The organism is Sedimentibacter hydroxybenzoicus DSM 7310, from assembly GCF_013403245.1.
Taxonomy (GTDB): domain Bacteria; phylum Bacillota; class Clostridia; order Tissierellales; family Sedimentibacteraceae; genus Sedimentibacter; species Sedimentibacter hydroxybenzoicus.
The window spans coordinates 57,672-115,342 of sequence record NZ_JACBNQ010000007.1 but is presented as its reverse complement, the minus strand read 5'-3'; the positions used below and the strand labels follow the sequence as shown (position 1 = coordinate 115,342).

General features: G+C 33.2%; 65 protein-coding genes and 1 pseudogene (2 of these 66 cut by a window edge). 16 read left to right on the top strand and 50 right to left on the bottom strand.

Going from position 1 to position 57,671, the window contains the following annotated elements:
* The 10 genes from HZF24_RS08315 to HZF24_RS08270 all read right to left on the bottom strand — a co-directional run.
* Positions 1-1,138, bottom strand: partial view of a sodium/proline symporter gene (locus tag HZF24_RS08315; RefSeq protein ID WP_179237837.1) — the 5' portion only. It extends 359 nt beyond the left edge of the window; the window shows 1,138 of its 1,497 coding nt (coding positions 1-1,138); its start codon is at positions 1,136-1,138; its stop codon lies beyond the left edge, outside the window.
* A gap of 120 nt (positions 1,139-1,258) precedes the next feature.
* The gene (locus HZF24_RS08310; RefSeq protein ID WP_179237836.1) at positions 1,259-2,383 is read right to left on the bottom strand and encodes a tyramine oxidase subunit B; all 1,125 of its coding nucleotides are present in this window, start codon (positions 2,381-2,383) and stop codon (positions 1,259-1,261) included.
* A 364-nt stretch (positions 2,384-2,747) separates the two neighbouring features.
* Positions 2,748-4,457, bottom strand: a complete 1,710-nt coding sequence (locus HZF24_RS08305) for a sigma-54 interaction domain-containing protein (protein WP_179237835.1) — start codon at positions 4,455-4,457, stop codon at positions 2,748-2,750.
* 29 nt (positions 4,458-4,486) lie between these two features.
* Entirely contained in the window at positions 4,487-5,419 is a 933-nt protein-coding gene (fmt, locus tag HZF24_RS08300; RefSeq protein WP_179237863.1) for a methionyl-tRNA formyltransferase, read from the bottom strand.
* A gap of 6 nt (positions 5,420-5,425) precedes the next feature.
* Positions 5,426-5,878, bottom strand: a complete 453-nt coding sequence (gene def, locus HZF24_RS08295) for a peptide deformylase (protein WP_179237834.1) — start codon at positions 5,876-5,878, stop codon at positions 5,426-5,428.
* 15 nt (positions 5,879-5,893) lie between these two features.
* Positions 5,894-8,305, bottom strand: coding sequence for a primosomal protein N' (priA, locus tag HZF24_RS08290; RefSeq protein WP_179237833.1), 2,412 nt, complete (start codon positions 8,303-8,305; stop codon positions 5,894-5,896).
* Between the two features lie 85 nt (positions 8,306-8,390).
* Entirely contained in the window at positions 8,391-8,678 is a 288-nt protein-coding gene (gene rpoZ / locus HZF24_RS19430) for a DNA-directed RNA polymerase subunit omega (protein ID WP_179237832.1), read from the bottom strand.
* Between the two features lies 1 nt (position 8,679).
* Positions 8,680-9,285 (bottom strand): guanylate kinase, encoded by a 606-nt coding sequence (gene gmk, locus HZF24_RS08280; RefSeq protein ID WP_179237831.1) that lies wholly within the window; start codon positions 9,283-9,285, stop codon positions 8,680-8,682.
* Between the two features lie 12 nt (positions 9,286-9,297).
* The gene (locus HZF24_RS08275) at positions 9,298-9,555 is read right to left on the bottom strand and encodes a DUF370 domain-containing protein (RefSeq protein ID WP_179237830.1); all 258 of its coding nucleotides are present in this window, start codon (positions 9,553-9,555) and stop codon (positions 9,298-9,300) included.
* Between the two features lie 11 nt (positions 9,556-9,566).
* Positions 9,567-10,454: a YicC/YloC family endoribonuclease gene (locus HZF24_RS08270; protein ID WP_179237829.1), complete on the bottom strand. Its 888-nt coding sequence runs from the start codon at positions 10,452-10,454 to the stop codon at positions 9,567-9,569.
* A 430-nt stretch (positions 10,455-10,884) separates the two neighbouring features.
* Here HZF24_RS08270 and HZF24_RS08265 point away from each other — a divergent pair, with 430 nt between their 5' ends.
* The 3 genes from HZF24_RS08265 (at position 10,885) to HZF24_RS08255 (ending at position 13,793) form a co-directional block, all read left to right on the top strand.
* On the top strand, positions 10,885-12,636 hold the full coding sequence (locus tag HZF24_RS08265; RefSeq protein ID WP_179237828.1) for an Rqc2 family fibronectin-binding protein: 1,752 nt from the start codon (positions 10,885-10,887) through the stop codon (positions 12,634-12,636).
* 27 nt (positions 12,637-12,663) lie between these two features.
* Entirely contained in the window at positions 12,664-12,966 is a 303-nt protein-coding gene (locus HZF24_RS08260) for a DUF4491 family protein (RefSeq protein ID WP_179237827.1), read from the top strand.
* A 185-nt stretch (positions 12,967-13,151) separates the two neighbouring features.
* On the top strand, positions 13,152-13,793 hold the full coding sequence (locus tag HZF24_RS08255; protein WP_322790733.1) for a lysylphosphatidylglycerol synthase transmembrane domain-containing protein: 642 nt from the start codon (positions 13,152-13,154) through the stop codon (positions 13,791-13,793).
* Positions 13,794-14,266: 473 nt separating this feature from the next.
* Here HZF24_RS08255 and HZF24_RS08250 read toward each other — a convergent pair.
* The 4 genes and pseudogenes from HZF24_RS08250 to HZF24_RS08230 form a co-directional block, all read right to left on the bottom strand.
* A pseudogene (locus HZF24_RS08250) lies at positions 14,267-14,485 on the bottom strand (MutS family DNA mismatch repair protein); the annotation flags it as partial.
* 365 nt (positions 14,486-14,850) lie between these two features.
* Complete coding sequence (locus HZF24_RS08240) at positions 14,851-16,032, bottom strand: DUF2812 domain-containing protein (protein WP_179237823.1); 1,182 nt, start codon at positions 16,030-16,032, stop codon at positions 14,851-14,853.
* A 158-nt stretch (positions 16,033-16,190) separates the two neighbouring features.
* Entirely contained in the window at positions 16,191-17,063 is an 873-nt protein-coding gene (locus HZF24_RS08235) for a hypothetical protein (protein ID WP_179237822.1), read from the bottom strand.
* 11 nt (positions 17,064-17,074) lie between these two features.
* On the bottom strand, positions 17,075-18,217 hold the full coding sequence (locus HZF24_RS08230) for a S8 family peptidase (protein ID WP_179237821.1): 1,143 nt from the start codon (positions 18,215-18,217) through the stop codon (positions 17,075-17,077).
* Between the two features lie 413 nt (positions 18,218-18,630).
* On the opposite strand from HZF24_RS08230, the gene HZF24_RS08225 reads away from it, so the two are divergent.
* Positions 18,631-19,218 (top strand): accessory gene regulator ArgB-like protein, encoded by a 588-nt coding sequence (locus HZF24_RS08225; protein ID WP_179237820.1) that lies wholly within the window; start codon positions 18,631-18,633, stop codon positions 19,216-19,218.
* Between the two features lie 172 nt (positions 19,219-19,390).
* Here HZF24_RS08225 and HZF24_RS08220 read toward each other — a convergent pair whose 3' ends face one another.
* From HZF24_RS08220 to spoIVA, 13 genes are all read right to left on the bottom strand, one after another.
* The gene (locus HZF24_RS08220) at positions 19,391-20,692 is read right to left on the bottom strand and encodes a sensor histidine kinase (RefSeq protein WP_179237819.1); all 1,302 of its coding nucleotides are present in this window, start codon (positions 20,690-20,692) and stop codon (positions 19,391-19,393) included.
* Entirely contained in the window at positions 20,680-21,420 is a 741-nt protein-coding gene (locus HZF24_RS08215) for a LytTR family transcriptional regulator DNA-binding domain-containing protein (protein WP_179237818.1), read from the bottom strand. Before HZF24_RS08215 ends, HZF24_RS08220 begins: the two co-directional genes overlap by 13 nt.
* Before the next feature lie 230 nt (positions 21,421-21,650).
* Positions 21,651-21,833 (bottom strand): small, acid-soluble spore protein, alpha/beta type, encoded by a 183-nt coding sequence (locus HZF24_RS08210; protein ID WP_179237817.1) that lies wholly within the window; start codon positions 21,831-21,833, stop codon positions 21,651-21,653.
* 112 nt (positions 21,834-21,945) lie between these two features.
* Positions 21,946-23,286, bottom strand: a complete 1,341-nt coding sequence (locus HZF24_RS08205; protein ID WP_179237816.1) for an MATE family efflux transporter — start codon at positions 23,284-23,286, stop codon at positions 21,946-21,948.
* Positions 23,287-23,288: 2 nt separating this feature from the next.
* Entirely contained in the window at positions 23,289-23,819 is a 531-nt protein-coding gene (gene pyrR / locus HZF24_RS08200; RefSeq protein ID WP_179237815.1) for a bifunctional pyr operon transcriptional regulator/uracil phosphoribosyltransferase PyrR, read from the bottom strand.
* A 14-nt stretch (positions 23,820-23,833) separates the two neighbouring features.
* Positions 23,834-24,802: an RluA family pseudouridine synthase gene (locus HZF24_RS08195; protein WP_179237814.1), complete on the bottom strand. Its 969-nt coding sequence runs from the start codon at positions 24,800-24,802 to the stop codon at positions 23,834-23,836.
* Complete coding sequence (lspA, locus tag HZF24_RS08190) at positions 24,795-25,271, bottom strand: signal peptidase II (RefSeq protein WP_179237813.1); 477 nt, start codon at positions 25,269-25,271, stop codon at positions 24,795-24,797. The genes HZF24_RS08195 and lspA overlap by 8 nt, the downstream gene beginning before the upstream one ends.
* Before the next feature lie 12 nt (positions 25,272-25,283).
* Complete coding sequence (locus HZF24_RS08185) at positions 25,284-26,069, bottom strand: YlmH family RNA-binding protein (protein ID WP_179237812.1); 786 nt, start codon at positions 26,067-26,069, stop codon at positions 25,284-25,286.
* Positions 26,070-26,088: 19 nt separating this feature from the next.
* On the bottom strand, positions 26,089-26,346 hold the full coding sequence (locus tag HZF24_RS08180; RefSeq protein ID WP_179237811.1) for a YggT family protein: 258 nt from the start codon (positions 26,344-26,346) through the stop codon (positions 26,089-26,091).
* A gap of 9 nt (positions 26,347-26,355) precedes the next feature.
* Positions 26,356-26,784, bottom strand: coding sequence for a cell division protein SepF (locus tag HZF24_RS08175; protein ID WP_179237810.1), 429 nt, complete (start codon positions 26,782-26,784; stop codon positions 26,356-26,358).
* A complete protein-coding gene (locus HZF24_RS08170) occupies positions 26,785-27,489 on the bottom strand; it encodes a YggS family pyridoxal phosphate-dependent enzyme (protein ID WP_179237809.1) in 705 nt (234 codons plus the stop codon).
* 9 nt (positions 27,490-27,498) lie between these two features.
* The gene (locus HZF24_RS08165; protein ID WP_179237808.1) at positions 27,499-28,746 is read right to left on the bottom strand and encodes an HlyD family efflux transporter periplasmic adaptor subunit; all 1,248 of its coding nucleotides are present in this window, start codon (positions 28,744-28,746) and stop codon (positions 27,499-27,501) included.
* A gap of 402 nt (positions 28,747-29,148) precedes the next feature.
* On the bottom strand, positions 29,149-30,735 hold the full coding sequence (gene spoIVA, locus HZF24_RS08160; RefSeq protein WP_218835277.1) for a stage IV sporulation protein A: 1,587 nt from the start codon (positions 30,733-30,735) through the stop codon (positions 29,149-29,151).
* Positions 30,736-30,870: 135 nt separating this feature from the next.
* Here spoIVA and HZF24_RS08155 point away from each other — a divergent pair, with 135 nt between their 5' ends.
* The 3 genes from HZF24_RS08155 to HZF24_RS08145 all read left to right on the top strand — a co-directional run bounded on the left by HZF24_RS08155 (position 30,871) and on the right by HZF24_RS08145 (position 32,436).
* Positions 30,871-31,122 carry a hypothetical protein gene (locus HZF24_RS08155; protein ID WP_179237807.1) on the top strand — a complete coding sequence of 84 codons (252 nt, stop codon included), beginning with the start codon at positions 30,871-30,873 and terminating at the stop codon, positions 31,120-31,122.
* 118 nt (positions 31,123-31,240) lie between these two features.
* Positions 31,241-31,612: a DUF3221 domain-containing protein gene (locus tag HZF24_RS08150; RefSeq protein ID WP_179237806.1), complete on the top strand. Its 372-nt coding sequence runs from the start codon at positions 31,241-31,243 to the stop codon at positions 31,610-31,612.
* Positions 31,613-32,043: 431 nt separating this feature from the next.
* Complete coding sequence (locus HZF24_RS08145; protein ID WP_179237805.1) at positions 32,044-32,436, top strand: hypothetical protein; 393 nt, start codon at positions 32,044-32,046, stop codon at positions 32,434-32,436.
* On the opposite strand, the gene HZF24_RS08140 is transcribed toward HZF24_RS08145, so the two are convergent.
* The 4 genes from HZF24_RS08140 to HZF24_RS08125 are packed head-to-tail and all read right to left on the bottom strand — an operon-like array spanning position 32,401 to position 35,233.
* The gene (locus tag HZF24_RS08140; RefSeq protein WP_179237804.1) at positions 32,401-33,546 is read right to left on the bottom strand and encodes an MFS transporter; all 1,146 of its coding nucleotides are present in this window, start codon (positions 33,544-33,546) and stop codon (positions 32,401-32,403) included. The two genes, HZF24_RS08145 and HZF24_RS08140, sit on opposite strands and share 36 nt — an antisense overlap.
* 34 nt (positions 33,547-33,580) lie before the next feature.
* Positions 33,581-34,123, bottom strand: coding sequence for a GNAT family N-acetyltransferase (locus HZF24_RS08135; RefSeq protein ID WP_179237803.1), 543 nt, complete (start codon positions 34,121-34,123; stop codon positions 33,581-33,583).
* A 22-nt stretch (positions 34,124-34,145) separates the two neighbouring features.
* On the bottom strand, positions 34,146-34,688 hold the full coding sequence (locus HZF24_RS08130) for a pyridoxamine 5'-phosphate oxidase family protein (protein ID WP_322790731.1): 543 nt from the start codon (positions 34,686-34,688) through the stop codon (positions 34,146-34,148).
* A gap of 38 nt (positions 34,689-34,726) precedes the next feature.
* On the bottom strand, positions 34,727-35,233 hold the full coding sequence (locus HZF24_RS08125; RefSeq protein ID WP_179237801.1) for a DNA topology modulation protein: 507 nt from the start codon (positions 35,231-35,233) through the stop codon (positions 34,727-34,729).
* Between the two features lie 120 nt (positions 35,234-35,353).
* On the opposite strand from HZF24_RS08125, the gene HZF24_RS08120 reads away from it, so the two are divergent.
* From HZF24_RS08120 to HZF24_RS08110, 3 genes are all read left to right on the top strand, one after another.
* Positions 35,354-36,325 carry a carbonic anhydrase/acetyltransferase gene (locus HZF24_RS08120; RefSeq protein WP_179237800.1) on the top strand — a complete coding sequence of 324 codons (972 nt, stop codon included), beginning with the start codon at positions 35,354-35,356 and terminating at the stop codon, positions 36,323-36,325.
* Between the two features lie 160 nt (positions 36,326-36,485).
* On the top strand, positions 36,486-36,704 hold the full coding sequence (locus tag HZF24_RS08115; protein ID WP_179237799.1) for a hypothetical protein: 219 nt from the start codon (positions 36,486-36,488) through the stop codon (positions 36,702-36,704).
* A complete protein-coding gene (locus HZF24_RS08110; RefSeq protein ID WP_179237798.1) occupies positions 36,701-37,516 on the top strand; it encodes a GNAT family N-acetyltransferase in 816 nt (271 codons plus the stop codon). The genes HZF24_RS08115 and HZF24_RS08110 overlap by 4 nt, the downstream gene beginning before the upstream one ends.
* Before the next feature lie 198 nt (positions 37,517-37,714).
* Here HZF24_RS08110 and HZF24_RS08105 read toward each other — a convergent pair whose 3' ends face one another.
* From HZF24_RS08105 to HZF24_RS08080, 6 genes are all read right to left on the bottom strand, one after another.
* The gene (locus HZF24_RS08105) at positions 37,715-38,698 is read right to left on the bottom strand and encodes a hypothetical protein (RefSeq protein WP_179237797.1); all 984 of its coding nucleotides are present in this window, start codon (positions 38,696-38,698) and stop codon (positions 37,715-37,717) included.
* 8 nt (positions 38,699-38,706) lie between these two features.
* Positions 38,707-39,891: an anti sigma factor C-terminal domain-containing protein gene (locus tag HZF24_RS08100; RefSeq protein ID WP_179237796.1), complete on the bottom strand. Its 1,185-nt coding sequence runs from the start codon at positions 39,889-39,891 to the stop codon at positions 38,707-38,709.
* Entirely contained in the window at positions 39,881-40,375 is a 495-nt protein-coding gene (locus HZF24_RS08095; protein WP_179237795.1) for an RNA polymerase sigma factor, read from the bottom strand. The genes HZF24_RS08100 and HZF24_RS08095 overlap by 11 nt, the downstream gene beginning before the upstream one ends.
* An 86-nt stretch (positions 40,376-40,461) precedes the next feature.
* Positions 40,462-40,599 carry a hypothetical protein gene (locus HZF24_RS08090; protein ID WP_179237794.1) on the bottom strand — a complete coding sequence of 46 codons (138 nt, stop codon included), beginning with the start codon at positions 40,597-40,599 and terminating at the stop codon, positions 40,462-40,464.
* A gap of 33 nt (positions 40,600-40,632) precedes the next feature.
* Positions 40,633-40,881: a hypothetical protein gene (locus HZF24_RS08085; RefSeq protein WP_179237793.1), complete on the bottom strand. Its 249-nt coding sequence runs from the start codon at positions 40,879-40,881 to the stop codon at positions 40,633-40,635.
* Positions 40,882-40,950: 69 nt separating this feature from the next.
* On the bottom strand, positions 40,951-42,117 hold the full coding sequence (locus HZF24_RS08080; RefSeq protein ID WP_179237792.1) for an iron-containing alcohol dehydrogenase: 1,167 nt from the start codon (positions 42,115-42,117) through the stop codon (positions 40,951-40,953).
* A 226-nt stretch (positions 42,118-42,343) separates the two neighbouring features.
* Between HZF24_RS08080 and HZF24_RS08075 the strand changes: the two genes are divergently transcribed.
* Both HZF24_RS08075 and HZF24_RS08070 read left to right on the top strand, forming a co-directional pair.
* The gene (locus HZF24_RS08075; protein WP_179237791.1) at positions 42,344-42,943 is read left to right on the top strand and encodes a class I SAM-dependent methyltransferase; all 600 of its coding nucleotides are present in this window, start codon (positions 42,344-42,346) and stop codon (positions 42,941-42,943) included.
* 255 nt (positions 42,944-43,198) lie between these two features.
* On the top strand, positions 43,199-43,720 hold the full coding sequence (locus HZF24_RS08070; protein ID WP_179237790.1) for an NUDIX hydrolase: 522 nt from the start codon (positions 43,199-43,201) through the stop codon (positions 43,718-43,720).
* On the opposite strand, the gene HZF24_RS08065 is transcribed toward HZF24_RS08070, so the two are convergent.
* Positions 43,717-44,505, bottom strand: coding sequence for an EFR1 family ferrodoxin (locus tag HZF24_RS08065; RefSeq protein WP_179237789.1), 789 nt, complete (start codon positions 44,503-44,505; stop codon positions 43,717-43,719). The genes HZF24_RS08070 and HZF24_RS08065 overlap by 4 nt on opposite strands.
* Before the next feature lie 440 nt (positions 44,506-44,945).
* Here HZF24_RS08065 and HZF24_RS08055 point away from each other — a divergent pair, with 440 nt between their 5' ends.
* The 3 genes from HZF24_RS08055 (at position 44,946) to HZF24_RS08045 (ending at position 46,748) form a co-directional block, all read left to right on the top strand.
* On the top strand, positions 44,946-45,350 hold the full coding sequence (locus HZF24_RS08055; RefSeq protein ID WP_179237788.1) for a BlaI/MecI/CopY family transcriptional regulator: 405 nt from the start codon (positions 44,946-44,948) through the stop codon (positions 45,348-45,350).
* Between the two features lie 212 nt (positions 45,351-45,562).
* The gene (locus tag HZF24_RS08050; RefSeq protein ID WP_179237787.1) at positions 45,563-46,483 is read left to right on the top strand and encodes a M56 family metallopeptidase; all 921 of its coding nucleotides are present in this window, start codon (positions 45,563-45,565) and stop codon (positions 46,481-46,483) included.
* A gap of 25 nt (positions 46,484-46,508) precedes the next feature.
* A complete protein-coding gene (locus HZF24_RS08045; protein ID WP_179237786.1) occupies positions 46,509-46,748 on the top strand; it encodes a hypothetical protein in 240 nt (79 codons plus the stop codon).
* 114 nt (positions 46,749-46,862) lie between these two features.
* Here the strand turns inward: HZF24_RS08045 and HZF24_RS08040 are convergent, their stop codons facing one another.
* Genes HZF24_RS08040 through HZF24_RS08015 form a run of 6 tightly spaced genes read right to left on the bottom strand, consistent with a single transcriptional unit; the run spans position 46,863 to position 52,350 of the window.
* Positions 46,863-47,192, bottom strand: coding sequence for a tRNA-binding protein (locus tag HZF24_RS08040; RefSeq protein WP_179237785.1), 330 nt, complete (start codon positions 47,190-47,192; stop codon positions 46,863-46,865).
* Positions 47,193-47,217: 25 nt separating this feature from the next.
* Positions 47,218-48,060 (bottom strand): pirin family protein, encoded by an 843-nt coding sequence (locus tag HZF24_RS08035; RefSeq protein ID WP_179237784.1) that lies wholly within the window; start codon positions 48,058-48,060, stop codon positions 47,218-47,220.
* Between the two features lie 51 nt (positions 48,061-48,111).
* Positions 48,112-49,113, bottom strand: a complete 1,002-nt coding sequence (locus HZF24_RS08030) for an NAD(P)H-dependent glycerol-3-phosphate dehydrogenase (protein WP_179237783.1) — start codon at positions 49,111-49,113, stop codon at positions 48,112-48,114.
* An 11-nt stretch (positions 49,114-49,124) separates the two neighbouring features.
* A complete protein-coding gene (gene plsY, locus HZF24_RS08025) occupies positions 49,125-49,706 on the bottom strand; it encodes a glycerol-3-phosphate 1-O-acyltransferase PlsY (RefSeq protein WP_179237782.1) in 582 nt (193 codons plus the stop codon).
* Positions 49,707-49,717: 11 nt separating this feature from the next.
* On the bottom strand, positions 49,718-51,043 hold the full coding sequence (gene der / locus HZF24_RS08020) for a ribosome biogenesis GTPase Der (protein ID WP_179237781.1): 1,326 nt from the start codon (positions 51,041-51,043) through the stop codon (positions 49,718-49,720).
* Positions 51,044-51,054: 11 nt separating this feature from the next.
* The gene (locus HZF24_RS08015; protein WP_179237780.1) at positions 51,055-52,350 is read right to left on the bottom strand and encodes a DUF512 domain-containing protein; all 1,296 of its coding nucleotides are present in this window, start codon (positions 52,348-52,350) and stop codon (positions 51,055-51,057) included.
* Between the two features lie 315 nt (positions 52,351-52,665).
* Here HZF24_RS08015 and HZF24_RS08010 point away from each other — a divergent pair, with 315 nt between their 5' ends.
* Positions 52,666-54,360 carry a M3 family oligoendopeptidase gene (locus tag HZF24_RS08010; protein WP_179237779.1) on the top strand — a complete coding sequence of 565 codons (1,695 nt, stop codon included), beginning with the start codon at positions 52,666-52,668 and terminating at the stop codon, positions 54,358-54,360.
* A gap of 50 nt (positions 54,361-54,410) precedes the next feature.
* On the opposite strand, the gene HZF24_RS08005 is transcribed toward HZF24_RS08010, so the two are convergent.
* The 6 genes from HZF24_RS08005 to HZF24_RS07980 form a co-directional block, all read right to left on the bottom strand.
* On the bottom strand, positions 54,411-54,581 hold the full coding sequence (locus HZF24_RS08005) for a 4Fe-4S binding protein (RefSeq protein WP_179237778.1): 171 nt from the start codon (positions 54,579-54,581) through the stop codon (positions 54,411-54,413).
* Positions 54,582-54,741: 160 nt separating this feature from the next.
* Positions 54,742-55,623, bottom strand: a complete 882-nt coding sequence (locus tag HZF24_RS08000; protein WP_179237777.1) for a PSP1 domain-containing protein — start codon at positions 55,621-55,623, stop codon at positions 54,742-54,744.
* Positions 55,620-56,600 carry a DNA polymerase III subunit delta' gene (gene holB / locus HZF24_RS07995; RefSeq protein ID WP_179237776.1) on the bottom strand — a complete coding sequence of 327 codons (981 nt, stop codon included), beginning with the start codon at positions 56,598-56,600 and terminating at the stop codon, positions 55,620-55,622. Before holB ends, HZF24_RS08000 begins: the two co-directional genes overlap by 4 nt.
* An 8-nt stretch (positions 56,601-56,608) precedes the next feature.
* Positions 56,609-56,941 carry a cyclic-di-AMP receptor gene (locus tag HZF24_RS07990; RefSeq protein ID WP_179237775.1) on the bottom strand — a complete coding sequence of 111 codons (333 nt, stop codon included), beginning with the start codon at positions 56,939-56,941 and terminating at the stop codon, positions 56,609-56,611.
* A gap of 9 nt (positions 56,942-56,950) precedes the next feature.
* Positions 56,951-57,562 carry a dTMP kinase gene (tmk, locus tag HZF24_RS07985; RefSeq protein WP_179237774.1) on the bottom strand — a complete coding sequence of 204 codons (612 nt, stop codon included), beginning with the start codon at positions 57,560-57,562 and terminating at the stop codon, positions 56,951-56,953.
* Positions 57,559-57,671, bottom strand: the 3' portion of a protein-coding gene (locus HZF24_RS07980) for an aminotransferase class I/II-fold pyridoxal phosphate-dependent enzyme (protein ID WP_179237773.1). Its footprint extends 1,318 nt past the window's final position; the window shows 113 of its 1,431 coding nt (coding positions 1,319-1,431); the start codon falls outside the window, past its right edge; its stop codon occupies positions 57,559-57,561. Before HZF24_RS07980 ends, tmk begins: the two co-directional genes overlap by 4 nt.

Below are 57,671 nucleotides of genomic sequence, written 5' to 3'. Positions count from 1 at the left end.
CCTTCTTCGGTTCAATGGATTTGCCTTTCAGAATTGCCGGCTTCAAAATATTTTCACAAAACTCAGAAGATGTTACGATTAACATGGAGTCTGCCGTTGAAATCATAGCTGCTATGGCTCCCGTTACACAAAGCGCAGCCAGGAAAGGAGGCAGAACCGTTAAGCAAACAGTGGGCATAATCAATTCAGCGTCACTGAAAGCACCGGGTCCAAATATTGCAAGACCCACCAGACCGATAAGGACTGCACCTGTGTAGCCTACAACAGTCCAGATACAAGCAATGTTTCTGCCAATCTTATACTGCTTATCATCTCTGATAGACATGAAACGAACCGTAAGATGCGGTAACCCTCCAAGGTAAGCAACAATCCAGGCAAATTCGCTGGCTATGGCCATACCTGCCAAAATGCCCTTAAGTCCATAGGACCAGTTGCTATAAGTGGGACCGGATATTTTCAGGGCTTCCACTATCGAATGAGCATAAACAGTTCCTGCCGGAGCATTTGCTATGTAAATAATTCCGATTACCGGTACTATAACTAATGTAAATATCATGATAATTGATTGAATACAGTCTGTATAAACAACGCTCTGAAAGCCACCCCATACGGTGTAGGGTACAATTATAGCCATCGTAAGCAGAATACCGGTAGTTGGATTCAAGCCAAAAAGTGCATTAAGAGTTTTACCCCCGCCAATAATCTGCGCCTCAACATAAAACGCGAACATAAAAATTATAATAAAGCTTCCCACAAGACGTACCACAGTCGCAGCCTTGCTCTTATTGTGCCTTTTTGCAATCCAGTCCACATATGTCTGAGCATCGTAGCGTTCCGCTTCCTTTCGCATCCTCTTAGCTATTGCAGTCCAAGCAATAATGTTTCCCAGAGCTAAGCCGAGAGCTGTCCAGATGGTCACTAATCCGGCCGAATAAGCAAAACCCGGAAAGCCCACAAGACACCATGCCGATTCAGCTGTTGCTCTTTCTGAAAGGGCTGCTGCCCATCCGGGTATGTTACGACCGCCCATGTTGTAGTCAGCGGAAGACTTCGCCTTTGAACCCTGATAAAGTCCGACGCCCATTAGAAAAACTAAATAACCTATAAGCACTATTAGCCTTAATGTTGTATCTTGCATTATTTTCACTCCTTATATAAGATAGTTATAATCAATTTACAATTTGTTACTGTAACCATTATTAATTCGTTAATTTTCGCCTCTTCTTCCGGTAGTAAAACGTTAACCTTTTATAAAGTTTTACCTCCAATATGCCTCTTCCCAAAGAACCAATTCTTGCCCTATTCCCATTTTAACCGCATTATCAAAAAGAACACGACCCCATGCAGCATCTTCTACAGGCATTCCTCCTACTATTAATATAAATCTTTCATCTTCATTTGTTCTGCCCTGTTCTGTTCCATAAGCTATTTTACTTAGATCACAAATATCTGACAGATTTATTTTACCTTCATCACATAAACGGAATACCCCTGCACCTGGGAAACCAAGACGCTTGGAAGCATGTTCCTCCGGAATTGCTTCCTCTTCCTCTTTCCAGGATTTATGCATCTGTGTTTCATCAAATACTATACGGGAAGAGGTAAATAAATCATCAGGGATATCAGCAGTACCTTGTGTAGCAATAAAAGCATTTGGCTTAACCCATTCTTTTTTAAGTATTGGTTTGCTTTTCCCGGCTGTTGCAATAGTTATTACGTCGGCTGCTCTGACTGCTTCTTCCATTGAATCAGCAACTTCAAATTGAAATCCCAGTTTTTCGCTCATTTCTTCACAAAAATCTTTTGATTTTTCGGTAAATAAATCATAAACCAAAGCTTTTTCCAGTTGAGGAAGGGCGGCTTTCATACAGGTTATAGTAGCCTTGCTTATAACGCCGGCACCTATACAGGCAGCAATTTTTGCATTTTTACTTGCAAGATATTTTGCACCGACTGCCGGAACAGCACCTGTTCTCATTGCACTCAGAAGATTAGCTGACATAATTGTTAAGGGCTCACCTGTTTCTACATCATTTAAAACAACAATCAGGACTGATCTTGGAAGACCGTGCTTGCTATTTTCAATATTAGAACCATACCATTTTTCTGCACAAACATTGAATTTACCACCAAGATAGGCTATCATAGCCATAAAACGACGATCGGGACCGGCAACGGGCATATTAGGAAACAGCTTTTCCGGTGGGAAATATATACGTTGTCCATGTTCATTTCCACTTAAGCCTCCCATAATATAATCGCCTTCCCCTACAACCTTAAACATGTCATCGATAGCCTGAACACATTGTTTACCGTCAAGCACTCCTGCTTTAATCATGTCCGGTTCTGACAAATAAAGAAAAGTTGTTCTTTTGCCTTTCATACTATATCCTCCAAAATAATTTTATTTTTCGTATCATTTTACGAAGTTGCTATAAGTTATAATTAGCAAAATCTATACCAACTGCTATTAAAAATAAAATTATATATTGGAAACGTTCGTTTTACGTTTAAAAATTAAGCTTTGTTTTTTTTAATATATATTTTTATAATAAAAAAAACTAATTCAAAGCATTAAAGAATTAATTTTTCATCTCAATTTGACACATGTTCACAAAGTGTTCTTGCTGTATTTATCAAAAAACTAATGATATCGTTAACATCTCAACTTGATACCAACATGTCAAGTTGAGATGTTATAGATTTTTAATTTTCCTATAAACAGTAGCTCTGCTTATACCTAATTTTTATGCTGCTAAAAGCCGGCCGTTCTCATCCCATCCGTATTTATTCAGGGCTTCCTTAATATGATAATTTTCAATTTCCTTCAATGTTTGTTCCTTAATTTCCTGAGGTTCACTAAACTCTCTGATAGTTAACGGAATATTGTTAATAGTTATATATTCGCCCTCTTCAAGATTTATCGCAAATTCTATGGCATTTTTTAATTCTCTTACATTACCGGGCCATGGATAATTTAATAAAAGCGTATCTAACTCTTTTTCAATACCTTTAATATTTCTTCCCATTACTTTTGAAAATTTATCGATAAAATAATTTGTAAGTAAAATGATGTCTTCCCTTCTTTCTCTAAGCGGCGGGATAACGATTGGAATAACGTTCAATCTATGATATAAATCTGCACGAAATTCCCCCTTTTTTATTGCATTCTCAAGATTTGCATTTGTTGCCGAAATAATTCTTACATCGATAGGCAATGTTTCATTTGACCCTACTCTGATAACTTCTTTTTCTTGTAACACTCTAAGTAATTTTGGCTGCATATGTATAGGTAATGCTTCAATTTCATCAAGGAATAAAGTACCGCCATTTGCTATCTCAAATTTTCCGGGCTTACCAAGCTTATTAGCTCCGGTAAATGCTCCTTTTTCATACCCGAATAACTCACTTTCTATTAAAGTATCGGGAATAGCACTACAATTTATAGTAACAAAGGGCTTGTCTCTCCTTAAGCTGTGATAATGAATGGCTCTTGCAAAAACCTCTTTTCCTGTACCTGTTTCTCCTATTAACATTACTGTGGAATTGCTTTTTGCTATTCTTAACGTCATTTTTTTAACATTGCTCATAGCTGCACTGTGCCCAATGATATCATCTGTGCTTATAGGTATATCTCCGCTGACAAGCGTATAAGCACTGCTTTTGGCATTATTATAATTTTCAAACGAAAGAACTATTCCCTCCAGTTCATTATTAAAAAATACTTTTCTTATATTAACTATATACTTATCATGCTTTGAATTTATTAAATTGCATATTTCCTGCTTTTTAAGATTTTTTTCTCTGGAATTTAAAATTTTTTCATACTCAAGAGCAGGAAATATATTTTTTAATTTAATACCCAAGATATTTTCTTTACTGAACAGTTTAAGTTTTTCTATGCCTACCTGATTTATGTGTGTTATTCTTCCTTCATTATCAGTTGCTATAATACCGCTGTCTATTGAATTAATAACTTGATTAAGCTTATCTTTCATAATAAGGGTATCTTTAAGCATCCTATTTTCCATTACCTTACTAAAAATAAGATTTGCCATTATGTCAACAAAGGATAGGTTTGCATTTAAATTGTTTTTTAATATTTCATATTGCTCATCATTAAATGCTGTTAATGAAATTACACCAACAACCTCATCCTTTCCTTTTATAGGAGCATAAACAACCATCTTATATATACAATCGCCATGCCATTCACAACCTTCGCAAAGCTCATTTTCTCCCGGTAATTCTATAATAAACTTTTCTCCGGTATTAATTGATCTTTTATAGTTAAAACCGGATGTAAACAATTTTTTTCCTTTCATATACTCAAGTTTTCCTACAACTGCTACCCTTATGAGTTCTGTATCAACAATTTCCACGTCAATTTTTAAAGCTGATGCGATAGCTTTAGCAATTTCATTAACATCCTTTTCTGATTCCATTAGTGCTGTCAACGTTTTCACTCCCCTCATATCTTGTATATTTATGGTAAGATAATATGTTCCGGAAATTTGTTTCCTCTCAGATATGCTTCCACCGTCATTTTGTTTTTGCCTGGCATTTGAATTTCTTTGAGTATTACTGTTCCTTTTTTGGCTTTGACAAAGATACCCTCATCGTTTGCTTTTATTACGCAGCCTGTTTCATAATCAGGATTGTCGTTTGTATGGGATGCTTTAAACACCTTAATAGTTTTATCATCCATGGTAAAGTATGCTGTTGGCCATGGTGACAGTCCTCTGACTAAATCATGGATATTTTTTGCTGTTAAGCTCCAATTTATTTTACGATTTTCGTTATTAAACATCGGTGCATAGCTTGAAAGTGAATCATCCTGTTTTTGCGGAACTATTTTGTTTTTTTCCAGCTTATTTAATGTTTCAATCAGTAAGTCTGCACCTTTGTGCATCAAAATATCATGAAGCTCTCCTACAGTCATATTTTCAGCAATTTCTATTTCGGATTTTAAAAGCATATCACCGGTGTCTAAACCAACGTCCATTTGCATGGTTGTAACCCCGGTCATCGTTTCACCGTTTATTATTGCCCAGTTTAACGGAGCTGCTCCCCTAAGTTCAGGCAAAAGTGAAGCGTGAACATTGATGCAGCCGTATTTAGGCATCGTTAAAATCTCCTTGTTCAATATTTGTCCGTAAGCAACTACAACAATTACGTCAGGAGCATATGATTTCAATATATCTATGTTTTCTTGTTTTTTTATTTTATCAGGCTGGAAAACAGACAATCCTAACTCCTCAGCTGCTTCTTTTACCTCTGATTTCTTGAGCTTTTTTCCTCTTCCTGACGGTTTATCGGGCTGTGTAACCACAAGCTTTATTTCATATCCGTTTTCATAAAGCTTTTTCAAGGTAGGTACAGCAAATCCAGGTGTTCCCATAAATATAACGTTCATAATTCCACCTTAATTACTTTTTATTATTTTGTCTGTAAACAATATTCCGTTTAAATGATCTACCTCATGGCAGATTGCTCTTGCCAGTAACCCTTCAGCCTCGATGGTTACCAAGTTTCCTTCTACATCTGTGTATTCAGCGGTAACCTTTATCGGTCTCGAAACCATTCCCTTTGTTTCGGGCACACTCAAGCATCCCTCCTGTGCAGTTTGCTCTTCGTCAGATATACTTAATACCCTTGGATTAATCATTTTATATATGTTTCCGTCTTCCACATCTATTACTACGGCACGTTTTAATATTCCCACCTGCGGCGCTGCCAAGCCAACTCCATCATTTTCATACATTGTATCAACCATATCATCAAGAAGCATCAGAATTCTATCATCTATAGAACTGATTTCCTTGCTTTTTTTCCTCAATATTTCATCTCCGTCATATCTTAAATTTCTTAAAGCCATAATTCCTCCTTGTATCTAAACCGTATCGGTATTAATATTTATACTTACTTTTATATATTCTATGTCTTTGTCCATGTATACACTTCTCAATATTTTTTTTAACTCAGCCATTTTACTTCGTGATGCCTTTATAAATAAGTTGATTCTGTATTCGTCATTAATCTTGTAAATCGAATGTGGTATAGGTCTATATAATAATAAACTTCTTTCCTTAACCATATCTTTAACGGCTTCTTTTATTTCTTCATACTTTTCATTTGCCGTCTTTATAACTAAATCCTCATTTTTTGATATGAGGCATATATTTATTATATTAATAAATGGCGGAAATGCAAATTCTTTTCTTAATTTCAGCTCTTCATTTATAAATAATTCATAATTGTTGTTCTTAGCTGCATTTATTATAAAATTGTTGGGCTCATAGGTCTGAATAAATACATTTCCCGTCTTGCTGCCTCTTCCTGCTCTGCCGCTTACCTGAGTTATAAGCTGAAATGTCTTTTCGCTGGCATTGTAAAAGGGCAGATTTAAAATTGCATCAGCTACCAACACTCCAACCGTAGTAACATTGGGAAAGTCAAATCCCTTGGCAAGCATCTGAGTTCCGATTAATATATCGATGCTTCCATTTTTGAAGCGTCTGTATATATTTTCATAACAGTCCCTGTCTGTCATTGAATCAACATCCATACGTTCTGTTACTGCATTGGGAAACAGTTGCTTCACCAATCTTTCCACATGCTGAGTTCCTGCGCTGAACTGCTCAATTTTTTTACTTCCGCATTTAGGACACTCGTACATCATTCGTTTCGTCCTGCCGCAATAATGGCATTTAAGCATATTGCCTTTGATGTGGTAGGTCATAGACACGTCGCAACGGTCGCATTTAACTACATGACCGCATTTTTTGCATGTTACAAATCCTGAATAACCTCTTTTATTTAAAAATAAAATTGCCTGCTCTTTATTAAATAAAGTTTTTTTCATGCTTTCATACAGCTCTTCGCTTATGAGAGTGTTATTTCCTTTATCTAATTCGCTGCTCATATCTATTATTTTCATATCAGGCATTTGATTATTCACTCTGTTTTTTAACTCTATTATTTCAATCTGACCCTTCTGAGCCATATAGTACGTATTTATAGATGGCGTTGCAGAGCCGAGTACCACCTTGCTGTTTAAATTATGAGCCATTTTTATAGCAACTTCAATTGTATTATATTTGGGAGAGGTTGAAGAAATATAGCTGTCTTCATGCTCCTCGTCTATAATTATAGCGCCTAAATCCTTGATGGGTGAAAAAACAGCAGAACGTGCTCCGATTACAACATCTACTTCCTTGTTATGCACCTTTGTCCATTGTATAAGCTTTTCTTTCTTGCTTAATTTCGAATGAAACACCGCTATTTTATTGCCGAATCTTTTTTCAAATCTGTCTATGGTTTGGGCAGTCAGGGATATTTCAGGAACAAGCATGATGGATTGTTTATTTTCATTGATATAATGTTCTATTATATTCATATAAACTTCGGTTTTTCCGCTGCCTGTCACACCATGGAGCAAAAATACTTTATTGTCGGATGAAATTATACTTTCGCATGCGTTTTTTTGCTCTTCATTTAGTTTTAATTCATTTTTTATAACATTCTTTTCTTCAATTTGGTACAGAATATATTCTTCTTTTAATATATCTTTTTTTATTAAGTTATTGATTACTGACGGTGATATACCTAAATCCTCAGACAGCTTCTTTATATTTACCAATTTATTCTCTTTCAAATAATTTATAACATTAACTTGATTTTTAGTTTTATTTATATCATATTCATTAATATTTTTGTCCTCAATTAATGAAACATATTTTTCATAAGCTTCCTTTCCTTTTAACTTGTCCTTACTTATTATTTCAATTGCATCTTTATCCTTCAGATTATCTATAACTGTAAATATATCATTATAGGTATAGTGCTTTTTTAAATTTTTTAATTCCAGAGGATTATCTTTGATGAAATTATACAGTTCTTTTTCTTTGTCGCTCAATGAAATATTGTTAATTTCTTTAGCTTTAACAACTATGTTGTGCTCATATTTAATAGCTGCGGGAATCAGCAGACGAATAGCATCAGAATATTTGCATATATATCTTTCTCTTATCCAAAAGATAAGTTTTATCATTTCTTCGCTGACAACAGGAACATCATCAAGTACGTCAATGATTGTCTTAATTTTATGCTCGGGAATCTGGCATGAGCAATCAATTGATACAATCAATGCATCAATCATGTGTTTGTTATTACCGAAGTTTACCTTCACTCTTTTACCAATTTCCACAGCATCTGCTAAAGCATCCGGAACACCGTAAGTAAAAAGCTGATCGATGCTTTTAGAATTATTGTTTAGTATTAATTGCACAAATTTTTTATACATGTCTGCCTCTCAGCTATAGTATAAAGCTATAGTGTAAAATTAAATAATCAGTCGTAGACTGATTATTGTTACTTCATAATTTTAATTATTCTTCGCCAATATTATCTTTTTCTTCGTCAGAAGCAGCTTCCTCTACTGATTCATTTGCTGCATTTTCTTCAAGAGCTTTTTTATATTTGTCATAATCATAAATCGGCTCGTATTTATATTCGTGAAATTCTTCAATTGCAATTCCAACCGGTTTAATTGTATTAGTTTTTACCATTACCTCTGAGCCGTCAATTATTTGTCTTGCTCTTTTAGATATAATTGTTACCAACGAATATCTACTATCCACCATATCTATTAATTCATCAATCGAAATTCTCTTCATACTATACCTCTCTGATTTTGTTGATTATTGCTTTTTTTCTGATAGCTCTGTTTTTTTCGGATTTAATTATACATATTATTTTTTCTACTGCAGATTCAACTTCATCATTTAATACTACATAATCATACTCAAAAGCATAATTAAGTTCTTCATAAACACTCTTCATTCTTTCAAGAATTACTTCCTTAGAATCCGTTCCGCGTCCTTCAATTCTGTTTTTAAGTTCTGTAATGGAAGGCGGCAATATAAAAATGAAAACTCCTCTTGGATAATTCTTTTTAACCTGCAAAGCTCCCTGAATATCAATTTCAAGTATTATATCATTTCCTGCTTCAAGCTGTTTAAATACTTCCTTTTTCGGAGTTCCATAGAAGTTTCCATAAACTTTAGCATATTCAAGGAATTCATCATTATTAATTCTATTTATAAAGTCCTCTTCATCAATAAAGAAATAACTTTCGCCTTCGATTTCTCCCCATCTTGGCTGACGAGTAGTGGCGGAAACAGAAACCTTCAAATCCTTCATTACTTCCCTGAGCCGTTTACATATCGTGCCTTTACCTGCTCCCGAAGGACCTGATATAACCACCAATAATCCGTTGTCCATCCTTACACCTCATTACTTTATATTGTGGTTGTTGTGTTCAAATCTTTGTGCCATGGTATCCGGCTGTATTGCGGATAAAATTACATACTCACAATCTGTAATTATTACTGCTCTTGTTTTTCTTCCATACGTAGCATCAATAAGCTTTCCTTTTTCACGGGTTTCTTGTATTACACGCTTAATAGGTGCTGATTCGGGACTTACAATTGCTATAATTCTGTTAGACAGCGCTATGTTTCCAAACCCTATGTTAATAGTATTGTTTGCCATTAATATATCTCCTACTCTATATTTTGTATTTGTTCTCTGATTTTCTCCAATAGGTTTTTAATTTCTATTACCATTTGTATTATATCAAGATTTCCGATTTTAGACCCGATTGTATTTATTTCCCTGTTCAGCTCTTGTATAATAAAATCTAACTTTCTGCCTACCTGACCACCTTCTGCCAAGACATTATTCAATTGCTTCATATGTGATTTGAATCTTACGATTTCTTCATTAATGTCACTTTTATCAGCATAAAAAACTATTTCGTTGTATAATCTGTTCTCATCCAGCTCATGTGAACTTCCCAAAAGCTCTTTAATTCTTAATTCAAATTTATTTTTATAATCAGATACAATTGTTTCGGAATTTTTTTCTATATCAGATATTGATACAAGAATTTTATCCATGCTTGATTTTATATCTTTTTCAAGCTGACTGCCTTCTGCCAGTCTCATCTGCAGCAAGCTTTTAACTGCATTTTGAATAGCGGATTCCACACAGATGCGAAGTTCATCCTCATCATCCGCATCTTCCTTTGCTACAAGTACATCCTGAAATTTAATAATTGTATCTAATGAAACATTACTTGAAATGTTTAAATCCTTTTTAACTTCGTCAATGGCATCTTTGTATTGCTTTGCCAAGCATAGATTAGGAACAATGACAGTATCAGACTCGTTTAAATAGTCTATATTGATATATACATCTATTCTACCCCTTTGTACGCTGTTTTTCAAGATTTTTCTTATATTATCTTCAAAAAAGCGCAAATGTCTCGGAGTTTTTATATTTATATCACAATATCTGTTATTAATTGTCTTTATTTCAGCCGTTATTATTCTTTTTCCGTCATTATGTTCACCCTTGCCGTAACCGGTCATACTAAATATATTCGCCATTTCATACTCCTGTTATTGATGTTACTATATTATTATCTTATTATAACACTAAAATCAAATTAGTAAATAGAAATATTGAGAACAGTAGGAGAACAATAGCACAACAATAGGTAATGATAGGTGAACGATAGAAAAAATATTTCATGACATTAATTGTTTTTTGAGTTACAATATTAATTATATGAATAACCCCGTACTCGTCATTCCGAGTGAAGCGAGGGATCTCAGCACTTCAAAATATGAGATTCTCAGTCTAATTCAAAAATAATTACTCCCTACGGTCATATATTTTTGGAATTAGTTGATAAAGACCTACCACTATTTTTAAAAAAACTAAAAATAGGGTTAGGGCTTCTTTCGAGCTAAAGCCCTCTGAATGACAGAGGCGGACTATTGCGTTTGTTCATAGGAATGAATGGAGGATTACGTAATGTCTTTAGATGGTATATTTTTAAACAGTATAAAACACGATTTACATAATAAATTAATCGGCGGAAGGGTGGATAAAATTTACCAACCGGATAAAAATGAAATAATAATAGCAATAAGAAACGGAGGGGAAAATCATAAACTTTTAATGACTGCAGCAAGCAGCAGTCCGCGCCTGCATTTAACAAGCGTAACAAGAAAAAATCCGCAAGAACCGCCTATGTTTTGTATGCTTTTAAGAAAGCATCTGAGCGGTGCTCACGTTACGGATATAAAACAAATAAATTTTGACAGGATATTGGAAATTGCTTTCGAGTGCAAGGATGAATTAGATACTACGGTACATAAATCATTGATTATTGAAATAATGGGAAAACACAGCAACATAATTTTTATAAATACAGATACGCGCGTTATAATAGATTCTATAAAAAGGGTTGCTGAAAATATAAGTTCGGTACGACAAATTTATCCCGGGATAAAGTATGTAACTCCCCCACAGCAAGATAAAATTAATCCTTTTGAAATAAATAAGGATGTATTTTTCAGTGCGATTGATAACTCAAATGATGGGACGCTTATTTACAATTTCTTTTACAAAAGCTTCATAGGGCTGAGCCCTTTTATAAGCAGAGAAATGTGTTATATCACAAATTTAAACGAAAGCACATATATAGGAGAGCTTACACCGGAACAAAAAGAAAATATGTGGGATGCTTTCAATCAGATTATAAAAAAAATAAATAATAATGATTTCTCATATAATATTTATTTAGATGAAAACAATGAGCAATACGGCTTTTACTGCATAGATGTTGATTATCTCAGATCCTATAGCAAAAAGAATTATGAAAGTCCCGGAAGCTTATTTGATGATTATTACTATGAATTGGATAATAAAAATAAAATTAAGCAAAGGGTTGCAAGCTTAATTAAAAGCATGAATACAAAAATTGAACGTAATCGAAAAAAGGTTGAAAAGCAAAGAAACGAGCTTTTAAATGCCGAGGACAGAGATAAATATAAAATTTACGGTGAACTGATTCTTGCAAACCTGCATCAAAAACCTGAAAACCATAAATTAAAGGTTTTAAACTATTATGACCCTGAGCAAAAGGAAATAACCATTCCGTTAGATCCAAGACTCAATTTATCTCAAAACAGTCAGAAGTTTTTTAAAAGATACAACAAGCTTAAAAAGGCAGAGGAAGAGCTTCATAAATTAATTGGTGAATCATTAAATGAAATTCAATATCTGGAAAATATATTGTATTCTATAGAAGCTTGCGAAACTATAGATGATTTGGACGAAATATACAACGAGTTGATTGCCGAAGGCATAATGAAAAGAAAATCCAAGGTTAAAAAAGAAAAGGAATTTAAACCTGATTTTATAACGTATATTTCATCCGCAGGGCATGAAATACTGGTAGGAAGAAATAATTTGCAAAATGATGCCCTTACTTTTAAAACAGCGAAAAAAGAAGATTTCTGGTTCCATGCCAAAAATATTCCCGGTTCTCACGTAATCATAAGAACAAACGGCGATGAATTAACTGATGACGAGTATATAGAAGCGGCAAAGATTGCGGCATATTACAGCAAAGGCAAAAACTCGGGTACGGTTGAAGTTGATTACACAAAAAAAATAAACGTCAGAAAACCGTCAAATGCAAAGCCCGGCTTCGTAATTTACGACACCAACTTTTCGATGCTTGTAAAGCCGGAAGTTACGGGAATCAGACAGATATAAATAATAAAATCGGAACAGGAGAAATATATGAATTTTAAGGGATTTATAATAGGGCTTGTGTCTTTTGTAATAATAGGAGTGTTTCACCCCATAGTTATAAAAGCAGAATACTACATAGGTAAAAAAATCTGGCCAGCTTTTCTGTTAGCAGGAGTAGTATTTTTAGTATTATCTTTTTTCATTGAGAACACTACCTTATCGGCTGTATTGGGAATAACGGGTTTTTCGTCTCTGTGGAGTATCCTCGAAATATTTCATCAGGAGGAACGAGTTAAAAAGGGGTGGTTTCCTGCCAACCCCAAAAAGAAAAAGGAAGAACAGTCAAATTAAGATTCAGATTCCAGCATAAAAACTCAAGGGGCATACCTGCAAATGGTCTGCCCCTTAATTTTACTAATCTCGCGCCCCATCATTGCCGTCAATTCATCAATTTCATCTGCAGGTTGGTCTAATATTCTTTAACCAAAATTTAATGTAATCTTATGCTTTATTTAAGCAAGCGATAACTTTTTCAGATTGGTGTAACCATTTATACTTTTTTTCTTGCTGTCTGTAAAATGAAGCTTCTGACCAATTATTACGGCGGAGCTTCCGCATTTATAATTACAGGACTCACATTAAATATGATTATGCTGAGTGCAATTTTATTAATTGCATTCAATCAGCAGATTTTATTAAAAATATGCAAAGCATTATTTAACCTGCTATATAAAATTCATCTTATTAAGGATGTAAAAAAGATGATGTGTAAAACTGAAAAATTCATCACAGAATATAGGGACAGTATCAGTAAACTGAAAGAAAACCACCGGTTTACAATTAAAATGTTTGCCCTAACCTTCATCCAGCTCACGGTATTTTTCAGCACAACATTCTTTATTTATAAATCATTTAATTTAGATAAATCCAACATACTTGATATAATATGCTTACAATCATTTCTGTACATGGCAGTATCATTTATACCTACTCCCGGTACAGCAGGTGCAAGCGAGATTGGTTTTATACTGTTGCTTGGACATTTGTTTCCCTCAAGCATTTTGTCGGCAGCAATGTTATTATGGAGAGGTATAAGCTATTATTTCAGTTTGTTATTCAGCGGTATTTTTTCTTTCGCAGTAACAACATTAAAAAAGAAAAAAGTATTCAACTCATGATATATATATAAATTTAAAAGACAAGAGTTATATATGAATTTTCAAGGAATTACATAGTACTCACATCTTTCTTTATAATAGCAACTCTTTTTTATCTATTCTAGCTCCCTCCCATTGATTGTCCGCTATTGCGGACTATTTATTGCAAAAACTTTTTATCCAAAGGATGCAAAATAAAAAGAGTGTCTTCGAATCTTCTCCTTATTAACTCCTTATACTATTTTAAGGTCCGTCACCGGAATTACTTTGCCTATCTGTATTAGTTACTCAATAATACCAACTTTTCTAAGAAGATATTGTGCGTTAGTTGTTTTTGATACTCCATTTTTCATTTTATAATCAAAGATTATATCATTACCGGAATATTGTTCATAAAAACAATAATTTTTAATTCGTGGGTATGTATCTTCCAATTTACACACCTCTAAATCATGAGTCGTAATAATGCCACACACTCCAAGCTTACAAAGCTTTTAGAGAACCTCTTCGGCTCCTTTCAACCTGCCAACAGAATTTGTACCTCGAAATATTTCATCAATCAAAAATAATAGATTCTCATTTACTTGAAAATAATCTATTATATCCTTAATTCTCTTTATTTCTGCATAGAAAGTGGAAACACCTTCTGTTAAAGCATCAATTGTGCGCATAGAAGTCATTACTTTCATCATGGAAAATCTCATCCGATCTGCACATGCATAGCTTAGCTTCCTGTTTGTGCCAAAACCATATTAATTCCCACGGTTCTCATAAATGTTGTTTTCCCGGACATATTTGATCCGGAAATAATCAGGATATTATTGTTTAGGTCCAAATCATTACAAACTCTGTTTTCATTGTTTAAGAGCGGATGCCCTAAGCCTTTGGACTGAATAGTATTAAACCTCGTGGATATTTCAGGAAGGCACGTACCGGTACAATCTTTGCATTTTTAACATCTTTTTTTCTTTAAACAATACCATAAAGCCGTTGATTTTTCAATGCTCTTATGGTATATTTACTTTGATACCTTCGGTGTTTTTGCGCAGTCTGCCGCCCCCTTGACACTCTTAAGAAATTATTGAATATAGGGAGCTGCAGACGAAAACTGATGAACTGAATCAAGCAAGCTGCCTGAACCGTAGTAGATTGCGGTTATAACAACATTTCCGGCTCTGAGTACAATGTTTTCTGTTTTCCCTTTCAAAAAATACGTTGCACTGTCAAAACCATCAACATATATGTTAGTCATTTCATCAGAATCTAAATTACTGCGGAGCTCTTCTTCATATCTAACTGCTAAGTCTTCGTTTATCATTTCATAATAATTAACACCGTATCTAAACGGCTCCTCATAAACATTCGATATGCCCTGTACTGTGTCTACAGACTGCCTGACATATAATATCGTTGGAGCCACATAGCGGCTTTCTTCTGTTACCGAGTATCTGCTTCTTAGATCGGAATTGTGTATAATTGCTTCCGCTGCAGACCACTCATTAGGAGAAATCTGCTCCATGAGAGGAAGTTTTATGCTGAAAGTATATTTATCCAACGGAATAGTCTCAATCCGCTTTGCGTTTTCAAGCTGTACTATAATAACAAAAACACTTATAACAATTATTGCAATCAGACACCATTCAAATATTCTGTGTGTTTTTACCACAGGCTGCTTCTTGCGCTCCATAGGCGAATTGATTCTTTTCTTCCTATTTATATGTGCAACAACATACAGAAATACCGATAGCACAGCACCTATAAATCCAGCCAGTATTCCCACTGGCAGCAATACATCATAATCAACAAGCATTTTTATAAAGCCACCCGAACTAAAATTCAGTCTAATAAAAAGTATCAGCAATAAAGCAGCAAGCAAAAAGAATAGTATACCTCTATACCTACGTTTAAATACTTGTTTTTTTAATGCAACTTCCATGCATATAGGGTCAACATCCGGCTTATCGGTGTCATTATTATCTTCTGATATAAAAACGTTAAAATACAGCGAAAGTTTACCTACATATTTCCATCCGGGCATATCGAAAGATGCATCATCCATGGTGGGATAAATACAATAGCGTACTTTATTGGTTGACGACTCTTCAAAACCAAAACGACTCCCTTTAATACGTGCAAGCTTAAACCCCTGGGCAGCCATCGATTCCAGCCAGCCTTCTATAGCTTCTATTTCAGCTTCATCATATGGGAGAAAGAAATATTTATACTTAAGTATGACAAACACCCCCTGAATAATCTTCAAAACAAATCATGTCCCATTATATTAACAATTCAAAACAAAAATCAACAATATGATATTCCAGTAACGAATACTGGAATATCATAAATACATCCGATAGCACAGATAGTATTCTATCTATAATTTTATAACATAATATTTGTTATAGAATTGTCCGTGATTTAACTAAAAAAATTGAACTCATAGAACGTATGAGGAAATTTAGCACCATTTGGATCTTGATTCCTTCGAGAATAACATGCTCCAGTATACTTATAGTGGCGTTCAAGACTCCAAGACTCTGTACTTTCATATTTGTCAAATTCATATGACCAATATGCATCTTCCATTCCATATATGTACACGTAGTTTATCATAGCCGAAGCTGTATAAGCAAAAATTGAAATCGCTATGCTTCCACCTACGCTTATTCCACTTATGCTTGCGGACAAAATTGCTGCAACTACTGTGGCTGTCAAATTTACAATAGTTTCAACTCCCCATGCATTTTTGTTTGCTTTATAACTTTTTATAAAATCAGTATACGTTGATGATGAAACAAAAGGCGAGGTGGAATACTGAGAATATCTAGCATTTGCAAATGCAATGCATTCAGTATTTTGTGCTACTTCTTTTTTTTCATTAATAACTTCAAATGAAATTTCTACCCTATTTCCATCAACAAGCAATCCGCCATCACTCAAGTAAACAAGCTCATTATGCTTCGTCCCCTCATAAATATTAAGAACCAAAGAACCCTGACTATCTTCTATTGCTGTTATCCTGCTTTCAATTTCGTCTGTAAGCCTAAATTTATATGTGATTTCTCCAGACTTACTAACCTTCTCGATATTTAATCTGTTCGATTCAAAACCAACACTTTCAAGATTGTCAATATCATTTTTTGCTTTTTCAATTAGTCTAGGTGTAACCAAATCTTTTCCCACAATATTTGCTAATGATTCTTCAATACTTAAATTCTTAGCAAATGCCTGAATAGGCAATGCGCATAAAATCATGCAAATAGAGAGAACTATAGATATTATTTTTTTCATAAGTACCCCTTTCATTGTTTAAAACCCAATACCATTTTTAGTGCATTTTCACCATTCACTGAGCCACCAGATGTAATTCGCATAATTAAATCTTCATTTATATCAACAGATAAACATATCAAATCTTTTGCTTTTCCTGCTGTCATATCATTAGTTGTTCCATATAATACTGCTGCGATACCCGTAACAACAGCGGTAGACATCGATGTGCCACTGGCATATTTATATGAATTTTGAGGATATGTACTTATTATGCAAGTACCCGGAGCAGCAACATCTACATAATCAAGTCCATAATTGGAGCTTTTGTTTAATCTACCATTATAATTCATATTTGCGACAACAATCATATTGTCCAATTTGTATGAAGCTGGAAAGACGTGTTTTTTACTAATATCAATACCACGACCTGACCCATTTCCCGCAGGGACAACAAACAACATGTCGGATTCTTCCATTGTCTCCTTTAATTCATCATCATACTCTGCTATACATAAGCTTAGATTGCAAATTTGTGCACCATTTGCTTCGGCATATTTAACAGCTTTAATAATACTGCTTACATTTCCAGAGTTTATTTCTTCTTCACTATCAAGAACCTTAAGAGACATTATGCTTATATTTGTATATCCTGCAATTCCTAATATTCCAACATTATTGTCAGATGCAGATATAATACCTGCACACATAGTACCATGACCATTTTCACCTGCATTCTGTTGCACTTCCAGAACATTCGCATTATCGTTACAAAAGTTATAGCCATGAATATCATCAATATAACCATTATTATCATTATCCTTACCATCACCAGGAATTTCATCAGTATTTATCCATATTGAATCTTGTAGATCTTCATGTAAATAGTCAACACCCGTATCTATTACTGCAACTATTACGTTCTGATTGTATTCATGGGACAGTAGAATTTTCCACATTTCAGTAGCAGAGATATCTGCTCCACATTTCATTTCTAAATAATCGCGATAATCTGCACTTTCAGTTATCGCATCCTTATTACCATTATTTTGCAAGTACCATTGCTTATTCAAAAGTGGATTCGATTTATTATATGAATAGCAGTCCGAGATAACGATTGCAGAGATTGTGCTAAATATCAACAAAATACAAATTATAAGTTGAACTTTTTTCATTTCTTCATCATCCCTTTATTAATGTGCAATCATCGTATATAATACAATATACATAGAGCAAAAATCGCAGTTAACGCAATTAGTTTTCTATATGATATTAAATTTTCTCATTTTATTTACTCTTTTTTTATTAATCTGTTTTATTATTAGCTTATCTAAAACCAAATAGAACTCCCATCGGAATCTCCTCCCCCATATAATTCTTATTAAATAAATACTTTTGCTTCTGTATTTCCAAATTAATTATACAAAATAAATAATATTATGTCTTATTTTCTACATGAAATCCTTAAATTTCTGCATAAAATCCTTTCGTGCAAAAAAACAAGGGATTTCGTGCAGAATTTATTATCATTATCTCAAAATATGTTAATATTTAATCATATTAAATTTAACAACAAACAGGATGGCTTATGGAATCATATTTTGAAAACAAAATTGTTGATTATATAAAAAAAAATAAAGATATGAATACATATGATGAAGAAGTGTTGAGATATGGTATTCAAATATATTACTTTAATATTTCTAAGCTTTTAATATTACTTGCGGTTTCTATTATTCTTGATATTTTTGCAGAAACAAGTATAGTTTTCTTGCTAATAGCAGTCTTAAAAAGATTCTCATACGGCTTCCATGCAGATACATTTTTCTCTTGTATTTTAATTACCTTTATAAATATCTTCGGTATAGTATATCTATCAAAGTTTTCACTTAATCCTTTGTCGAAAACTATTATTGCAATTATTTCAATAATTTTATTTACTCTATATGCTCCTGCTGATACAGAGGAAAGACCATTGGTAAATAAAAAAAAACGATTAAAACTAAAAGTACAATCAATCTTCACATCCGTTTTATATTTTGTTTTATCATTTTTTACAGATGAGCAATTATCTAATATGCTTATTTTATCGCTGATATTTATAGGGTTTAATACCAGCCCTGTATTATACATATTATTTAAAAAGGAGTATAAAAACTATGAAAAATTTATTTAACAACAATAAAATTTCAAAAAAAATATTTTCTTTATTTACTAACACCGCCATTAATTCTTCATCCAAATGTCCCGACTTTATATGGGAACAAACAAAAGTACCAAAATGTCTTTTAGAAAAAGAAATCCAAGATATTAAAACTCAAAAATAGTCTAATGCGAAAGAGACCGTATTATATGGTTTCTTTCGCATTAAATATATTTATTTCCTGAATAAATAAATCTTCGGTGATTGATGTATCAATTATAATATTGAGATTATCTTTTTCGATCTGTTTCAATATAGAAAGACCATTTCCTTTGAATATACCTTTAGAGAAATACCAATCATGATATATTACCACTTCTTCTATAATCTTTGAATACGTATTGGCAATAATTATATTAATTTCATCCTCATCCTCATCTATCATTATATCAATAATTCTTTCTTTAGATTTAGAGGAAGCATCTATTGCATTATCAAAAATTATACTTACAATATCATTTAATACAATGTTTGGAACATTAATATCCTTTATTTGTGTTCTGATATCTGTATTAATTTTTATTCCTTCTCCTAATGCTCTGGCTGTCTTTTCAATCAACAACTTTTTTAATATGACATCATATATATTGTCATAATTGGTTAAATTCAAATTGACTTTCTTATTTTGAACTGACAATATGTCGTTAATAAATTCCAATGAATCATCATATTGTTTGTTTTCAACAAGAGCCTCTATTCCTATCAAACGATTTTTATATTCATGTTCCTGTGCAGATAGCTGTTTTGCTAATTTCTCCACCTCATTGGTATAATTATATATGTTATCATAGTCATATTTTGATTTTGTCGATATTTTAATTTGAATGAAATATGTTATATTCATTATTATAAACAGTACCAATAAAGCCGTCGACAGTAAATGCTGTTTGCTGAGATAAGGCTGTACAGATATTATGTAAGCAAGTATGACTGTAAATAAAACAAAAAATGAAATGTACTGAATTGCCGAAAATAAATTTTTCTTAAAAATAAAGTCTTCAATTTCATCGAAAAGATTTCCATATCTAATAAATCTTGATATTATCAATACTATTAAAAAAAATGTAAAGTACATACTGTAAGTCAGATAAGGATGTTGCTTTATATAGACAATGTCTATGTTAAAAATTGTCAAATATATAAATGAATTTATTACATCACACAACAATCCGATGGAGTACGCCAAAACACAAATAATTGAGGAAAATATAAAACCTTTTTTATAAATTAAATTTATGATTATAGTATATATGCTTATCACATATATAATTTTATATATTATATTGAAGCTGCCTCCAATTCTAAGAAGTGGAACTGCAGCAAGTATAATAATATAATTTACAATTTTTAAATGCTCTTGTCTGTATAATAGCCTTCCGGTAATTAACATAGTACAAACATAGCATGAAATAAAGCTCCCCACAGCTCCGGCTATTATTTTATCCATTTTAACAGCTCCCTTATTCTTTCTTCGCTTCCTTCCAATATATGATTATACTTTAAACCCACTCTTTTCTCATATGGGTCAGCAAAATCTAAATAATCCTTATTTATTATGGAAGTCCTTGAAATTTGGAAAAACCGCTTGTCCAGCTTTTTCATAATGGAATTTATGGAAGAAACAATATATAATTCATTTTTTATGTGAGTAGGATGCATTTTTATTAAAACGCTCCTTGAATTCTCAAGAAGGTTGATATATATAATATGCTTATATCTCAATTTGTAAAGTGCCTTATTTTCATAAACAATCAAAACACCCGTATCAGTTTCTTCTTCTCTTAGCTCAATCTCTTCTTTACCTTTTTTTATGGCTGTTAACAAATCATTTATGCAATAATCCGATTTTATTATAAAGTCGATAGGTTGTATTTTGTGCTTTATGATTGATGGTGACATATTAGTATAATTTGTAAGAAATATTATTTCATCATCATAATTTCGCAGCTTTCGTATTTTTTTCGCAATGCCATATCCGTCCGTATCTTTATTTTTCAAATCAATATCCAGAATAAAAATAGTTTGTTTAGCATTGTTTTCTATATAATCTTTAAACCTATCATCATATTTGTTAAATAAATAAATTTTTTTATCAAATTCAATTCTTTCTTTCAACAGCTTAGTAATTCTATTGCAAAATTCAGTGCTATCGTCACACAATACTATATTTATCATAAACCCACCCCCTAATGATATTATACATTATATTTTATAATTCAGCTATATATTATTATTACATGTCGTATATTAACATTTTAATGTAATTGTTTTAATTTGTAAATATCACATATATTCGAACATCTTGTACTATCAGAAGAAAATTTTTATTATCAGCATATATGATAATCTATATATTAATTTGAAAAATAAATAGCTGTTACATGTTTTACGTAACAGCTTCGTTCTTAATACAATAGGTCATGATTATAGTATTTGTTGTTTTCATTTTCTGGTTTTGTGTATACAGGGTATTCGGAGCGAGACATATTGTTAAAATTGTGAATACCTAAATCATTTGCTACTTCCATTTTGAAAATATCGAATGCTTTTTTTGCTTCCGGTGAAACTTTCCTTTGTTTCTTTCCCATAAATATACTCCTTTCTTTGCTTATCATTGTTTAAAGGATATATTTATTGTTTACATATTAACCGATAATACACTTTAGTTTATGTGCCATATATTTACAAACGTCCATTATACTATGAATTTAAGGTATTCTTAAATTCAGATCTTTTTATTTTATAAAATGATGCCGATTGAATTGATATCATTGCAATCCATCCGATGCCTGTTGATAAAGCTACAGCATTCAGATGCATAAGCGCAGTCAGATTGTGGATTAAAATTACTCTGATGACTATCTGAGAAAATGTGGCTATAAATGCAAAATGAATCATTCCTATACCACGGAAATATCCCTGGTATGAGTTTGCAACAAAGGATAACGGATAAAAAATACACATAATACCGAGATATCCCAATGCTAAATTTGTTACCTCTATATTTGTCCTGCTTATAAGCAAGGACAGTACCACGGGCTTTAATATAAACAGTAATCCGCTCAATATAACACCGGTAGTTACCATTAGCTTCAAGCCCTTTATCAATCCGCTTTTTACCCTTTCAATTTCGTTATGTCCGTAATTTTGAGCCACAAAGACTGCTATAGCCGCCGCACCGCTGTCTCCGAATGCAAGTAATAATTGTTCTATGAGTATGTCTGCGGTATAAGCCATAACGGCTGCTGTTCCTAAAGCATTAATAGCACTTTGCACCAACAGCTTACCGAAATATAAGCTCGATTGCTGCAGAGATGATGTGAATCCGAATTTAAATGAAATGGCGAATATTTTTTTATCCCAAACCATATCGGCTTTAGATATTTTAAGCTTAGGTATAAATCTTCTGATATAAAATATACACATTGCTGCAGATATGGCTTGTGATGATATAGTTGCAAGAGCAGCTCCTTTAACTTCCAACCGAAGAATTGCTACGAATGTGTAATTTAGAAGCAGATTGCATATCATGGAAATCAGCAAAACAAAAAGCATGATATTCGTCTTTCCTATTGCCTGCAATATGCTTGCATTCAAATTATAGAAAACACAAAATACCATACCTGTAAATATTATTCTTAAATATATTACACCTTCATTGAATAACGGCTCGGGAGTCTTTATAGCATGTAAAATTTCTTTAACAAATATAAATCCCGTTAAAGACAAAATCACTGCCATTCCAAGCCCTATGACGGCAGTCATAAAAATTGTCTTTCTAAGCTTGTCATAATCCTTCGCACCGTAAGAGCTTGCAAAAAGGATAGAAAATCCCACGCATAAGCCTATAATTACGGCAATAAAAAAATTCATTACGCTGCCGCTTACACCAACGGCGGCAAAAGCATTCTCGCCAACATAGCGGCCAACTATCATCATATTGATGGTATTATAAAACTGCTGAATAATATTTCCTATCAGCAAAGGAAATGCTAATCGGATTATCTGCCTGGAAATATTTCCTTCTGTTAAATCTGTCATGATTATTCTTTGATTACCACCTGATTTGTCCCGTCCGTCTCTTCAAGCTGGACGCTTATTCTTTCAGTCCTCGAAGTAGGTACATTTTTGCCGATGAAATCAGCCCGAATCGGAAGCTCCCTGTGTCCCCTGTCTATCAATACTGCCAACTCAACATTCTTAGGTCTTCCCTGATCAACAACGGCATCTAAAGCAGCTCTCACCGTCCTGCCTGTATACAGAACATCATCCACCAAAACAACTGTTTTATCTTTAATGTCATAGTCAAAATTCTGGACGTAAAGAGGCGCTCTGTCATCCTTTTCGTAGTCATCTCTGTAATACGTTATATCCAAAGGAAAAACGGGAACCTTTGACCCCTCTATTTCTTCTATTTTATTTGATAATCTGAGAGACAATGGCCATCCTCTTGTTTTAATGCCTATAAGCACGACATTCTCAACGCCTTTATTTTTTTCTATAATTTCATGAGAAATTCTGAACGATGCTCTTTCAATTGCTTTTTCATCCATTATTACAGCCTTTATTTTCATAATTTGCCCTCCTGTTATCCTCTTATTTTTCTTAACACCTCTGAAAAGTATTCAGGTAATTCACTGTCAAATTCCATGTATTCTCCCGTAGAAGGATGTATAAATCCTACCGACTTCGAATGCAAAAGCTGTCCGTTCAACCCAAATTTATTTGTTTTACTGCCATAGATATCATCTCCCACAACGGGATGACCGATATATCTCATATGAACCCTTATCTGATGAGTTCTGCCTGTCTGAAGCTTTAATTTCAGAAGGGTATATTTTCCGTATCTTTGGATGACCCAGTAATTAGTTATTGCATTTTTACTATTTTTGGTTGTTACGGTGCGTTTTTTTCTGTCTTTTTCACTTCTGCCAAGCGGCGCATCAATAACTCCGTTATCATCCCTTATGTTACCCTCAACCAATGCGTAGTAAATTCTGTTTATTGAATGATCCTTCAGACATTTTGCTAAAAAATTATGCGATTTGTCGTTTTTAGCAACCAGCATCATACCTGAAGTATTCTTGTCAAGACGATGCACTATTCCGGGGCGCATAACTCCGTTTATTGATGATAGGTTTTTAAGATGATACATTAAACCGTTTACCAACGTTTTCGTATAATGTCCCGGAGCAGGATGAACAACCATGCCCTGAGGCTTATTTATCACAGCCAAATCATCATCCTCATAAACAATGTCAATCGGTATATTTTCAGCAATAATATCTAATGGCTCCGGTTCAGGAATCGTTATATTAATTTCATCATTTTTCTTAAGTTTATAATTTGCTTTTATACTCTTATTGTTTACGGTAACCATTCCCTCCACTATAAGCTTCTGGACTGAACTTCTTGACATCTCCGTAAATTTTCCTGCTATGTATACGTCTATTCTTTCATTTTCCACATCCGAAACAATGCTTATTTCGTCTTCGTCATAGTTACCATCATCATCTATATCAATTTCATTATATTCTTTGGTTTTTAAATCATCCATTATCTTCACTCTTTTCAAATTTATTAAAAAGAATTAAAAATATCATAAGTATCGTTCCGCATACAACAAAGCTGTCAGCAATATTGAATATCGGAAAGTTGTAAAAGCTGCCAAATCTAACGTCTATAAAATCTATAACGTAACCAAGCATCAGCCTGTCTATAAAATTACCTATGGCTCCTCCCGCAATCATTGCTATTGCCAATCTTGATAGCTTATTAATGTTCTTTGTTTTAAAGAATATATATGCTAAAACAATCAGCATAACAATTGTTACGGTTATAAAAAACCATCTTTGATTTTGTAGTATGCTAAATGCCGCTCCCCTGTTTTCTGCATAAGTAAAGCGCAAAAAATTTCCGATTATTTTTATTGAACTGCCATCCTTAAGTATATTGACAGCCAATGCTTTTGTAACCTGATCTGCCAAGATTGAGGATACAAATATTAAGCCTATTAAAAAATTCATAAATTCTCCTCATTAAACATAGTGCTTGATTTCAATTTTATTTTTTCCGCTCTTTGTTAATCCGTTGTGCCTGTAAACTTTAAACCGTCCGTATCTGCTGATTGAAATCATGTCATTTTCAAGTAATTCCCGCGCTATTCTTTCTTCAACCTGCCAATTAACCTTTACATTTCCCGACTTCACCATGTTTGAAGCTGTCTCTCTTGATGTATTGGTAACATTCTTAACAATATTGTCCAGCCTCATTGATGAACTTGTTATATTTAACAATACATGTTCCTGTTCTTTAAAATTTACATCATCTGTCTTTATTTTTTCTACTTCTATTTTATTATGTCCTATTTTATCCAAATTGTATATAATATAATCAGATATATCATTGTGTAATACTATATCTGCATAATCATCATACACATATATATCTCCTGTTTTATTTCTGTCTATACCCAAAGACATTAAAGCTCCCAGATAATCCTTATGATTTAATTTCTTGAATTTAGATTTATTATGTATTCTTAATGCAGTTATGAATTCATCTTTATCTATGTCTTCAAGGTATTCAGGGTATAAAATGAAAACTTTCCTCTCACCGTGTATAAATGAGGGGAAAGGTTCATATTTTATATTATAATTTTTAATTATAGGCACACATAAATCTGCAACGTATGGATTCATAAATTCAGTCACTGCCGCAATATAATTTTTGCTTACGAACATTGCCTTATCAGCAATTTTTCTGACTGAATTTTTTGTTTCTTCGTCTTTTATAAAATCATAATATTTATTGAAATTTTTCATAATTACTAATTACCTGCATTTATATTATTATATTACGAATTACATTCAATAATAAAAATGCCAATATCGGTGAGAAATCAAACATTCCCATGCCTAATCCCAGTCTATCTAAAATTGCTCTGCATGGAGCCAGAATAGGCTCTGTCATTTGATAGATAAAGTAGGATATTTTTGATGATCGTAGGGTTGGGAAAAATGATAACAATACTCTTATCAGTATTAAATAATCAACGATCCTTAATAGTGATACAAGAGCGATTCTAATTGTATAAAACATATATGCTCCTTATTTAAAATAAAAATTCCTTTCATATCTGTCGCTTAATCTGCCGTCAATTTGTACATTGCAAGGAGCTAATACAAATATTCCATTTGATATTTTTTGGATGCTTGCTTCAAGTGCATATACAGCACCCTTGATAAATTCAAAAATTTGTTTTTGGTCCTCTAATTCCATACCTTCGATATTAAGAACTACAACTTTTCTGTTTTTGATTTCATCAACTGCCTTTGTGCAATCCTCATACTTATTGGGCTCACAAATAAAGACTTTCATATCGGTATTAGAATGAACCTTAATTACATTGCTTTTTCTACTGAAGGTTTCCATTCTTCCTATGCTGCTGCCATTATCCTCAACAACATCCTCCTCTTCATAATCTTCATCTAAATCCGTGATGCCGATAAAATCCTTTACCTTTTCCATTACTCCCATTTACTCTTCCTCCTTATATGTTCTTTCGCCAAATACTGCGGTCCCTATTCTGATAATATTGGCGCCTTCTTCAATAGCAATTTCAAAGTCATTAGTCATTCCCATGGATAAAAACTTCATGTTGGAATTTTTTATATTCATACTTGATAGTTTATCAAATATTACTTTCATTTTTTTTAATACCCATCTGATTTCTTCAGGGTCTTCGGCAAAGGGCGCAACTGTCATAATTCCTAAAACATTAATGTTTTCAAACTGTTCTAAGGATTTAACAAAATCATAAACACTTTCTTCACTTATGCCGAATTTGCTTTCCTCTTCACCTATATTCAATTCTACTAAGATATTTACTTTCAGGTTGTTTTTTTCTGCTCTTTTATTTATTTCATTGGCTAATTCTATACTTTCTACAGAATGAATCAGCTCAACTTTATCGATTATGTACTTTACCTTGTTTTTTTGCAAATGACCAATCATATGCCATTTAACTTCTGTATCTGAGAGCTTTTCGTATTTATCTGTTAATTCCTGTACTCTGTTTTCTCCAAGATTCACGATGCCGGCTTCAACTGCTTCTCTTGCTCTATCGGCATTTACAGTTTTAGAAACAGCTATCAGAGTAATATCATCAGGATTTCTGCCTGAACGCTCACAGACGTCAGCAATTCTTTCTAAAATTCCATCAATATTTTCCTTAATACTCACAATAATCTCCTAATCTGCTATTTGTCCTTCGTATACCATTTCCGGCTCTAATATGACCTTGTCAAATATTTTAACCGTAAAATAGTTTTTCTCGTCTATCTTAATTATTCTTCTTTCATCTTTTTCGACGTATTCTCCCAATGCAACTATGGTGAAATTTTCATCCATTCCTATAATTTCAACAGGAAAAAATTTTATTATGTTGCTTGCATCCTGCACATAAACACCCGTCATACCATCTTTTTCGGTTAATGATTTCGTATTTATTTTTATTCCTTCATATATATCGGTTATTAATTCCAAATCTACATAGCGTTTATCATAAATTTTGTAAAAATAATCATCAAAATATAATATTAGTACTGATTGTTCACTGCCATAATTTATTTTTTTAATGAAGCCCCAAACCTCATGGTACTGTCCGTCTGAATGAATTCTTGTTTTTATGTATTTATTTTCAGTAAATAATTTAGCCTTTTCATTGTCAACTGTGGCTGCAATATAATAATCAAAATTTCTGATAATTTTTAAGATGCCTTCGTTTGCTGAAACAGTTTCCTTATTAAATTTATCGGATGTAGTATATTCTTTCTTTAACGTGCTGCTTGCAGTTAAATTATATACATCCTCTATATTATATGCTTCCTCTAAGCCGTCTATTTTATATGTTATAATTCCGGACTTAGCTGAATAATACGAAACTTTATTTGTTGAAATGCTTTTTTCGAGGTCTTTTTTCATATTTTCAAGCTGATTAATATCATATGAATCATATATACCCTGATTAACAATTAAAGCACCATTATTATCAACTTGTCCGACTATATTGTACATATTGTCCAATTCGCTCTTTAAAATACTTGCCTGTATGTTATCCTCATATAAGGCTAATGATTCTGTTGCTGCCACACTTTCTGAATTTTTCTTCTTTGAGTTTATTGCAGCTTCAATTTCGGCTATTTGTTTATTTATTTGTACCGAATTAGAATCAGTATTTAAATTTGCAATGAGCTGACCTTGTTTTACTTTTGTACCTTCTTCGTAATAATATGTAACACTTCCGTCAAGAGTTGCATTATAAATTTTTTCATCCTTGACAATTATTCCTTCAGCTTGAATTATGTTCTCCAAATCTCCCTTTTCAGCAACTATTGTTTCAACAGAACCGTGTAAGCTTTGAAATATATAAATAACTATACATACAGCTATTAAAGAAAAGAAAAAATTTTTAATACCGAAGTTTTTTCTTTTTGCCATTTAAACACTACCTTTAATTTATATACAAACCTAAATTGATTAGAAGATAATGTATTATACCACAATTTTCTTTTAATTTGCAAGCTTTATATGCTGAAATTCCAAATTTATTACAACTTTATATGAAAAAATTTTTATAATTATGACAATAATATATGTTTTGTTACAAATATATACTATATTGGGGTTAGTCTAAGTGGTATCGCAGGCTTCATCACAAATTTGCCCGCTACCTTTGGTCGCACAAGTTTGGATTGCGCTGCATTAGGTCTACCATCCATTTTTTTTCGCTAACGCTCTAAAAAATGGTGATAGCACCATAAAAAAATGAGATTCTTCAAATTCAGGTTTTGAAATGACATATCCATCCAACCTAAGAAGAATCTCTATATTATTAAATTGTTAAATTATTAGGAATATGATGCTTCCCGAGCCGTCATTAACAATCTTTTCAATTGTCCTTTTAAGCTTCTTTCTTGCATTTTCAGGCATTGCTGTAAGCTTTGATTCCAATTGCTCATCAACTAAACTGTACATAGTCTTTCCGAATATTTCAGCATCCCAAATACACTCGGGATTATCCTTCATCTGCTCTGATAAATGATTTATTAAATCTTCACTTTGAGCTTTGGTACCTATTATAGGTGCTACTTCTGTATTAATTCCGGCATTGAAAATATGAAGAGACGGCGCCTGAGCTTTAATTTTAATACCGTATCTGCTGCCTTCCTTAAATACTTCAGGTTTGTCAATAACCATATCTGATATGCCCGGTGATACGTAGCCGTATCCATTTGATTTTGCATCATTTATCGCTGCTTCAACGCGTCTGTAGCTGTCCTTAGCTTTTGATAAATCCCCGATAAGCTTAAGTATTTGGTGCTCACCGGTAATTTCTTCTCCGGATAATTCACTGATAACCTTGTAATAATATGAATTATCCAAATCAATTCTCATATTTATGCAGCCTGATCCGAGCTCAATATCTTTTACATAAAAATCTTCGATGAAGTCATTTTCTGAAGAGAATATATCATCAGCACTAAAATCACTTAATTTATAATAGTCTTCAAAATCGTTCCTTAGTGTATCTATTAAATCTTTTTTCAATGAATAGTCATACGTAAGTCCGTCAAACCATTTTGGCAATTCAACATTAATTTCCTTAATCGGGAATTCATATAACACTTCTTCCAAAACCTTATCTATGTCTTCTGTCTTTAAGTTCATCAAATCTAATACCTGTACAGGTGCATCATACTTTTCTTTTAACTGCACCGACAATGCTTGAGTATTTTCATCTTGCGGATGAGTAGTATTTAATATAATTACGAATGGTTTGTCAATTTCTTTCAATTCTTTTACTACTCTTTCTTCTGCCATAATATAATTGTCTCTGTTAATATCCGTTATACTTCCGTCAGTCGTAATTAAAATTCCTATAGTTGAATGATCTTTAATTACCTTTCTTGTTCCTATTTCTGCTGCTTCGGCAAAAGGAATAGGATCCTCATTCCACGGTGTGCTTACCAACCTTGGTATTTCACCTTCCATGTTGCCGATTGCGCCGGGAATCATATAACCTACGCAGTCAATTAACCTTAGTTTTGCATTTATGTTTTCTTTGAATGTTACATTTACCGCATTGCCGGGTACAAATTTCGGTTCTGTTGTTGTGACAGTCTTGCCTGTACCGCTTTGCGGCATTTCATCCTTAGCTCTTTCCCTTATGTAGTCATCCTCTATATTTGGCAGCATTACATTTTCAGAAAATTTTCTGATAAAGGTCGATTTTCCTGTCCTTACAGGTCCCACTACGCCTAAATATATTTCGCCCTTCGTTCTTTTTGCTATATCCTCATATATATCTAAATTAGTAATAATAATCCCTCCTCCTGCGAAATATGCAATATCGTATACAATTAATTTATATGCCTTGTTCACTTTCTTTATTCCATAATATTCAAAAATATATTTTAATATAAACATAAATGCAATAAAATTTATACTGATAAAAATGGATGTCAGAGATTTATTACAAAGTCATCGACCCGCACTAATGATATGAATGTTATCTTAAAAATAGCACATAATATTTTATATACTTTAAAAAAGGAGCATATTATGAGCAAACATAATTCAGAAGACATAAGAGATACAATCAATAAAATGAAAAATGATATTAAAAATACAGAGGAAAATTACAGAGAAACAGAAAAATTAATGGATCAAATCTACGATGATGTCATAAAAACAGACCTTCAAATTAAAAACATGAAAAGAGAACAATCATTAAAAAGCATGAAAAAAGACATCACTAATGAATACGATAGGGAAAATAATTTTAAAGATAAGCAGACGACACAAATCTTCTGATTTGGTGTCAGTCGCTTATACTGTAAGTGCAATATGAAATAGAGTAAATAATTCTATTTTCATTTCTTGGAACAAAATTTAGTAAATATCGTCTAATCCTAAAAAGGAGAAGATGATTATGAAAAAAATATTAGTGTTATGCTTAATTACAATCTTTATTTTAGCAGGTTGTACAGCTGCTTCAGATAAATTACCTGACAGAGATCCTGATGCTATCGGCTTAATTTATGAGGTGGATGCTGAAAGTCAAAGAATTTTAGTAGTTTCAGATATAGAAAATGTAGATATTTCATACGACGAATGGTTTGAAGCAGGAAAGTATGCTGCTTTTTTCAAAGTTACAAAGGATACTACAATTAATGATAACGGGACCGTAACGGATTTCTCTTCATTAAAAAAAGGACAAAAGGTCGAGGTTTGGCATACTGGAGTATTAGCTGAATCCTACCCTATGCAGGGAGAAGCTGTTTATGTTAATATAGTTAATTAAGGTCAGCGTACGCTGACCTTAATTTAGGCTTAGTATTTCTTAATTTGATTACGTTTGTTTCTAAAATTAGATATTACACTAAATAGTATAGATATAAAAAAACAGAATATATATAAATATATAACTCTCTGCCTCACAGAAAAATATATAAAAGCTAAGACACTAACTAATACAACACTAAAAGAGGCACCTACCTTTATTTTTAAAGATATGTTGTTATCTTTAAAACATACTGGAAGCACAAGTAAAGTCGCACTGTATATAAAGAATAGAATAGAAAATTCAACTCCAAATCCAATAACAATAAATATTATAGTAATTACTAAAAGTATAGTTAAAAGCTTAAGTTCTTTCTGAAATTTGTAATACATACATAAACCTCTTTTCTTAATATTTTTATCTTAATTATAACAAAAAAAAGGGATTGAATTATGAAAAAAACAAAGAGAAAACTAATTACGTATTTGTTGGTTGTAAGCTTAGTATTGAGTTTTATTCCATTTAATGCATTTGCTAGTGAAAAACTAGTTTCAGAAACTTATGTTTCTGAAGAACTAGGCTTAGTATTAGACAGAATTGTTGCGCATGTAAAATCACTCGATGGAAAAGTTATTCACCCTGCTATGGAATATAACGGACAACCTTTTTTAGATGAAGGAGTAATTGCTGATGTGAATCCTATTATCAACAATGAACTTGATGTTAGTAAGATTAAAGGTTCTCTGTCAACTAAAAGTAGTGTTACTTGGGAACCATGGAGTAGTCTTAATACAATAGCAGCCTGTGGGTCAGTTAACACTGACCCTTTTAATATAAAGCATTAACAATATGGCAAATCCGATAGAACTGATAAAAAACGGAACTTGAATACCGATTTCCTGAAAAGCAAAACCACCAATTAATGGTCCGATAAAAGATCCAATATTAGACCCCATTGTAAATTTACCTACAGCGCTTCCCCTGATTTCTCCGGTTATGTTTTCTACAAATAAACTGTTTATTGTTACATCAAACAAGGATACGGTAATATAATAAACCGTCCAAGCTATTCCATATAAATATATATTATTCATATACGGCAATATTAATAAAATAATTACCAACACACTTAAGGAACAAACCAAGGTCTTTCTGCTACCAATACTATCGCTGATTTTACCTATCATTGGATATGCAAACGCAATCATCACTGTAGGAAGTAAAAATGCAACTCCAATTTCCAATAAATTTGAATTAAACCTTTTCTGTAAATATAAAACAAAGATTGAAAAAATACTGCTTGTAAAAATTCTAATGATTAAATTGAATAATATAATATTATTTTTTGAGGATGGTAAAGAAATGTTAGAAAAATCATTATTGCCTATTGATTTAGTCTCATTTAAAAAAAATATTGAATAAACAACTGCAATGATTGAAGCAACAGCACATATTAAAAATAATTTTGACCAGCCATCAATCAACTCGGGAGTATTTAAAACATAAAAGCATAGTAATACTCCTAACAAGCCTCCCTTTTCGGAATAACTGTCTACCTTGCCGAAATTATGTGCATTTTTCTTCATATTCAAATCTGCAATCATACTATATGAGGAAATACTAATAAAGGCAGCAGCAATAGCCTGCAATCCTCTTCCAATGTAAATCAAAGATATAATTTTAGCATTGGAATATATAAAATATGACAAGGTATAAATGATTAATCCCAAAATAAATACGGGTTTTCTCCCTACTTTATCTGATACGTAGCCTATAAAAAGACGCATAACGACAAGCCCAAGTGAAAACACAGAAAAAAGTCCCGTTACCTGCAGTGGAGTTAACCCCAAAGCAGTTGTATACATAGGTAATAAAATACTCATTACGGTTAATGGCAAAGATATTAAAAATAACGGCAATGATAATTTCTTTAAAGTTTTTTCGCTTTCTATCATGTTCTAATCCCCCATTAATTGATTAACTTCCCCATTATTTATCGAATTGATGATACTCTTCTCTCAATATATCCATATACACATCATCATAAAATTTACCCCTTAAATAATAGGATTTTCTTCTTCTGCCTATTTCCCTAAATCCAACCTTTTTATAACAATTTATTGCCGCTTCATTAAATGAAAAAACTTTTAACATAATATTATTTAAATTCAAATAATTAAAACCATAATTCAATAATAAGTTAAGTACATCCTGCCCGTATCCCTTGTTACGGTTTTCTTCGTCTCCTATAAACAGCCCAACTTCCGCACATTGCTTCGATTGATCAAGCCCGTGAATTCCACAATTGCCTATTAATTTATCATCTTCTAACCTTACTATTGCAAATTGATTCTGTCCCGAATTTTGAGAAATCCATTCCCTTTCGTCTTCCAGGGATACAACTCTGTTAGAATTACCCAACCCATCTGTCACATCGAAGTCATTAAGCCATTTAACATAAACTTCTGCATCTTCTACATTCATAGGTGATAAATACACTTTCTTACCTGTTAATTTTTTATAATATCTCATTTTCTCCACCTCACGTAATTATTTACTCCATTCTGCCCCATTTCATTTCTTCGCCCTGTACATCATACTTTTTTCTTTTGGCTGTTATCTCATCGATTTCTATTTTGTATACATTAACTATTTGCAATCCGGATTCAATCGCTAAGTTGAAGAAATCCATTTTTGCCGGTGTATATTTTTCACACAAAAGCTTTATTGCTTTTAATTTTTCTTCTTTATCTTCTACTAATTTTATTTTTCCTTTTACAACAGCCGACTCATACTCTGTTGTAAATACCTTGCTTATAAGCGTACCTGCCTTGGATTTGTCTTTTACAATTTCCGTTAATTCCTCTGCCGTCAGAATTTCCGGTACATTTACTTGTCCCACAAAAGCTACATTTACAACAGGATTTTTCTCAAATATTCTTACTTTTTTACCATCTAAAGCAGAATGAAAATATAAATTATTTCCGTCCCTGACTATGGAAAGCGGTATTCCATAAGGTTCATTATTTTCATCAATCATGGAAACAACTCCGTAGACTGCCTTATCTATAACCTCAATTCCAAATTCTTTGCTCATTTCCCTGTCTTTTCGCCTCATATCTTTTACCTGCCTCATCATAATTTTTTTAAAAATGCTTCCGTTTCCTTTCTGGTTTTCAGTATAACAATTTTATAACTATATTTTTTTATTGTTTCAATATATTGATTTTTCTTTTCTTTTGATCTGCCATCTAATAAAATCCATTTCACAAATTCAAAATCAAGTTTTTCGTTACAATCAGGAGCCATGCTTTCACGTGTTTTTCCCTTATACTTCAGGTATCGCATATAAGCTTGAAACAAGCACACTCTCCTTGAATAATTCATAAATATAATTATTTCTGCTTCTTTCATTCTTCGGTCTCTATAAAACTTAGTATAATTTCCGTCTATTATCCAATCGTTATTTTCATTTAAAAACCTTTTTACCATTGATTTAGCTGACTCTTCATCCCGCTCTTTCCAATTTGATTCGAATTGAATTTTATCCAAATATAAAACAGGGCAGTTATAAAGTTCTCCCAGCCGTCCTGCCAAGGTAGATTTACCGGATCCGCTGTATCCAATTATTGCAATCTTCATTTGTACCTCTATACCTCTAATTATAAGAATCCTTTATTTTAATTAAACTATATGATATAATATAATAATACCAAATATTTGAAACAATTCAAGTATTCATTTAAAATAAAGGAGTGGGATATGACAAATTTAAAAATAGATGACTCTGCAAGATTAATCGGTAAGCTTAGATTAGGTAACAATGTATATGCTGCTCAAGGATCATTGCTCAGGTCTGTTGATGATTCTATCATAATAGAAAATGATACATGGATTCTTGAAAATTCTGTACTTATAGGTACTAAAGAACACCCCTTAAAAGTTGGAAGCAAGACGGTTTTTGGACACAAGTGCATAGCCATTGGCGCAGAGGTAGGCAATCTATGCGAAATAGGAAACTGTGTAATGTTCCTGCCGAATTCTAAAATCGGTAATATGTGTATTTTTGGCGAAGGTACAATTATACCGGAAGGAATGGTCATACCTGATGAATCCGTAGTTGTGGGAAGACCCGGAAGAATTATCAGAAAACTAACAGACGATGATAAAAATATGATTGCTAAAATGAGAGGTAATAACATTGCATTAAGCAGCTTTGTGGAAAATATCGTTGATTATGAATCAAAGAGAGGTAGTACAATGGGAAAATTATATGAATATAACGGCATAAATCCAACTATATCAGAATCAGCATTTATATATGATTCGGCTGAAATAACCGGAAATGTCAGAATAGGAAACAACTCCATAATTGCGTCCGGCGTAAGAATTATCGGAAATTCTCACGGTCCTGTCAAAATAGGAAATAATGTCCGGATATTAGAAAACTCTGTTCTTCATTTACTGCCGGACAATGAGCTCGTTATCGAAGACAATGTAATAATCGGACCGGGCTGCATGATACACGGTACAACCATAGGAGCAAACAGCATTATTGAATCAGGCTCCATAATCTGTGATTACAGCAAATTAGGCAAAAACACTCTTGTCAAAGCAGGCACGCTGGTTAAACAAAGAAGTATTTTTGATGACAATGAAATTTTGGAAGGATATCCGGCGAAAAATACCGGAATGAATCAAGATATCCAAAGCAAGCCTACATGGACTATATAAAGATTCAGGGTGCTGAAAATTACCTTTTTTTCAGTACCCACAATCTGAATCTTTTATTTCTTGGCTCTGTCACAACATATAGTTGATAAATCGAACATTTGTTTGATTTCTTCCGATTTTTGTGCTATAATAAGACAAAAATATGGAAGGAGTAGTATACATGGCAACCGTAGCAGATATTTTAGTCTTGATAAAAAGTCTTTCCCCAATTGAGCAGAAACAGTTAAAAACTATTTTACTGGTTGAAAGACCAAAAGTAAGTGAAATTGAGCAACTAATCAGTGATGAACGCTTTACTGGAGGTCTTGTATGCCCTCATTGTGGTTGTATTGGTCATATAAATTTTATTAGATTTATTATTGAAAGGGATAACAAATGATAAAAGTAGAAAAATTAGAGAGCAGTAATATGAAAGCTGTTTTATATGAAGATAGCCCAAGCTTTTCAGGAATAGTGGCAGGTGAATGTAAGGGACATCTGTGGGTTGATGATACAAAAAATCCTTCACTGGCTATGGCGTACTCATTTGCTGTGGGTGATTACTCAATACTGGGTGAACCACAAGAAGAGTCGGTATATAAACAGTTTTATAATTTCCTAATAGAAGATTTATTCCCAAAATTGAGAGAAAAGAATGAGTATTGTTTTGAGTTCTCTACAGAAAGCATAAGAATGCAGGAATATATGTTGAAAATGTTTTCTGATAGAATAATAGAAAGAGAAGATGAATTTTTCTATCGAAAAGCAACTAAAATTGTTACCAAAATGCAGATATCTAACGAATATTTGATTGCAAAGATTGATGCAAAGTTTATTGCTCAATTAGAACAAGGAAAATATGAAAATAGAAAGTTTCTGGAGGAACGACTATTGGGATCATGGGGTTCTTATCATGATTTCTTAAATAAGAGCGTGGCTTTTGTGGCACTTTATCAAAAGAGAATTGTAGCCGTTATCGTTGGAACTGCCAGATTCCATAAGATTATTCCAATTGATATTGAAACGGAAGAACAACATAGAAAAAAAGGCTTGGCTTCTGCTCTGACCAAATGCTATGTAAACGAATGTGTGGATAATCAATTAGTGGCACAGTGGAATTGTGTCGATTCTAATGTTGCATCGAAGAAAACAGTACAAAAAGCAGGATTTCTATTTATGAAGAAGAAACCATATTACTGGTTTCATATTTAATAATATTACATAGAAGCAATAATTCTAATAAATGAAGCATAATCATCACTAATAGTTAAAACTCAATCTTTTCAATTGTGGCATAAAACCCAACTTAGCAGAGCATAGCAATACGCTCTGCTAAAAACCATTAAATTTCAACCATTTGTTGTGACAGAGCCTATTTCTTATGTTTGTCTCATCCCTAAATGAATAATTTCACTGATTTATTGTACTGAAACGAACAACATATAGAGGTTCACCATCATTATACAAAACCACAACATTGTGAATACGTTCCTTGCTTAATTCATCCTTATTAAGTGAAGTCATTTGTAAAAATACATCTATGCCGCCTGTGCCGTCAACTAATTTAGCGTTCAAATATGTTTCCTTGTTAGGTACTAAATATCTTGATTCCATGTTGGTCAATTTCTCTGGAGCTGCTTTATTTACTTTAATGTTTTCCAAATGTCCGTTTATTTCAAAGTGCTTAACTGTATCATCTTCTGCTGCCATTTTTACCATTTCGGCAATGGAGCTTTCGCGTATTACAATACCTTCATCCATGGCACTTTCTTTCAAAAAATCATTTGAGGATTTTAAATAATCTTCATATAATTCATTGGGCAGAATCATCATGGATATGGTTGATAAGGTGTTGATACTTCTTTTTACTGTCAGATGATCATTGCCAACCCTTTTATTCCATTGGGAGTTATTGTTATAATTATCTCCCTCCAGATAATAATTCAGCAGTATTTTCAATTCCTTGTCCAGTTCTTTTTTATTTCCATAAAAAATACCGGCAAGCTCAAAATGCTTTAACAGCTCATTATGAAAAAACTCATCAACCTGTTCAGAGGACAGCATCCTTGGAAAATGCCATGTTAAATTCATATACCTGTGATTGTTTCTTATCTGAGAACTGACTCCAAGCATCACATTATCTGAATTTCTCAATGTTGTAATGTTTATTATGGTATCCTTCATAGAAGGACCCCTTGTTGTTTCATCAATAGTGCTGCTGTCTTCCACATACATATCTATTCCCTGCTCGGCTAATACCGCCTCTATGTCCTCCACAGTTAAAGGAAATTGATATTGCTTTTCATCTGCCGTATCCGAACATGATGTAATAAGCATGATAGTCGCTATGATAATACAAAGAGATGTCATTTTGTTCTTTAAAAGCTTATTCATACTACCTCCTATTGAATGTTTCTTTTAGATACCACTGCCTCATTAAACTCAACAAGCTTTATTTGCTCGTTTTCAACCAATTCTATTAAATCCTTTGCTTCAGCAAATACAAGGACTCCATAGGTTTTTACGCCGTTTTCTTCTGCATAATTTAATGCCGTTTGATAGAATTCATTTTTCCACGGTCTGCGTTCAATTACATTGGATGCTTCTTCTCTGTCTATAACATATTGCAGCAAGCTTTTATAATGAAGTTCATATGCTTGTGCTACTATCGGTAAATCACTATTACCTGAACCAACAGGATTAACAAGCCATTTTAAAATGGTAAAAGCCTTATACCTATCTTCAACACCATCATCCAGATGAACTTCATTACTGCTGAGCAGTTGAATGCCTATTAAATCCATAACTTCCTTATCCGGTGAATCTGTTCGTATTCCTGCCCATATAAATTCAACATCCGGATATTTTGATTCTAAATTGTTCAGTTCCTCCATTGTCAAATCATTTTCGAAGGTAATTCCTGCTGAAACATAGGAAACAGGATTTAATTGCTTAACGTGATTTAAAACTCGTTCTTTTTTTTCATCAGTATATTTCTTTTCTCTGTTAGGACGTTGAATATCCCAAAACATAAAAATACTATCATAGCTGTCTTGGTTGGTAGCGTATATTTCACCGCGTTTTATTTTGGAACTGACTCTATAATCTTCATCCGTGAAAATATTTCTGTATCTATAACTTGTTTCATACGTTCCAAATCCCTGTTTTTCAACGTAGACACTACTTACAGTGTATCCGGGCATATTCAGTTCCGTAATTGCTTTCATATCAAAATCAATATCTTTATCGTATTTGCCGACTGATACCTGAGAAGGATTATAGTAAAGGTTGTCAACAAACGGTGATATTATGAAAAATACTATAAACACTAATGATAGCATTAAAGCAACGGAAGTTAACACTACTTTATTTAATCTTTTATTTACGCTCTTTTTGAGCTTTATAGTTTCATCGGTATTTTTTTCAACCTCAGGCAGCTCAGTTAAATCCGCGAGGTCTTCATCCATAATATCCGATAAATATTCCTCTATCACTTCGTATTTTTCTATATCCTGTTCTATGATGAGCTTTTCTTCTTCGGATGCCGAGCCATTTTTATATCGCTCCAATAATTCTTTATATTTCATTTTTACCCTCCAACTTAATTTTTAATTTTTTTCTGGCTCTGAAAAGAAGTGTCTTTGCAGAACCTGTTGTAATACCTGTAGTTTTACAAATTTCATTAAGGGTAAAGTCACAATAATAATAAAGGATAAGAATTTCTCTATACGTGTGGTGAAGATTTATAACCTGATTATACAGATGCTTTTTATCTTCGCTCTCTATTAATCTGTCTAAAGGCGTTATCGCTGAGGTTAGTGTATCTTCCAATCCTTCAGTATTACTGTATTCTTTATCTTTTCTTGCATTATCAATGAATAGGTTTTTACAAACTCTGAAAAGCCAATATTTTATATATGTTACATTATCATCGAGTGACAATATAGCTTTAAAGAATGTTTCACTGGTCAAATCCTGTGCCAAATGATAATCCTTACACAATGAAAAGGCATAAAGATAAAGTTCTCTATGGTATTTAATATATAATGTTTCCAGCTGGTCGTTGAACACAGAGACACCCCTTTCACCTAATAAACGAAATATCAGGGTTTAGGTTACACTCTAAATTTTATTTTTCGATATATGAATATTTGTAACTAATCTATTTTATTTTTTTCTTTTTTATCCATATACTCTTCAAAATCCTTAAGCGCATCAAAAGTACCTTGGTGTACAGCTCCTTTCACAACCATAAATATTACAAAAATGCTTATTAGTACAAAAATAATTTCCATATTACTTCCTCATCTCGCAAATCTAATTTATATTTATGACTGTAGCCCCATTCCATCGTCACCATCGTCATTTTGTTCATCTCTCAATATTTGTTCTATTTTCTTTTTTAATTCTTCAATCTCATCACCCTGATTAATAAAGCTTTTGGCTATAATAGATAATATCAGAGAAATTAAAACAATAATTGCCCATATATTAGTAAATATGAGTCCTCCAAAGAAAAAAATAACAATTAAGCATATTACGAAGCATGTTATAAATATTGCAATAAAATCCTTCATTTTGCCAGCTCCTTCCTGATAATCTTATATAATTTCGAGTTTCTGTCCCCCAATAAAAATTTATTGATTCTATTTATGTCCGTATGCGTTTTTAATTACTATTAAATAATCCTTTTTTGTCATTGGTCTTGGATTGCTTTCAGTTGAAATATTTTTGACTGACATTTCTGCTATTTTTTCAAAATCGTCGGTGTTAACATTTAAGCTTGAAAATAACGGAAGATTAACATCAACAGTCAATTTCTTAACTGCTTCAACTGCTTTTTTTGCCCCTTCTGATTCACTGTTAAAATTTAATCCCATTGCTTTGGCAAGTCGTGCATATCTTTCAACCGAATATTCCATGTTGTATTCCATAACATGAGGAAGGAATATTGCATTGCAAACTCCATGCGGCAAATCATAAACTCCTCCTAATGATTCTGCTATACAATGAACTGAAGCTACATCAGAATGACTGAATGCAATTCCTGCAAGCATACTCCCCAAAAGCATTGCACTTCTTGCTTCAAGATTACTGCCATCATTAACAGCTGTTACAAGACTATTGTAAATTAATTCTGTTGCGTATAATGCTAAAGCATCGCTTATGGGCTCTGCACATGTTGCAGTGTATGCTTCTATTGCATGAGTTAACGCATCCATGCCTGTTGAAGCAGTAATATGTGCCGGTAGTGATAAAGTAAGCTCGGGATCGCAAATTGCTACCTTTGCCGCTGTGTATTGACTTTTAACAGTCATTTTATAATTGTTTTCCGTATCTGTTATAACTGAAGAAAAAGTAAGCTCACTGCCTGTACCGGATGTCGTGGGTATTGTTATTAAAAGCGGCAGTGGTTTTGTTGCGGCTGTTTTTCCCTCATATTCTTTTATTTTGTCTCCATTGTGAGCTATCAGTACTCCAACAGATTTCGCACAATCTATCGGGCTTCCCCCGCCTATTGCAATAATAGAATCTGCCCCAAATTCTCTTGCTGCTTTTGCTCCATCTTCAACATTTACATCTTTTGGATTTGGTTCAACACCATCATAAACTATGTAATTAATATTATTCTGCTTTAGCAGTGCAGTTATTTTATCTAATATACCCGCATTACTTACACCTTTATCCGTAATAATTATCGGTCTCTCCCCATCGTTTAACTTCAACTCATCAATTAAAGAAGCAATACATTTAGGCCCGTACACAATCTTTGTAGGCAAAGTGAAACTAAACGGCAAAGCAAAATTATTCATAAAAACCTCCTGAAAAAAATATTATCTTTATTTTAACATAATTTTCAAAGTATTAACAGAATAAATAAAAACAAGTAATGTAGAATCTCATCATTTCAACAAACATGAGATCCTTCGCTATCGCTCAGGATGACACAAATCTGAATTATTTTAATTCCCATGATAACAATGCTATATAACAGGGTATAATAGCTTCATGTTACGATTTCGATTCGAGGTGATTATCATGAAAACAAAGGACATGCTATTTAATAAAATTTCATCAATATATGGGCTTTTTTTTAATATTCAGGTTAGAAATTTTACAACTATTTTTACAAATATTAAAGATGAATTGGATTTATCAAATTATAAAAATATAATAGACATAGGTTGTGGCACCGGAGCTTTATGCAATGTGCTTCATGAGAAAGGTTTATCTGTGACGGGAATTGATCCCGCAAAAAGAATGATTGAAATAGCAAAAAAGAAATCCAAAAATAAAGAAATTGAATTCATAGAATCAAATGTACTGACAGGTCTGCCTTTTGGGGATAAAAGTTTTGATGTTTCCATATCTTCCTTTGTTGCTCACGGTCTTAATAAAAATGAACGACAAATAATGTATGATGAAATGAAAAGAATTACAAAGCATTTAGTTGTAATTTATGATTATAATGAACATCGGGGGTTAATTACCGATATTGCTGAATGGCTGGAAGGCGGTGATTACTTTAATTTTATTAAAACAATAAAACAAGAACTGAATGAGAAATTCAGTAATGTTAAAATAGTCAAAGCCAATATACGCTCGAATTTATATGTTGCTAAATTGTGTGACATTTAACTTAATATCAGATAGTCCACAATGTTTCTGTACTGAGCGCTATTTGAGCAATGCTAATCCTGAAGCGTATATTATCTTGTTGTATACTTTATCCCCTATAATATTCGTAAAACTCAAAAAACTATTATCCTTATTTTAACATAATTTCCAAAGTATTAATAGAATAAAAACATGTAATCTAATATTTGCTTTTAACCAATAAATAAGTTACAATAATATTTGTTGATTTTAAATAAAGAATAGGTTGGATGAAAAATGGAACTTTGGGATGTATATGATATTGATCGAAATAAAACAAATAAAACTATGTATAGAGGAGATGCTTTCGAAGAAAACTGTTATCATTTAGTTGTACATATTTGTATTTTTAATTCTAAGGGTGAAATGCTGATTCAGCAAAGACAGCCTTTCAAAAAAGGCTGGTCGAATATGTGGGATGTAACTGTAGGCGGAAGTGCCATACAAGGCGATGACAGTCAAAGTGCTGCTGAAAGAGAGCTACTTGAGGAAATAGGATTAAAAATAGATTTAACAAATATCAGGCCTCATATTACAGTTAACTTTAGCAAGGGTTTTGATGATTATTATCTGATCGAGCAAGATGTGGATATCAATGAGCTGTCACTTCAGTATGAAGAAGTCCAGAAGGTTAAGTGGGCAACCAAAGAAGAAATATTTTCTATGATAGATGACGGACAATTTATACCATATTATAAAAGCTTAATACAGCTACTTTTTGATAATCGTAAGCAATACGGTTCAATTAAAATTGATTAGTAAGTACTAAAAAGTTCAGGCTCCTGCCTGACCGAACTGTATTTACTTATAAATTCTATAAGAAACTTTTTATGCGGGTCATAATTTATATCTTTTGCATTAACAGGGCATCTTTTTATACAACTGCAGCACCTTATACATTTAAAAATATCAATACTTTTATTATCATATTTATCAATGGCACCCGTAGGGCAATGCATTGAACATATGCCGCAGTTAATGCAGCTTTCATCAGTATCAATCATTACCGGTTCATATACCATGCCCTTTCTGTACGGATAATTACCTTTGACTTTTAACTTCTGAGTAAACGTACCAATATTATTTATTTTTTCACTAATATCCTTGCCAAATTTATAGGCAATATTTAAATCACCGTCATCAGGTCGTCCTGTTGCTAACCTTTCTGTATAAGAATGCTCTCCGATAAAAGCTCCACCGGCAACACCTATAAAGCCGTTGTTCTCAAATATATCTTTTAATTCTAAAAGTGCATCATCATAGGCACGGTTTCCATAAACTACAATAAAAACCGCATATGTATTATTCCCGTGAATTTTTTCTAAAAAATATTCTGATAAAAATTCCGGTACTCTTCCAGCATATACGGGTACTCCGATAATTATTATTTCATTTTCTTTAAAATTTAAACTATTCATCCTATTTTCAGGCAGAGTAATATCATATTCCTTAGCATCTTCATTAAAACCTTTAGCTATTGATTTAATTACTTTTTTAGTTGTATCCGTCGCACTGAAATACAACAAGTTTAAATTTCTAATCATAAATTAATAACCTTCATTCTTAAATGCAGTAAGCGATATCCCTTTTAAACCAGTGAAAAAATGGTTCTTTTTCGCTATCAATTAATGATATTTTAACAAAATTTTAGGCTTCTGTCAAAATTTCTAAGTTTCAAGTTAAATATATAAAATTTTAGCTGCTAATTTAGATTGTAAGGATACACTATAAGTTTCAATATCTGGTAACTTTTCCGTCCACATCGGTTATTTTTACATGGTTGCCTGCCTCTGTGTATTCGTATGCGATTATTAATCCATCCGGGGATTGTCATAGGCTGTCAAAGAAAATATTATATAGTCATAATATGAATTATTTTAAAAACAACTTATTTTTACAAATAGTAATTGACTTTAATGAAAATACTTATATAATATTATATATAAACAAATTATATTAAATATAATTATATTGGAGTGTTTTCGTGGATAAAATATCATTTACATTAACAAAAAATGAACAGGAAGTTATGGAAGTTTTGTGGTCACAGGACAAGGGATTGTCACGCTCTGAAATTATTGACCTTTCTAAGGGGAGCTCATGGAAAAAAAGCTCTATTCATATTTTATTGAACAGCTTACTTGAAAAAGGAGCAGTTAAGGTTGACGGTTACACAAGAACCGGGAAGAATTATGGCCGTACTTATACTGCCGCACTTACACAGGACGAATATCAGGTAATGCTCCTTAAGCAGGGAATGCCTTATCTTAATTCAAAATCTGCCGCAATAACAAATATTGTTTCTGCACTTATTACGGAAGATATTGACGATGAAACTCTTGATAAGCTGGAGGCAATCCTTCAGGCTAAAAGGGACGAGGAAAAATGACAATTACCGTTTTTTCATTTGTTACATCCTTGCTCTTATTCAACATATATATCTTTTTAATTGCTGTTATCCGGCCGCGTAATATTTTTTTATTTCGCTTCGGTATTATTCCCGTAATATTTTTGATAGCAGCATGTATTTTTCGACTGATTTTTTTTGTTGAATTACCCTTTACTAAGGTATTGCGCTCAGAAATTATTTATCCTTCAATTTTGGATTTCTTTACATCAGAAATCTTTGAAATACATGTTTATGAATTACTGATTGGTGTTTGGATAGCCGGCAGTATATATTACTTGCAGAAATATATACGTCAGTTGATTTTTCTTAACAAGCTTGCAAACTCTCTCATAGAAACACAGGACAAGCGCATAATTTCATGCATGAATAAAATTACAACGGAAAGCAGTAAGAATACTAAGGTTAAAATTGTACAATCCAATGAAATTTCTGTACCTATGATTGCGGGATTTTTCAAGCCGGTTATTTATCTTCCGTATACATATTTTTCGGATATGGATTTGAAAAACATACTCATGCATGAATGGATTCATTTCTTACATAAGGATGCGTGGACAAAGCTATTTGTAAGCTTAATCAGTGTAGTATTCTGGTGGAATCCTTTTGTTCATATTTTGAAAAATGAATTGAGTCAAACACTTGAACTTCGCTGCGATTTAAGTATTATTTCCCGGATGGAGCATGAAAATCACTTAATTTATTTAGAAAGTATTATAAAAGTCATTAAGTATGCAAATAACAAAAGTCTGCATAAACTACGTTCTGCGGTGGGCAGCACCCAGTTGGTTTCTATAAACGGAAATGAAAATATGACTCAAAGATTTGAGCTTATATTGAATTATCTCTCATGTAAAAAAAGAAATATGCTGTCCTCTGTTATACTTTGTGCTTTTATATTACTGTCTGTTGTTGCTTCATATGGATTTGTTGTACAACCATTGTATCATCCTACAGTAGAAAAGACACACGAAGAAAGTTTTGCCATCTTTCCCGAAAACTCATATTTAGTTCTTAATGAAGATGGTACTTATTCTTTGTATATAGATAATAAATATATAGGTTTTATTGAAAATAGAGATGATGAACAATTCTCATCATTACCTGTTAAATAATTTTTCATAAAAGGAGGTGTGTTGTTTGAAATTTAAAAAAATTATTATTCGTTTTTTATCACTTATATTGCTTATGGTGACTGCCTTGTCAAACACGGGATATATGGCACATGCTCAGGAAGTAAATATTAATAGTACAAACGGAGATGTTGTTATATTTGCCGAAGAAACCGAATGGAGATTTCGAGTTGTAGATGGGCAAATACAAAAACGTTTATGGTCACTTACGTGGGGCAAATGGCTGACAGAGTGGGAATGGGTATAACAATCAAAAAAATCACCAAGCAATAAATTTATTGCTTGGTGATTTTTTATTTAACTTTTAAATGAATTAAATGAGTACCAAAAATGTCCAGAGAGAACCGTCCCCTCTGGTTTTTTATCCTAATTTGTCGCCGTTTTGGACGGTTCGTTCGGGTTGGATTAAGACTACTCCGTCCTTGGAATAGGTTCCTAAAACGAGAACTTCCGACATAAAATCAGCAATTTGTCTTGGTGGGAAGTTTACTACGGCAAGAACCTGTTTTCCGATCAGATCGTTAATTTCATACAGGTCGGTAATCTGAGCACTGGACTTTTTAATTCCGATTTCTTCTCCAAAATCGACGTACAGCTTATAAGCCGGTCGTCTTGCCTTCTCAAAAACCTCTGCCTTTATAATTTCTCCCACTCTTATATCTATCTTTGCAAAATCATCAAATGTAATCATTATTTTATCTCTCCAATTAATGTGGTTATTCATGCTTTATGAATGTTCCGTCTCTTAATTCACTGAACGCGTGATTTAATTCTTCTTTCGTATTCATAACAATGGGACCGCCCCACGCAATGGGTTCCTTCAACGGCTTTGCAGCATACAGGAAAAATCTTAATTCCGAATCTCCTGTTCTTGCTTTAAATATATCGCCTTCAGAAAATAAAACGGCTCTTTTGCTTTCATACTTAGTATTTAAGCTGCCAAAGAACCCCTCTCCTTCAACTATATAAATAAATACGGTGTCCTCAGGATTTACATTGAACTCCCACTCTGAATTATTCTTCATCTGTACGTCAAGATACGTCATCTTAACGTAATCTCCATAAACTGAGCTTGTTTTATCCTTGTAGTTTCCGGAAATGACCTTAATGGTATTATTTCCTTCAACAACAGTCGGAACCATGTCATCAGTGATGTCACAATACTTCGGTTCTGCCATTTTAAATTCTTTCGGCATGTTAAGCCAAAGCTGTGCACCTAACATACGGTCTGATACTTTCGGCATCTCCTGATGCATTATGCCGCTTCCTGCAGTCATCCATTGACAGCATCCGTCTAATATGCTTCCCTTGTTACCCAAGCTGTCGCCATGTTCTATATTGCCGTTTATTAAATACGTTATCGTTTCAATTCCTCTGTGAGGGTGCCACGGAAATCCCTTTATATAATCCTCAGGGTTAACTGAATCAAAAGCATCAAACATTAAAAACGGGTCGAAATCCTCAACGTCATTATGTCCTAAAACTCTGACTAATTTCACTCCCGCACCGTCTACAGCCCTGCTTCCGGTTACAATCTTTTTTACTTCTTTTATAGCCATAACTCCTCCAATATAATTTCATTGATATAAATTATACCCTAAAATTAATCTTCAAAGCATTTTTTCGTCCTTTTTGTCTCTCAGCATAAGCTTGTTTACAGTTTCTTTTACATCCGCATCATTTTCCAGCACATCATACATTGCACCTACTATGGGCATATCTACGTCTAATTTTTTGGAAAGCTCATATGCTGCGTATGTAGTCGGGATTCCTTCTACTACCATACCGATTTTTTTAATTGCTTCGTCTTTTTTTAATCCCTGACCTATGAGATTTCCGGCGTTATAATTTCTTGAATGCTTGCTGGTGCACGTTACTATCAAATCTCCTATGCCCGTTAAACCATAAAATGTATGTACATCCGCTCCCATAGCAATGCCTAATCGTGCTATTTCAACTATACCTCTGTTAATTAAGGCTGCCTTTGCATTGTCACCGTATCCTATGCCGTCTGATATGCCGGCTCCAAGAGCTATAATGTTTTTTAACGCTCCTCCAAGCTCTGCACCTATTACATCTTCATTGGTATAAACTCTGAAATAAGATGACATAAAGGTATCCTGAATTTTTTCCGATATTTTCTTGTCATCACATGCTACTGTGATAGCCGTCGGCAAAGAAAGCCCCACTTCCTCTGCATGGGATGGACCGGATAATACCGCAAATGTACAATCGGTGGTTTCTTCCTTTACTATGTCTGAAACTAAGCACAAGGTTCCTATTTCAATACCTTTTGAAGCATTTATAATTATTTTATCTTTTTTATGTTCCGTATCGATTTGCTTCAAAACGCTCCTGATTTTTTGTGTTGGCGTTACTATTAAAAGCATCTCTGCATCCTTTACGGCTCCGTTTATATTTGAAGTAAATATAATATTATCGGGAATTTGAATTTTAGGAAGATATTTTTTATTGACTCTTTCTCTATTCAATTCTATACATTGGTTTTCATCTCTCAGCCATACAGTAACCTGATGTCCGTTTTCCGATAAAAGCTTCGCAAGAGCTGTTCCCCAGCTTCCTCCGCCAAGCAGCGTTATTTTTCTGTTCAACACATCATCTCCTATATCTTTCTTTCTGTTCCATTCATTATTCTTTTAATATTATCCTTATGTCGATATATGGACATTCCTGCTACGAATAAGCAGAATATGAAAAATGCTAAATCAAAAGGTTTTGTAAATACGATTGCAACAACCGGTGCCAACGCCATTCCGGATACCGACCCCAAAGATACCATTCTTGTTATAGCTATAATTATTATTCCTAACAGAACGCAGGTTAAGGCTAATTTAATATTAATCATCAATACTACACCTATGGTTGTAGCAACACCCTTACCACCTTTAAAGCCTAATAATGCCGGCCAGTTATGCCCGATTATTACAAAGGCTCCCGCTAAATAAGCTCCTATATCGGCTCCGATATTTTTCCCGATTACAACTGCAATTACTCCTTTTAATACATCTCCCAATAAAACCATTGCACCTATTTTCTTGCCGAATGTTCTTAATGCGTTTGTTGCTCCTGCACTTCCGCTTCCGTAATCTCTCACGTCTTTTTTTGTAAAAATCTTACCTAATATATAGGCAGTTGAAATGTTTCCTAATAAATACGATATGATTGCGATAATAAAATATTTCATGGTCCCTCCGGTTACAACTTCTTCTCGTTTTTGCTTCTGAATTCTATTACAATCGGTGTTCCCTTGTATTCAAAGGATTCACGTATTTTGTTTTCTAAATATCTTTCGTATGAAAAATGAACTATGGTACTGTCATTTACAAAGACTAAAAACTTCGGCGGATTTACCGCAACCTGAGTAGCGTAATAAATTTTTAACCTCTTGCCTTTTACCGTTCTCGGCTGATTCATAAGTACAGCTTCCGTTAAAATATCATTTAATACACCTGTTGAAACTCTTAAATTTCTGAAGTTATATACTTCATCAACTGCATCCAAAACCTTATTGACCCTTTGACCGGTCAGGGCTGAAACAGTTAAAATGGGAGCATAGGTTGCATATGCAAGAGCCTTTCTCACGTCCTCCTGGAATTCTTTAAATGTACTGTTATCCTTTTCAATTAAATCCCACTTGTTTACAACAATAATCATACCCTTATTATTTTCGTGAGAATAACCTGCTATCCTTATATCCTGTTCTGTTACACCCTTATCAGCATCTATTACAAGCAAGCATACATCTGCTCTTTCAACAGCTGTAAATGCTCTGAGGACACTGTACTTCTCAACACTTTCTAAAACCTTGCTCTTCTTTCTTATACCTGCCGTATCGATAATGGTGTATTTTTGTCCGTTGATTTCAAATTTGGTATCTATTGCATCTCTTGTGGTTCCGGGGATATCACTTACAATAACTCTGTCTTCACCTATTATTTTGTTTATGATTGATGATTTTCCTGCATTCGGCTTTCCGATTACGGCAATTTTTATACTGTCGTCCTCTTCTCCCGTATTCATTGTTTCATCGAATCTGAATATAATTTCATCGAGCAAATCACCGATACCCAATGCTTCTGATGAAGATATGGATACGGGATCGCCTATTCCTAAATTATAAAATTCATAAATATTATCGTTGTTAACGAATTTATCCATTTTATTAACAACCAAAATTACTTCCTTTTTTGCCTTTCTCAGCATCTGGGCAACTTCTGTATCTGCAGCCGTAACGCCTTCTTTACCGTCAACCATAAACAACACAACATCGGCCATTTCGATTGCAACCTCTGCCTGAACTCTCATCTGCGCAAAAATTGTGTCTATTGTATCCGGCTCTATACCGCCTGTATCAATCAATGTAAAATGATTATCCAGCCATTCACATTCTGCATAGATTCTGTCCCTTGTTACTCCGGGAGTATCTTCTACTATTGATATTCTCTTTCCTGCTATTCTATTAAAAAGTGTTGATTTTCCTACGTTAGGTCTTCCTACAATCGTTACTATCGGCTTCGCCATTATATCCTCCGTTATCTGGTAATTAAATTCAGCAAACTTGCACCGTCAACTTCACATACAGTCACTTCCGTATTTAATTCCCTCTCTAAATCTTCTATTGTTAAATCATCAAGCATAACATTGTTGTCATTAATCATATTTTTAGGAATTATTATATTTTTATAATTATTATCCTTTAATTGCTCTATAATATCCTTACCTGTTGTTAACCCGGATACTGTTATTCTTTCTCCGAAAAAATTATTTTTAATTTTTACTACATTAATTTTAACAGGTATTGATTTCATAATTTTTTCTGATATCTCTGTCAGCAATTCATAAGCGGCAACTCCGGTAACAAATGTAATTTCCTCTGCAACTGGTTCGCTTCCCTCATATTCACCTATCAAATCTTCAATTTGCTGCTTGAACAATCTGCACATTCCTATGCCGTTTTCAAGCTGGTCAAAATCCTCGTAGCTTTCATACGACGGAAAATCATTCCCGCCTTGGATATAAAATTCATCTGCTATGAATATAAATCTCGTTCCTAATTTCTTCAGCAGCTTTTTCTGAATTTCTGTTATCTGTCTTACTACATCTGTTGAGCTTTCCATGTCAAAGGGCTTCAGTTCCAACAATCTTTCTCTGAACTTAGTCAGCCCCACAGGCACTACAGCAACGCTCCTTAAGCCCGGATGCAGCGAAGACAAATCATTGATTGTCTTACTTAATTGTTCCTTGTCATTTACATCCCTCACTAAGACTATCTGACAATCAACGGTTATTCCCGCATCAATTAATTTTTTCAAATATTCCAGGATATTTATGTCCTTATCGTTGCCCATCATGTATTTTCTGAGCTCTGAATCCGTAGTGTGAACCGAAACTTTAATAGGACTTATTCTGTATTTTACGATTCTGTCTATTTCATCCTCCGTCAAGTTGGTCAATGTTATAAAATTGCCGTAAAGAAATGATAGTCTCGTATCGTCATCTTTTAAATAAAGAGTTTTTCTCATACCCTTAGGCATCTGGTCTATGAAACAAAAAATACATTTATTTGAACACACCTTAATGTTATCCATCAAAGGGTTTTCAAATACTATTCCGATATCCTCATCGTATTCCTTTTCTATTTCGAGCTCCCAGATTTCACCGTTTTGTTTTTTTATTTCAAACAAAACAAAATCGTCCGATATTTGATACTTATAATCTATATAATCCTTTATACTGCAGTTGTTCACCGAAATAAGCTCATCGCCGGGCTCAAGCTCAAGTTCTTCGGCAATGGAATTTTTTAAAACCTTTACTATAATATTTTTCATGTTGCATCCTTATATATTTTTCCTCAATCTGTAGGTTGTTGAAAAAGTTCATTACATTATAACATACTTATTTCAATAACTGCAATGTATTTTTATGCCCTAACCCTGTTTGTTCAAGCGAGAGCGCAGAACAACCAGCGGTAGGTCAAATACAACGAATTCCCAATTTATGCGACGCAAGGAGCAGGTAAATTGGTGAATGAGACTGTTTAAACACAGTAACATTTATACAGGTTTATCATATGACATATTTTTCATTGTATTTTTATCAATTTTTGGTATAATATGATTATATAAAGCAAAAAGAGGTGTGGTATGCAATTTAAAGATTACGAATATGTTCGACCTGAATATGAAAATGTCAAATCTCAATATATGGAGCTATTGAGCAAATTTAACGGTTCGAAGGATGCGGAAGAGCAATACCGTTATTTACAAAAGATAAACGAGCTTCAGAAAGAAACCGAAACTATGGCTCAGCTTGTACTGATAAGGAATTCTATTAATACTGCCGATGAATTTTATGACAAAGAAAATGAATACATAGATATGACGATGCCGAAGCTTCACGGACTCAGAGTTGAGTTTTATAAAGCATTATTAAATTCTGGATTTAAAGAAGAATTAAAAGCAAGGGTTAAACCTCAGCTGTTTACTCTGGCTGAAATGGAAATAAAAACATTTTCTGATGAGGTTGTTCCTCTCATGCAAGAAGAAAATAAGCTTGCCAGCGAATACTCCAAATTAATATCATCCGCTAAAATTGAACATGACGGAAAAGTTCTTAATTTATCGCAAATGCAGCCATATATGGAATCCATGGACAGAAGTGTAAGAAAGGAAGCCTATGAAAAATGGAGCAGCTTCTTTAAGAAAAATGAAGAAAAATTTGATTCTATCTATGATAAATTAGTTAAAACGAGAAATGAAATTGCCGTAAAGCTTGGATTTAAAAACTATGTTGAACTGGGATACCTCAGAATGTGCAGGTCTGATTACAATAATGATGACGTAAGCAGGTTCAGGGAACACGTTTTAAAATACATAGTCCCTTTATCGAATGATTTACGAAATAAGCAGGCTAAAAGAATAAAAGCAGATAATTTTAAATATTACGACATCCCGTTAAACTTTATGACAGGAAACCCTGCTCCTAAGGGCGATAAACCTTGGATTATGGAAAAAACAAAAAAAATGTACGAAGAGCTTTCTCCTGAAACAGGTGAGTTCATCAATATGATGCTTGAAAGAGATTTATTTGACCTTGAAACAAAGCCAAATAAACAGGCAGGCGGCTACTGTACATTCTTACATAAATACAAATCACCGTTCATCTTTGCCAACTTCAATGGTACACAGGATGATGTAACCGTGGTAACCCACGAAGCCGGTCATGCATTCCAGACGTATCAGAGCAGAAACTTAGATGCACCTGAATACAGCTTCCCTACCTATGAAGCGTGTGAAATACATTCTATGGGTATGGAGTTTATAACATGGCCATGGATGAAATTATTCTTCGAAAATGATACGGAAAAATTTAAATACTTCCACTTAGCTGATTCACTTAATTTCATACCGTATGGAGTAACCGTTGACGAATTTCAGCATATAGTTTATGAAAATCCTGATATGACTCCTGATGAAAGAAAAGCTGCGTGGAGAAAAACGGAAATGAAATATACACCGTACAAGGATTATGAAGACAATGACTTCTTAAATAAAGGAACCTATTGGTTTAAGCAGGGGCATATATTTTCCAGTCCCTTCTACTATATCGATTATACCTTGGCACAAATATGTGCATATCAGTACTGGATTAAATTTAATGAAGACAGTGAAAAAGCGTGGGAGGACTACAACAACATTTGTAAGGTGGGAGGAAGCCAATCCTTCCTTGAAATAGTTAAAACCGGAAATCTAAAAAGCCCGTTTGAGGAAAATACTATCAAGACAGTTTCTTCACATATAAAAAGTTATCTGGACAACATTGATGATTCCAAGCTTTAAAATAAGAAAAAAGCCACTCTTTGGCTTTTTCTTTTGTTCTTTAGTATCTATTAATCCTGTTGTGGAGCTTCTACTGGACAAACACTTGCACATGCTCCGCAATCGATACAAGTTGCTGGATCAATTACATATATATCATCACCGGCAGTGATTGCTCCTACCGGGCATTCTGGTTCGCATGCTCCGCAGCTGATGCATGCATCTGTAATAATATATGACATTTATTTCACCTCCCCCAACATTTATCAATACATATTTTAACACTATTTGTACTTATTTTAAAGTACTTTTTATATTAAATGTAAAATATTTTTATTATTATATAGCCTTTATTGTTAAATTTACTACAAATATCAGTATTTTCAATACTCATGCATAAATTTAATCTTCCAGCTCTTTTAATTCATCTAAATTTAAATCATCATGCCTTTGTTTTAAAACGCCTTCTTCAACAACCTTAAGGCTTGAACCGTCTATATCTTCTATTTCTACTGTTCCATCAGGTTTATTGGTACTAACTCTTGCGGTTTTAAACAATGGATTAATGTCTAATACTATTCCTGTTCTGTTGCTTCCTATGATTGAAACTCTGTCTCCCACATCAGGCAATTCTCTTATATTTTCTTCATATACCTGGTGCTCATAATTTAAGCAGCACATCAACCTTGAGCATATGCCTGATATTTTAGCAGGGTTAAGCGATAGTTTCTGTTCCTTTGCCATTTTAATCGACACAGGATAAAATTCACCTAAAAAAGATGAACAGCACATTGGTCTTCCACAGGGTCCGAGCCCTCCAATCATCTTGGCTTCATCTCTGACTCCTATCTGTCTTAATTCTATTCTTGTTCTGAATATTGAAGCCAAATCCTTAACAAGCTCTCTGAAGTCAATTCTGCCGTCGGCAGTAAAATAAAAGATAACCTTATTGTTATCAAAGGTATATTCTATATCAACAAGCTTCATTTCTAATCCATGCTCTTCTATCTTTTTAAAGCATAAATTGAATGCATCTTTTTCTTTTTCTTTATTTTCCTGATTAATTCTTATATCTTCTTCTGTTGCCAGCCGCAAAACTTTTTTCAACGGCGAAATTATGTCATCTTCCTTCACCATCTTCGGACCAACAACCACCTGACCGTATTCAATCCCCCTGATTGTTTCTACTATTACGAAGTCTCCTTCATTTATCCACTTTTTATCAGGATCAAAATAGTATATTTTACCGGCTTTCTTGAATCTGATGCCTACTACCTTTATCATCTAAATTCCTCCTGAATCCTTAAAAGCATATTATCTACCGCTAACTTATAGTTGACATTGCTCTTTATATTTTCGCTTGTTTGCTGCAAGTTTTCAATGATATTTGAATTATTTTTTATCGATTCCCCATGCGTTTTAACAAGCTGTTTAAAATCTTTATTAATGATTAATTCTTCCATATTATTTTTGATGAACATTATATCTCTGACCCATGTCATCATAATTTCAATTATTGAATCTATATTATCTTTTTGCTCTTCAAAGTAATTTTCTAAGTCATATATTATTTCCGAATCAGAGTTTATGATTTTATCGAATAACTTAATTATTTCTTCTCTGAATTTCAATAAATTATCTTTTCCTGAGACTATATTTATTGCTTTGTTTAATATACCCTTTGAATAAAATGCCGCTAATTCAGCAATTTCTTCCGATATATCATAATTATCCATCAGGTGGGATTTAATTGTCTCCTTGCTGACATTTTTCAGCTTTATATGCTGACATCTTGAAACAATCGTTGTCAACAACAAATTGGAATTTGTTGTTAACAATATTATAACCGAATCCTTAGGCGGTTCTTCCAATGTTTTTAAAAACGTGTTAGCTGCCTGAGGCGTCATTTCCTGAGCCTCTTTTATTATATATATTTTTTTGTTTGCCTCATAAGGTTTTTTATAAATTGAATTTATTAATTCGTCTATGTCTTCGCGTTTTATCGTTGTTTCTTCAATATTTATCACATGTAAATCCGGATGATTTTCTGAGTTTATCTTTAAACAGTCCTGACATTTGTTGCAGGGAATATCATTCTTATTTTTACAAAGCAAAGCTTGGGCAAATATTAACGCTAAATCATACTTGCCCATGCCTTTTGGTCCTTCAAATATATAACAGTGGGATATCTGATTGTTATTAATTGAATTTATTAAAGTTTTTTTGATTTCATCTTGGCCTGCTATATGGCTGAAATGCATTTTATCACCTAAATCTTTTCGAATCTTTCCACATTAGTTACAAAAACAACTGCCCCTCCGACTGTCACTTCTATAGTTTGTGGTAAATATCCGCCTACCGTGCTGAATGAGCTTGGAGGTATAGCTGCCGTAATTTTCTTTTTTGTTTTGCATATTCTCCTGATTATTTCAATTTCTTCATCCACTCTGTCGTCTTCAACCAATGATATTATGGTTGTATTGCCTGAGCTCAAAAAACCTCCGGTAGATGACATTTTCGTTGATGAAAAACCATTTTCTCTCAAAGCGGAAATCAGTTTGTTTGCATCATCATTTTGTACTATGGCAGTTATTGATTTCATAAGATCCTCCTATATTGAAATAATTATATTTTTAATCTCATTAAAAATTTCATCGATAGTTCTTTCAGCATTAATTGTTTTGATTTCAGGGCAGGACAATGCAAGCTCCTTATATCCTTCGTAGACCTGTTTATGAAAGCTGATGCTTTCATTTTCAAGACGGTCTCCGCCATCAATGTTCAACTTTCTTCTTAATCCCTTCTCCGGATTAACATCCAATAGCAAAACTAAGTCAGGTCGTAAATTTGCAGTTGCAAATTTATTTATATTTTTAACTTCTTCAATACCTAAGCCTCTACCAATGCCTTGATATACTAAGCTTGAATAAACAAATCTTTCGCTTATTACAATTTTACCATCTTGAAGCCAAGGAATTATTTTTTCAGTTACTAACTGTGCTCTTGCTGCCGCATAAAGCAAAGCTTCTGTTCTGTAATTCATTTCAGTATTATTGTTATCTAAAATAAGCTCCCTGATTTTTTCGCTTATTTTAGTTCCGCCCGGTTCTCTGGTAAATTCTATTTCTCTGCCCTGCTCGGAAAAATATTTACCTATTTTTTTAGCCATGGTACTTTTGCCGGAACCGTCCGGACCTTCTAATACTATAAAGATTCCTCTCATTTAACAACTCTCACTTGATTGTATTTGTTTACTCCATTAACGTTTATGCTGTTTTCAAGCATTACCTTAACGTAATCCACTGTTTCCTGTTGAATTATTTCGCCCGGGC

Coding starts and splice junctions, on each gene's coding strand:
- HZF24_RS08310 (WP_179237836.1), bottom strand. CDS start 2,383: ATGAAAGGCAAAAGAACAACTTTTCTTTATTTGTCAGAACCGGACATG.
- def (WP_179237834.1), bottom strand. CDS start 5,878: ATGGCTTTAAGAAATTTAAGATATGACGGAGATGAAATATTGAGGAAA.
- priA (WP_179237833.1), bottom strand. CDS start 8,305: ATGTATAAAAAATTTGTGCAATTAATACTAAACAATAATTCTAAAAGC.
- rpoZ (WP_179237832.1), bottom strand. CDS start 8,678: ATGAAGAGAATTTCGATTGATGAATTAATAGATATGGTGGATAGTAGA.
- gmk (WP_179237831.1), bottom strand. CDS start 9,285: ATGGACAACGGATTATTGGTGGTTATATCAGGTCCTTCGGGAGCAGGT.
- HZF24_RS08275 (WP_179237830.1), bottom strand. CDS start 9,555: ATGGCAAACAATACTATTAACATAGGGTTTGGAAACATAGCGCTGTCT.
- HZF24_RS08270 (WP_179237829.1), bottom strand. CDS start 10,454: ATGGCGAATATATTTAGTATGACCGGTTACGGCAAGGGTGAACATAAT.
- HZF24_RS08265 (WP_179237828.1), top strand. CDS start 10,885: ATGTCTTTAGATGGTATATTTTTAAACAGTATAAAACACGATTTACAT.
- HZF24_RS08260 (WP_179237827.1), top strand. CDS start 12,664: ATGAATTTTAAGGGATTTATAATAGGGCTTGTGTCTTTTGTAATAATA.
- HZF24_RS08235 (WP_179237822.1), bottom strand. CDS start 17,063: ATGAAAAAAATAATATCTATAGTTCTCTCTATTTGCATGATTTTATGC.
- HZF24_RS08230 (WP_179237821.1), bottom strand. CDS start 18,217: ATGAAAAAAGTTCAACTTATAATTTGTATTTTGTTGATATTTAGCACA.
- HZF24_RS08225 (WP_179237820.1), top strand. CDS start 18,631: ATGGAATCATATTTTGAAAACAAAATTGTTGATTATATAAAAAAAAAT.
- HZF24_RS08220 (WP_179237819.1), bottom strand. CDS start 20,692: ATGGATAAAATAATAGCCGGAGCTGTGGGGAGCTTTATTTCATGCTAT.
- HZF24_RS08215 (WP_179237818.1), bottom strand. CDS start 21,420: ATGATAAATATAGTATTGTGTGACGATAGCACTGAATTTTGCAATAGA.
- HZF24_RS08210 (WP_179237817.1), bottom strand. CDS start 21,833: ATGGGAAAGAAACAAAGGAAAGTTTCACCGGAAGCAAAAAAAGCATTC.
- HZF24_RS08205 (WP_179237816.1), bottom strand. CDS start 23,286: ATGACAGATTTAACAGAAGGAAATATTTCCAGGCAGATAATCCGATTA.
- pyrR (WP_179237815.1), bottom strand. CDS start 23,819: ATGAAAATAAAGGCTGTAATAATGGATGAAAAAGCAATTGAAAGAGCA.
- HZF24_RS08195 (WP_179237814.1), bottom strand. CDS start 24,802: ATGGATGATTTAAAAACCAAAGAATATAATGAAATTGATATAGATGAT.
- lspA (WP_179237813.1), bottom strand. CDS start 25,271: ATGAATTTTTTAATAGGCTTAATATTTGTATCCTCAATCTTGGCAGAT.
- HZF24_RS08185 (WP_179237812.1), bottom strand. CDS start 26,069: ATGAAAAATTTCAATAAATATTATGATTTTATAAAAGACGAAGAAACA.
- HZF24_RS08180 (WP_179237811.1), bottom strand. CDS start 26,346: ATGTTTTATACAATTAGAATCGCTCTTGTATCACTATTAAGGATCGTT.
- HZF24_RS08175 (WP_179237810.1), bottom strand. CDS start 26,784: ATGGGAGTAATGGAAAAGGTAAAGGATTTTATCGGCATCACGGATTTA.
- HZF24_RS08165 (WP_179237808.1), bottom strand. CDS start 28,746: ATGGCAAAAAGAAAAAACTTCGGTATTAAAAATTTTTTCTTTTCTTTA.
- spoIVA (WP_218835277.1), bottom strand. CDS start 30,735: ATGTTTATATTAAAATATATTTTTGAATATTATGGAATAAAGAAAGTG.
- HZF24_RS08155 (WP_179237807.1), top strand. CDS start 30,871: ATGAGCAAACATAATTCAGAAGACATAAGAGATACAATCAATAAAATG.
- HZF24_RS08150 (WP_179237806.1), top strand. CDS start 31,241: ATGAAAAAAATATTAGTGTTATGCTTAATTACAATCTTTATTTTAGCA.
- HZF24_RS08145 (WP_179237805.1), top strand. CDS start 32,044: ATGAAAAAAACAAAGAGAAAACTAATTACGTATTTGTTGGTTGTAAGC.
- HZF24_RS08140 (WP_179237804.1), bottom strand. CDS start 33,546: ATGATAGAAAGCGAAAAAACTTTAAAGAAATTATCATTGCCGTTATTT.
- HZF24_RS08135 (WP_179237803.1), bottom strand. CDS start 34,123: ATGAGATATTATAAAAAATTAACAGGTAAGAAAGTGTATTTATCACCT.
- HZF24_RS08130 (WP_322790731.1), bottom strand. CDS start 34,688: ATGAGCAAAGAATTTGGAATTGAGGTTATAGATAAGGCAGTCTACGGA.
- HZF24_RS08125 (WP_179237801.1), bottom strand. CDS start 35,233: ATGAAGATTGCAATAATTGGATACAGCGGATCCGGTAAATCTACCTTG.
- HZF24_RS08120 (WP_179237800.1), top strand. CDS start 35,354: ATGACAAATTTAAAAATAGATGACTCTGCAAGATTAATCGGTAAGCTT.
- HZF24_RS08115 (WP_179237799.1), top strand. CDS start 36,486: ATGGCAACCGTAGCAGATATTTTAGTCTTGATAAAAAGTCTTTCCCCA.
- HZF24_RS08110 (WP_179237798.1), top strand. CDS start 36,701: ATGATAAAAGTAGAAAAATTAGAGAGCAGTAATATGAAAGCTGTTTTA.
- HZF24_RS08105 (WP_179237797.1), bottom strand. CDS start 38,698: ATGAATAAGCTTTTAAAGAACAAAATGACATCTCTTTGTATTATCATA.
- HZF24_RS08100 (WP_179237796.1), bottom strand. CDS start 39,891: ATGAAATATAAAGAATTATTGGAGCGATATAAAAATGGCTCGGCATCC.
- HZF24_RS08090 (WP_179237794.1), bottom strand. CDS start 40,599: ATGGAAATTATTTTTGTACTAATAAGCATTTTTGTAATATTTATGGTT.
- HZF24_RS08085 (WP_179237793.1), bottom strand. CDS start 40,881: ATGAAGGATTTTATTGCAATATTTATAACATGCTTCGTAATATGCTTA.
- HZF24_RS08080 (WP_179237792.1), bottom strand. CDS start 42,117: ATGAATAATTTTGCTTTGCCGTTTAGTTTCACTTTGCCTACAAAGATT.
- HZF24_RS08075 (WP_179237791.1), top strand. CDS start 42,344: ATGAAAACAAAGGACATGCTATTTAATAAAATTTCATCAATATATGGG.
- HZF24_RS08070 (WP_179237790.1), top strand. CDS start 43,199: ATGGAACTTTGGGATGTATATGATATTGATCGAAATAAAACAAATAAA.
- HZF24_RS08065 (WP_179237789.1), bottom strand. CDS start 44,505: ATGATTAGAAATTTAAACTTGTTGTATTTCAGTGCGACGGATACAACT.
- HZF24_RS08040 (WP_179237785.1), bottom strand. CDS start 47,192: ATGATTACATTTGATGATTTTGCAAAGATAGATATAAGAGTGGGAGAA.
- HZF24_RS08035 (WP_179237784.1), bottom strand. CDS start 48,060: ATGGCTATAAAAGAAGTAAAAAAGATTGTAACCGGAAGCAGGGCTGTA.
- plsY (WP_179237782.1), bottom strand. CDS start 49,706: ATGAAATATTTTATTATCGCAATCATATCGTATTTATTAGGAAACATT.
- der (WP_179237781.1), bottom strand. CDS start 51,043: ATGGCGAAGCCGATAGTAACGATTGTAGGAAGACCTAACGTAGGAAAA.
- HZF24_RS08015 (WP_179237780.1), bottom strand. CDS start 52,350: ATGAAAAATATTATAGTAAAGGTTTTAAAAAATTCCATTGCCGAAGAA.
- HZF24_RS08010 (WP_179237779.1), top strand. CDS start 52,666: ATGCAATTTAAAGATTACGAATATGTTCGACCTGAATATGAAAATGTC.
- HZF24_RS08005 (WP_179237778.1), bottom strand. CDS start 54,581: ATGTCATATATTATTACAGATGCATGCATCAGCTGCGGAGCATGCGAA.
- HZF24_RS08000 (WP_179237777.1), bottom strand. CDS start 55,623: ATGATAAAGGTAGTAGGCATCAGATTCAAGAAAGCCGGTAAAATATAC.
- holB (WP_179237776.1), bottom strand. CDS start 56,600: ATGCATTTCAGCCATATAGCAGGCCAAGATGAAATCAAAAAAACTTTA.
- HZF24_RS07990 (WP_179237775.1), bottom strand. CDS start 56,941: ATGAAATCAATAACTGCCATAGTACAAAATGATGATGCAAACAAACTG.
- tmk (WP_179237774.1), bottom strand. CDS start 57,562: ATGAGAGGAATCTTTATAGTATTAGAAGGTCCGGACGGTTCCGGCAAA.